33 protein-coding genes and 5 tRNA genes (1 of these 38 cut by a window edge) are annotated in these 44,053 nt (G+C 50.7%); 25 read left to right on the plus strand and 13 right to left on the minus strand.

The window, feature by feature from the left end:
• The 5 genes from Q320_RS0116325 to hemF all read left to right on the plus strand — a co-directional run.
• Positions 1 to 1,287: the 3' portion of a ribonuclease catalytic domain-containing protein gene (locus Q320_RS0116325; RefSeq protein ID WP_027469884.1), read on the plus strand. Its footprint begins 573 nt before the window's first position; 1,287 of the gene's 1,860 nt are visible here — the last part of the coding sequence; its start codon lies beyond the left edge, outside the window; the stop codon is at positions 1,285 to 1,287.
• Between the two features lie 179 nt (positions 1,288 to 1,466).
• Positions 1,467 to 2,060, plus strand: coding sequence for a hypothetical protein (locus Q320_RS0116330; RefSeq protein ID WP_027469885.1), 594 nt, complete (start codon positions 1,467 to 1,469; stop codon positions 2,058 to 2,060).
• A 119-nt stretch (positions 2,061 to 2,179) separates the two neighbouring features.
• Positions 2,180 to 2,560, plus strand: a complete 381-nt coding sequence (gene panD, locus Q320_RS0116335) for an aspartate 1-decarboxylase (RefSeq protein ID WP_027469886.1) — start codon at positions 2,180 to 2,182, stop codon at positions 2,558 to 2,560.
• Between the two features lie 452 nt (positions 2,561 to 3,012).
• A complete protein-coding gene (locus Q320_RS21085; protein ID WP_051534840.1) occupies positions 3,013 to 5,061 on the plus strand; it encodes a M60 family metallopeptidase in 2,049 nt (682 codons plus the stop codon).
• A gap of 147 nt (positions 5,062 to 5,208) precedes the next feature.
• Complete coding sequence (gene hemF / locus Q320_RS0116345; RefSeq protein WP_027469887.1) at positions 5,209 to 6,132, plus strand: oxygen-dependent coproporphyrinogen oxidase; 924 nt, start codon at positions 5,209 to 5,211, stop codon at positions 6,130 to 6,132.
• 12 nt (positions 6,133 to 6,144) lie between these two features.
• Here hemF and Q320_RS0116350 read toward each other — a convergent pair whose 3' ends face one another.
• From Q320_RS0116350 to Q320_RS22160, 10 genes are all read right to left on the minus strand, one after another.
• Positions 6,145 to 7,380, minus strand: coding sequence for an EAL domain-containing response regulator (locus tag Q320_RS0116350; RefSeq protein ID WP_027469888.1), 1,236 nt, complete (start codon positions 7,378 to 7,380; stop codon positions 6,145 to 6,147).
• Positions 7,370 to 8,485 (minus strand): protein-glutamate methylesterase/protein-glutamine glutaminase, encoded by a 1,116-nt coding sequence (locus Q320_RS0116355; RefSeq protein ID WP_027469889.1) that lies wholly within the window; start codon positions 8,483 to 8,485, stop codon positions 7,370 to 7,372. The genes Q320_RS0116350 and Q320_RS0116355 overlap by 11 nt, the downstream gene beginning before the upstream one ends.
• A 109-nt stretch (positions 8,486 to 8,594) precedes the next feature.
• Positions 8,595 to 9,137, minus strand: a complete 543-nt coding sequence (locus Q320_RS21090; RefSeq protein WP_051534841.1) for a chemotaxis protein CheD — start codon at positions 9,135 to 9,137, stop codon at positions 8,595 to 8,597.
• Positions 9,104 to 9,961 carry a CheR family methyltransferase gene (locus Q320_RS0116370; RefSeq protein WP_245591035.1) on the minus strand — a complete coding sequence of 286 codons (858 nt, stop codon included), beginning with the start codon at positions 9,959 to 9,961 and terminating at the stop codon, positions 9,104 to 9,106. The genes Q320_RS21090 and Q320_RS0116370 overlap by 34 nt, the downstream gene beginning before the upstream one ends.
• Positions 9,958 to 10,518 (minus strand): chemotaxis protein CheW, encoded by a 561-nt coding sequence (locus tag Q320_RS20335; protein ID WP_308417140.1) that lies wholly within the window; start codon positions 10,516 to 10,518, stop codon positions 9,958 to 9,960. Before Q320_RS20335 ends, Q320_RS0116370 begins: the two co-directional genes overlap by 4 nt.
• Before the next feature lie 9 nt (positions 10,519 to 10,527).
• Positions 10,528 to 12,156 carry a methyl-accepting chemotaxis protein gene (locus Q320_RS0116380; protein ID WP_027469891.1) on the minus strand — a complete coding sequence of 543 codons (1,629 nt, stop codon included), beginning with the start codon at positions 12,154 to 12,156 and terminating at the stop codon, positions 10,528 to 10,530.
• Positions 12,157 to 12,207: 51 nt separating this feature from the next.
• Positions 12,208 to 14,385 (minus strand): chemotaxis protein CheA, encoded by a 2,178-nt coding sequence (locus Q320_RS20340; protein ID WP_051534843.1) that lies wholly within the window; start codon positions 14,383 to 14,385, stop codon positions 12,208 to 12,210.
• Positions 14,382 to 14,699 (minus strand): STAS domain-containing protein, encoded by a 318-nt coding sequence (locus tag Q320_RS0116390; protein ID WP_035854035.1) that lies wholly within the window; start codon positions 14,697 to 14,699, stop codon positions 14,382 to 14,384. Before Q320_RS0116390 ends, Q320_RS20340 begins: the two co-directional genes overlap by 4 nt.
• A 136-nt stretch (positions 14,700 to 14,835) precedes the next feature.
• The gene (locus Q320_RS0116395) at positions 14,836 to 15,204 is read right to left on the minus strand and encodes a response regulator (protein WP_027469893.1); all 369 of its coding nucleotides are present in this window, start codon (positions 15,202 to 15,204) and stop codon (positions 14,836 to 14,838) included.
• Positions 15,205 to 15,231: 27 nt separating this feature from the next.
• The gene (locus Q320_RS22160; protein ID WP_051534844.1) at positions 15,232 to 16,323 is read right to left on the minus strand and encodes a methyl-accepting chemotaxis protein; all 1,092 of its coding nucleotides are present in this window, start codon (positions 16,321 to 16,323) and stop codon (positions 15,232 to 15,234) included.
• A 406-nt stretch (positions 16,324 to 16,729) separates the two neighbouring features.
• Here Q320_RS22160 and gltB (Q320_RS0116410) point away from each other — a divergent pair, with 406 nt between their 5' ends.
• The 3 genes from gltB (Q320_RS0116410) to Q320_RS0116420 all read left to right on the plus strand — a co-directional run bounded on the left by gltB (Q320_RS0116410) (position 16,730) and on the right by Q320_RS0116420 (position 23,776).
• On the plus strand, positions 16,730 to 21,367 hold the full coding sequence (gene gltB, locus Q320_RS0116410; RefSeq protein ID WP_027469895.1) for a glutamate synthase large subunit: 4,638 nt from the start codon (positions 16,730 to 16,732) through the stop codon (positions 21,365 to 21,367).
• Complete coding sequence (locus Q320_RS0116415; RefSeq protein ID WP_027469896.1) at positions 21,367 to 22,830, plus strand: glutamate synthase subunit beta; 1,464 nt, start codon at positions 21,367 to 21,369, stop codon at positions 22,828 to 22,830. Before gltB (Q320_RS0116410) ends, Q320_RS0116415 begins: the two co-directional genes overlap by 1 nt.
• Before the next feature lie 211 nt (positions 22,831 to 23,041).
• Positions 23,042 to 23,776, plus strand: a complete 735-nt coding sequence (locus tag Q320_RS0116420; RefSeq protein WP_027469897.1) for a substrate-binding periplasmic protein — start codon at positions 23,042 to 23,044, stop codon at positions 23,774 to 23,776.
• 122 nt (positions 23,777 to 23,898) lie between these two features.
• Here the strand turns inward: Q320_RS0116420 and Q320_RS21890 are convergent, their stop codons facing one another.
• Positions 23,899 to 24,597 (minus strand): glyoxalase superfamily protein, encoded by a 699-nt coding sequence (locus Q320_RS21890; RefSeq protein WP_051534845.1) that lies wholly within the window; start codon positions 24,595 to 24,597, stop codon positions 23,899 to 23,901.
• 376 nt (positions 24,598 to 24,973) lie between these two features.
• Between Q320_RS21890 and Q320_RS0116430 the strand changes: the two genes are divergently transcribed.
• The 10 genes from Q320_RS0116430 (at position 24,974) to corA (ending at position 39,229) form a co-directional block, all read left to right on the plus strand.
• Entirely contained in the window at positions 24,974 to 25,288 is a 315-nt protein-coding gene (locus tag Q320_RS0116430; protein ID WP_027469898.1) for a hypothetical protein, read from the plus strand.
• 253 nt (positions 25,289 to 25,541) lie between these two features.
• A complete protein-coding gene (gltB, locus tag Q320_RS0116435; protein WP_027469899.1) occupies positions 25,542 to 29,984 on the plus strand; it encodes a glutamate synthase large subunit in 4,443 nt (1,480 codons plus the stop codon).
• A gap of 143 nt (positions 29,985 to 30,127) precedes the next feature.
• Positions 30,128 to 31,540, plus strand: a complete 1,413-nt coding sequence (locus tag Q320_RS0116440) for a glutamate synthase small subunit GltD family protein (protein ID WP_027469900.1) — start codon at positions 30,128 to 30,130, stop codon at positions 31,538 to 31,540.
• A gap of 120 nt (positions 31,541 to 31,660) precedes the next feature.
• A complete protein-coding gene (locus Q320_RS0116445) occupies positions 31,661 to 32,953 on the plus strand; it encodes a GGDEF domain-containing protein (protein WP_027469901.1) in 1,293 nt (430 codons plus the stop codon).
• Positions 32,950 to 33,999 (plus strand): ATP-binding protein, encoded by a 1,050-nt coding sequence (locus Q320_RS0116450; RefSeq protein ID WP_027469902.1) that lies wholly within the window; start codon positions 32,950 to 32,952, stop codon positions 33,997 to 33,999. The genes Q320_RS0116445 and Q320_RS0116450 overlap by 4 nt, the downstream gene beginning before the upstream one ends.
• A 179-nt stretch (positions 34,000 to 34,178) precedes the next feature.
• The gene (locus Q320_RS0116455; RefSeq protein WP_027469903.1) at positions 34,179 to 34,778 is read left to right on the plus strand and encodes a MarC family protein; all 600 of its coding nucleotides are present in this window, start codon (positions 34,179 to 34,181) and stop codon (positions 34,776 to 34,778) included.
• A gap of 280 nt (positions 34,779 to 35,058) precedes the next feature.
• Positions 35,059 to 35,715, plus strand: coding sequence for a ribose-5-phosphate isomerase RpiA (gene rpiA / locus Q320_RS0116460; protein ID WP_027469904.1), 657 nt, complete (start codon positions 35,059 to 35,061; stop codon positions 35,713 to 35,715).
• 103 nt (positions 35,716 to 35,818) lie between these two features.
• Positions 35,819 to 36,520 carry a phosphate signaling complex protein PhoU gene (gene phoU / locus Q320_RS0116465; RefSeq protein ID WP_027469905.1) on the plus strand — a complete coding sequence of 234 codons (702 nt, stop codon included), beginning with the start codon at positions 35,819 to 35,821 and terminating at the stop codon, positions 36,518 to 36,520.
• Positions 36,521 to 36,677: 157 nt separating this feature from the next.
• Positions 36,678 to 38,171 carry an exopolyphosphatase gene (ppx, locus tag Q320_RS0116470; protein WP_027469906.1) on the plus strand — a complete coding sequence of 498 codons (1,494 nt, stop codon included), beginning with the start codon at positions 36,678 to 36,680 and terminating at the stop codon, positions 38,169 to 38,171.
• On the plus strand, positions 38,120 to 39,229 hold the full coding sequence (gene corA, locus Q320_RS0116475; protein ID WP_084282725.1) for a magnesium/cobalt transporter CorA: 1,110 nt from the start codon (positions 38,120 to 38,122) through the stop codon (positions 39,227 to 39,229). The genes ppx and corA overlap by 52 nt, the downstream gene beginning before the upstream one ends.
• Positions 39,230 to 39,279: 50 nt before the next feature.
• Here the strand turns inward: corA and Q320_RS0116480 are convergent, their stop codons facing one another.
• A complete protein-coding gene (locus Q320_RS0116480; protein WP_027469908.1) occupies positions 39,280 to 39,768 on the minus strand; it encodes a DUF456 domain-containing protein in 489 nt (162 codons plus the stop codon).
• Between the two features lie 218 nt (positions 39,769 to 39,986).
• Here Q320_RS0116480 and Q320_RS0116485 point away from each other — a divergent pair.
• Both Q320_RS0116485 and Q320_RS0116490 read left to right on the plus strand, forming a co-directional pair.
• Positions 39,987 to 40,062, plus strand: a tRNA-Phe gene (locus tag Q320_RS0116485).
• 55 nt (positions 40,063 to 40,117) lie between these two features.
• A tRNA-Phe gene (locus Q320_RS0116490) sits at positions 40,118 to 40,193 on the plus strand.
• Positions 40,194 to 40,367: 174 nt separating this feature from the next.
• Here Q320_RS0116490 and ilvD read toward each other — a convergent pair.
• On the minus strand, positions 40,368 to 42,227 hold the full coding sequence (ilvD, locus tag Q320_RS0116495) for a dihydroxy-acid dehydratase (RefSeq protein WP_027469909.1): 1,860 nt from the start codon (positions 42,225 to 42,227) through the stop codon (positions 40,368 to 40,370).
• Between the two features lie 171 nt (positions 42,228 to 42,398).
• Between ilvD and lgt the strand changes: the two genes are divergently transcribed.
• The 5 genes from lgt to Q320_RS20350 form a co-directional block, all read left to right on the plus strand.
• Positions 42,399 to 43,196, plus strand: coding sequence for a prolipoprotein diacylglyceryl transferase (gene lgt / locus Q320_RS0116500; RefSeq protein ID WP_027469910.1), 798 nt, complete (start codon positions 42,399 to 42,401; stop codon positions 43,194 to 43,196).
• 129 nt (positions 43,197 to 43,325) lie between these two features.
• Positions 43,326 to 43,411 (plus strand) — tRNA-Tyr (locus Q320_RS0116505).
• A gap of 53 nt (positions 43,412 to 43,464) precedes the next feature.
• Positions 43,465 to 43,538: transfer RNA gene (locus Q320_RS0116510), tRNA-Gly, on the plus strand.
• 6 nt (positions 43,539 to 43,544) lie between these two features.
• Positions 43,545 to 43,619, plus strand: a tRNA-Thr gene (locus Q320_RS0116515).
• 51 nt (positions 43,620 to 43,670) lie between these two features.
• Positions 43,671 to 44,053: GTP-binding protein (locus Q320_RS20350; RefSeq protein ID WP_035854143.1), on the plus strand; the 383-nt coding region annotated here is incomplete at its 3' end.

Genomic DNA, 44,053 nt, shown 5'->3' on the forward strand with positions numbered 1-44,053 from the left:
ACTTTGCGTTTGCTGGATAAAGTCGGTGCGATTCCAAATATCGCGCAATATTTTCTGGATGGCTTTTTGGTTGAGCATTTCCCGAAAGGGCGTGGCTTTGCTGAGTTTGAGCCGGTTACTGCGCCGGAAGATTTACCGATTGCGAATGTAAAAGCGTTCTCGATTGACGATGCAACGACGACAGAAATCGATGATGCATTTAGTTTAGAAAAATTGAAGAATGGTAATTGGCAAGTCGGCATCCATATCGCCGCGCCAGTGCTTGGCATTGCGCCGGGCTCTGCGCTTGATCAAGTGGTACTCGATCGCCTGTCGACGGTATATTTCCCCGGCGACAAAATCACGATGTTGCCGGATGACGCGGTGAATGTGTTTACGCTGGAAGAAGGCGCGGCGCGCCCTGCAGTGTCGATGTATTTGGAAGTGTCGCTGGGCTTTGATATTTTGAGCTACCGCTCAGTGATCGAGCGCGTACCGGTGGTGGCTAATTTGCGTCACCACGATATTGAGCCGTATTTCAACGAAGAAACCGCCGGTCAAGACGTGCCCGATTACGCGTGGAAAGATGAGCTGAATTTCCTGTGGCATTTCGCCGGCGCGCTCGAAGGGCGTCGCGGTAAGGCCGATCAACCGCAGCAAACGCGGATGGATTACAACTTCTACATCGACCGCGACGTGGTCGACGGTGCTGAGACTGAAAAAGTCCGCATCGTGCCGCGTAAACGCGGTGCGCCGATGGACAAACTCGTTGCCGAGCTGATGATTTTGGTGAATAGCCAATGGGGTAAAGAGCTACGCGATGCTGAAATCGCCGGTATTTATCGCTCGCAAGGTGGCGGCCGCGTTCGTCTGTCAACGCAAGCTACCGCGCATGCGGGTCTGGGCGTGGAATGCTATATGTGGTCCAGCTCGCCGCTACGCCGCGCCGTGGATTACATCAATCAGCAGCAATTAGTCGCTATGCTACGCAATGAAAAACCGCGTTATCAGAAAAATGACGCTGAATTGTTTACGGCGATTTCATCGTTCGATGCCGCGTATGCTGCGTATGCCGAGTTCCAAGATAAGATGGAACGCTACTGGTGCTTGCGTTTCATGGAACAAGAAAACCTGAAAGACTTTAACGCGCAAGTGATTAAAGAAAATCTGGTGCGGATTGACGGCATGCCATTGGTGATGCGCGTTGGCGGCTTGCCAGAATTGCCAGCCGGAACTACGGTGGCATTGCAGCGTCTAAATATTGATTATCTCGATCTCACGGTCGAAATGCGCCTCGCGCGGATGTAAAAAACGATGTCCACGAAAGACACGAAAAGCACGAAAGTAATTCATTCTCCGTAGAAGTGGGCTTGCTGAGATGGATCGCTAATCAGGTAAAAAATTTGGCCTATTCAGAATTTTTTCGTGCCTTTCGTGGACTCCGCCTTTCGTATTGAAATGGTGGCAACCTGTTTGAAGGAATAACGATGCAGCCTAACCGCCGCCTCAGTGATTTTTTACCGTTGAAATTTGCTAATGGCAATCAAGTGAAACAGTTTTCTAAGCCATGCGTAAAGTGCGGCACGATGCTGGAAGCCAAGCAAATGAACGGCGTGGCGCGCTTGGTTGAAAACCATATTGCGATTGCCGCAACCGCAGAATGCCCAAAGTGCGGCGAGAGTTTTGGCGTGGCTTGTGTGATTAATCCAGATAAACAAGTCAAACGCGTCGTATTGCCGCGCTTTTTGTTTAATTTGTATTTACGCGCTTTGCCAGTGCAAAAAGGTGAAAGCGCACCGCAAGCGATACTGAACCACCAAACCGCTGATTTGCCAGAAGTGCGCGATGCGCTCGAAGACGCCGCAGAAATTGCGCGTGCGAACGCGTCGCGCCAGCAAGTGCAAGCGCAAAACATTGTGCGTGCTGATGAAGCGATTGGCCGATTTCAAGATAAAGTTATTCCAGCGTGGCTCTTGCTCGACGGTAATCGCTTTGAGTTTGATCGGATTGCACCGAATGCGCAGGCGGGCGAGGGCGAGTTTTTGCTCGACGGTTGTTTGATTTATCGCGCCAAAGCTTGATATTTATCGCTAATACGCATTGGCAATTAAATTAATCCATTTATAATCGCGCCATTACGAAATGCGCTCTAAGCTTGGCTTACTTACTTTAACTAAGCCGACTGCGCGGGAGAAAATCTATGCAACGCAATATGCTGAAATCCAAACTGCACCGTGTGACGGCCACCCATGCTGAGCTGCATTACGAAGGCTCGTGTGCGATTGATGAAAACCTGCTGGAAGCCGCCAATATCCGTGAATACGAAGCGATTGATATTTGGAATATCAATAACGGCGCGCGTTTCTCGACTTATGCGATCAAAGGCCAACGCGGCTCGGGCATTATTTCGGTAAATGGCTCGGCAGCGCGCCAAGCACAAGTCGGCGACTTGCTGATTATCGCGACCTTTGCCGATTACTCTGACGCAGAACTCGTCGATCACAAACCGTCATTGATTTATGTCGATAGCAATAATCAAATGACGCACAGCAAAAACGCGATCCCAACGCAAGCGCTGTAAGCTGAAGATGGCGCTAGCGTAGCACTTGAGCTGCGGTTAGTGGATCGCAATGAAAAACCTCAAACGAGCTAGTTTGAGGTTTTTTTACGCCCAAAAAAGAGCCACATCGCGGTATGTGAATCAGATCACCGTATTTTCTCTAAGCTTTGGATATACGGTATTGATTTGTCATGGCTTATTTGTAATATTAGCGCCCGCTCATTAAAGCTTACAAATTGGATTTACTTGAGGGACTAGGGCGTTTTCTGCAACGTAGATTGCGGTCTTGTTACGTTGCTTTGCAAGCCACTTACGCCTGAGTTCATCTGCAACAGAAAGCCGCGTTTCAGTGGCTGCTAAGCGGCTGTATCACCTCTTGCTAATAAGCACTGGTAAATTGCGGATGGCATATTCGGGCTTGAACCGAATTTGAAATAAGCACAAAAAAATAACGATAATCGGAGTAGAGACCCATGAAACAGATATTGCGCATCGGTATTTTGGCCGCTGCGATCAGCCAAATTGCGCCCGTTCAAGCTGCTGTCAGCGAATGGAATAGCACAACGGCGTATGAAACCGCCGGCACCGTGGTGAGCTATCAAGGCCAGCTCTATAGCAATAAATGGTGGACGAAAAATGATAGTCCGAGCTTGTCTGGGCAATGGGGCGTGTGGGGTTTAGTCAGCGGCACTGTGAATACGCCAGTCCCAACGAGTGCCGCCACAGTAAAACCGAGTGCCGTGCCAACGCTTGCACCGACTGCCGCACCCATTATCACCAGCGCACCGACTGCGAACAATTGCAGTGCCGCCGCATGGAATAGCAGCACCGCGTATACAACAGGCCAAAGCGTGAGCTTTAACGGCCGCAATTACAAAGCCCAGTGGTGGACGCAAGGTAATATTCCAGCGAATAACGTCGGCGTAGGCCTGCCTTGGATTGATTTAGGTGCTTGCGCAGCTGCCGCAACGCCAGCGATCACAGTCAAACCGACCCCGACCCCGACGATTAAACCAAGCAGTACCCCAACAGCAGCACCAACGACTAAGCCAACTGCGACACCAGTTCCGACTGCTGCGCCAACGCTCAAGCCAACGGCAACGCCGGTTCCGACCGCTGCGCCAACAGTTAAACCAACGGCAACGCCAGTTCCGACCGCTACGCCAACGGTTAAACCAACGGCAACTCCGGTTCCGACTGCTGTGCCAACGCAAAAACCAACGGCAACACCAGCGCCGACGCTTGCACCCACAGCAACTCCTGCGGCGAATAGTATTGTGCCGCCACGCGCGTTGACTTTGGATCAACCAGGTGATATCGGCACTTTGCGCGCTGCCCAATTGCGCAGCTTTAACCACTCGCCATTCCAGTCAACAGGTTACTGGGTGCAGCCGGGTGATACGCTGGTGGTGAACTATGTGTATAGCGGTGTTGCGCCAAATAAACAGCCAGAAATTTGGCTGCACAGCATTGATGACAATACGTGGAATTACGACAGCGATCAGAAAATCAAACTCAATGTCGGTAGCAACACGATTGTGTCGAACGTGAAAGGCGCGGTGTATGTGGCTGCATTTAACACGCCAACGGGTGGCGAGCTGAAAGTTGAGATTCTATCCGGTGGCCGTGTAATGCCGCGCTTTGTGCTGGGTAAACATACGCCTGCAAACTGGCAAGCAATGCTGGCCACATATGGCGATGCACCGTACGGCGAGTTGGTCGGCAATCGCATTATGCTGACGGCGACGATGGAAAAAGTTAAAAAACACGTCGATGATCCGGTCGTGTTAATGACCTTGTGGGATCAGATTGTCGGCCTAGCGAATGAGCAATACGGTTTAAAAGCGGGCAATGCCTCACCACATATCCCAACGCCACATCGTTTCCATTATGTTGAATTACCACCGTACGATGGTTGGATGTATTCATGGCAATACCGGATGGCGTCGGCTTCGGCAGATGGTGCGATTAGCCCGGTGCTCAATAGCAAAACGCTGAAAACGGGCGGTTGGGGCCCGTGGCATGAGCTGGGTCATCAATATCAAATGAGCACGTTCACGTGGACGGATCAAACTGAAGTCACCGTGAATTTGACTTCCGCCTATGTGCAGCGCGCTTTGGGTCAGCCATCGCGCTATGAAGTGGAAGGCACTTGGACGAAGACCTTCGCTTATTTAAAACAAGGTACGCGTGATTTTGCGACGCAAAGTGATTTATTCGTGCGCGCTACGATGTTCTGGCAGCTTGATTTGACGTTCGGCTCGGACTTTTACGCGAAGCTAGGGACAAACTACCGCAACCTCGCCGCAGCACAGCGCCCAAGTGGCGATGATGCCGAGAAGCAAATGTTCATCGTTGAAACCAGCCGTGTTGCTGGCTACGATCTAACGCCATTCTTTAATGCTTGGGGCATTCCAGCGACGGCCGCGACGCAAACGAAATTGAGCAGCATGGCTTTGAAAACGCTGACTGATCCAATCTGGTTGAATCGCGATAGCAATGTGGCGTATAAATTGTATTGATGGGTATATGAATGTAGCCATTTAATATAAATGGCTATGTGTAAATACCTGATTGATGTATCTAAAATTGCGCTCCAGCTTGTTGCACAGGCTGGAGCGCTTTTCTTGGTGCGCGTATGATGCGGGCAATTCTTGAGGATCATTACGATGAACATCACCGCCGTTAAAGATTATCTGCTGACTTTGCAGCAAAACATTGTCGCCACCTTGGAAAACCTTGATGGTGCATGTTTTCGTACTGATAGCTGGGAGCGGCCAGAAGGCGGTGGCGGGATTAGTCGATTGATTGAAGGCGGTGCATTGTTTGAGCGTGGCGGTGTGAATTTTTCGCATGTGATGGGCGCGACTTTGCCGCCGTCGGCCAGCGCGCACCGCCCCGAATTGGCTGGCCGCGCGTGGGAAGCGATGGGCGTATCGCTGGTGCTGCACCCGCGCAATCCCTACATTCCTACGGTGCATATGAATGTGCGGTTTTTTATTGCCAAAGCAACCGAAGATAGTGACGCTGAATCTGTGTACTGGTTTGGTGGTGGGATGGACCTGACGCCTTACTACGGTCACGACGATGACGTGAAGCACTTTCACCAAAGCTGCGCTGATGCGCTCGCGCCATTTGGCGATGATTTGTATCCGCGCTTTAAAGATTGGTGCGACCGTTATTTCTTCTTAAAGCATCGCAACGAAGCGCGTGGCATAGGCGGAATTTTCTTTGATGATTTTGCTGAGCTGGGTTTTGAGGGCAGCTTTGCGATGCTGCAATCGGTGGGCGATTCATTTTTAAACGCTTACGTACCGATTGTGGAGCGCCGCCGTGATTGCGAATACGGCGCGCGCGAAAAGGATTGGCAAGGCTATCGCCGTGGCCGCTACGTCGAATTCAATTTGGTATGGGATCGCGGTACGCTGTTTGGTTTGCAATCGGGTGGCCGTACCGAATCGATCTTAATGTCGATGCCGCCGGTGGCGAATTGGCGTTACGATTACCAGCCTGAGGTAGGGAGCCCCGAGGCTGCTTTGTTGAGTGACTTCTTGCCGATTAAGAATTGGCTTGGCGTCAATTCGGCGGTTTGAAGACTCGAGGGATTATTTTTTAATTTCAGCTAAGCGTTGGTTATGTGTTTTTAGCCAATTGAATAAGTCTTTTGCAGGCATCGGTCGGCCAATAAAATAGCCCTGACCGATATTGCAGCCAAACCGCTGCAATAGCCGCCAATCTTCTAATGTTTCAATGCCTTCGGCGACGGTCGACATGCCGAGCCGATTGGCCATTTCAATTGCCGATTGCAAAATAATCGCCAGATTGTTTCTTTCGTGCGCGCCGTTGACAAAAGATTGATCGATTTTTAGCTCAGTAAATGGAATCCGCGCCAGTTGCTGCATCGAAGAAAACCCCGTTCCATAATCATCAATCGATAAACCAAAGCCTTTTAAGCGCAAGCGCGCCAATGTGCCGAGTGCCGCTCCGAGGTTATTCACGACCGAGCTTTCGGTCACTTCCCAAATAATTTGCTGGTTGGGCACATGATGCAGTGGCGGTAGTTTGGCGATTTCTTGGAAGAAACTCAGCGAGCTAAGTAATCTGGGCGAGAGGTTAATGGCGCAGCTAATTTGCAAGCTGCGTTCGTTCCAGATTGCGCATTGCGCAATCGATTGTTCGGCAATCGCAAGTGTTAATAAGCGAATGATTTGATCGGATTGCTCGGCCATCGGGATAAAAAAATCGGGCGGAATAATGCCAAGCTCAGGGTGTATCCAGCGCGCCAGCGCTTCCACGCCTTTGAGCATGCCGGTGTTAATGTCGACTTTGGGTTGAAAATAAGGAACGACTTCGCGGTTGGAAATGGCCAGCAGTAGGTCTTGTTCGGTGAGCTGTTCGACCAATGGCGAGAGCTTGTCTTTTGGCCGCGCGTGATTCGGTTGCTCTAGGCGATTTAAAATCTGCACCAACTGGTTTAAATGCAGCGGTTTTTTTAAGCCACCCAATAGGGTTTGGCCTAGCGCTGCGGTCATGCTGGTGACGCTACTAATCAGGCTTTCTTCGCGGCTAGAGGCAATCACCAACGGGATTTGATAGTTCAGTTCCTGCAACTGCTGAATCAGCTCGATGCCGTCCATTGCTGGCATTTCGAGATCAATCATCATAATGGTCGGCTTCATTTTTAATAAATCTAACAAAGCGAGTGCTTCGACGCCATTATTGGCCTGATAAATCAGTTCAATACCCAACTCTTGGCATAGCTCGGCGGCAAAGCTGCGCTGAATCGGGCTATCGTCGACAATAAGAACGGAGTCGATTTGATGAAGTAACTTATCGGCCATATTGATCGATAGCCTGTGAAATTTTATCGAGCGTAATAATGTGATTCACGCCGCCTAGTGAGATGGCCTCTTTGGGCATGCCAAAGACGACGCAACTCGCTTCATCTTGTGCGTAGGTAACGGCACCCGTGTCGTACATTTCTTTGAGGCCACGTGCGCCGTCGTCGCCCATGCCGGTCATGATGACGCCGATGGCATTCTTACCTGCGCTTTTGGCGACTGAGCGAAACAGCACGTCAACCGAAGGACGATGGCGTGATACGAGTGGGCCGTCGATGACTTCGACGTGATATTGCGCGCCGCTGCGTTTGACCAGCATGTGCTTGCCGCCGGGGGCAATTAAAGCGCGTCCGCGTACAATTCGGTCGTTATTTTTAGCTTCGAAAACTTCAATTTTGCAGAGCGAGTTCAGGCGATTGGCAAAGCTTTGCGTGAATTTTTCGGGCATGTGCTGCACGATGACGATACCTGGGCACGTGACTGGTAGCGCGGTGAGCACCACTTCCAGCGCTTGGGTACCGCCGGTGGAGGTGCCTAGTGCGATGATTTTTTCGGTGGTTGGCAAATGCTGACCGCTGCCGGGGGCGTCCATAATCGCATCGGCGGTGAGCTTAGGGGCGTTCATCCGCTCGTTAGTTAGGCTATTGCCATTATTTTTGTTTTGGCTGCTGTTGTTGCTATTAAAGCTGGGGCGAGGCAAGCCTACTCTGGCCATACCCGCTTCACGAATGGCAGAGATAAGTTGATTTGAGCTGTCTTGCAGAAAATCGCGTAGACCCAGCGTGGGCTTGGTAATGATACTGATTGCACCAGCGGCTAGTGCCTCGATGGTGATGTCGGCGCCGCGCTCAGTCAGCGTCGAGCAAATCACTACTGGCGTTGGGCGCGTGCTCATAATTTGTTTCAAAAAAGTAATGCCGTCCATTCTGGGCATTTCAATGTCGAGCAAAATGACATCCGGCCATTGCGTTTTCATTTTTGCCATCGCGAAAATCGGATCGGGTGCAGTGCCGATCACTTCGATGTCTTTGTATTTGGCGAGTAGATCTTGCATCACCTGCCGTACGACCGATGAGTCATCCACAATGAGCACTTTGATAGTCATGATTGAACCTTGGCGATCTGCGTGATGTAAGCGAAATGCATTGGCATCGCTTGGCTTGCTGTTTTAGGGCTAGGCCGTGTTGTTGCATAAAAATTGCCATTAATGCTCATCACGTGCCTCTTTGAGCTGGCAGGTCTGCGCGCTTGAGCTGGGTTTTACCTTGTTCAATTGCAATCGTTCCACTGTTTAAATTGAGGCGTATATAGCGGTAGCCATTGCCGTTAATGTCTTTGTGGGCAATACATAGCTTATGTTCGTTTAAAAATCGCACTGCAAATTCGGTATTGCTAAAGCCTATTGGCTGCTGCGTGGATTCGATGGAAAAAATACGCCCACCGCCAAAGACTTGAATTACATAATGTTCAGCTGGCATACCTAGATGCTTAATGTGTTTTAGCATCATTTTGAGTGCCTCATCCCCATATCGTGTATTGGGCTCACTGCTTGAGAGGTGGACTGCATTGCGACGACTAGGCAGTAAAAAATGGCACATACCACCCACGTGAGTTTGCGGATGCCAAAAAGTAACCGCCACACAAGATCCCAATAAGGTTTCAATGACTTCATTGCCTTGACCAAAATACAGGTCGCCTAAATTAAGGACGACGCGCTTGGTGCTTAAGTCCCGATTTGGTAGATCGATGGGCCGCATGATTTGAGTTTCAAATTAACATCAAGACCATTGAGAGATTCTGCGTGTCCAATAAACAACCAAGCGCCCGGTTTAAGGTGGTGGCAGATGTTTTGTATGACTTGAACTTTGGTCGGAGGATCAAAATAAATCAGTACATTCCGCAGAAAAATCACGTCAAATAGACCTAAATTGTGTGGTAATTCGAGCAGGTTTTTTTGCGAAAAATGCACCCGATCTCGTAGTTGTTGCTGTACTAAAAAGTGTCCTTCATAGGCATCGCTACCGCGCAGGCAGTGCTGTTTTAGATAGTGGTCGGGGATTTTTTCGCCCCGTTGCAATGGGTAAAGCCCGCGTTTGGCATAGCTTAAAACTCGGCTGCTGATATCCGATGCTTCAATATGCCAAGGCATTGTTTTTCGATGCTGATCGAGCAGCATCGCAATCGAATAGGCCTCTTCGCCTGTTGAACTAGCGGCAGACCAAATCCGCACATCGGCGTGGCGAGCCAGCGCGGGTAAAATCTTTTGGGCTAAAAATGTGAAATGGCCGCTCTCGCGAAAAAAATAGGTTTCATTGGTGGTGATTAAATCAATCGCCCTTTGTTGCTCGGCTTCTTCGCCAGGGGTTGTGATGAGCTGGTGATAGGCGCGCAAATCGGGCAGCTCAAGCTCGTTGATTCGCGCGGCGAGTCGCCCAGTGAGTAGCGATTTTTTATTCGCACTCAAATACAGGCCAATCGCTTGCTGAAAAAAACCTTGAAATAAGGCCATTTCGGCATCGCTCGCCTCTAAAGGGCGAGGCAAGATGCTGGCTGGCTTGTGCTTCATGGCATTCAAGGTCATGGCGCAAGAGCAACAGCGTGCTCGGGCGAGCTGCCAGATAGACCAATTAGCGCGGACATTTCATCGACTGCCAAGACGCGTTGAATGTCTAAAGCAATGACAAAGCGCTCGCCCAAGCTAATCATGCCATCAATAAAATCAGCGCGAATTTGTGCGCCGAAATTCGGTGCAGGTTCAATTTGGCTAGGCTCAATTGTGAGTACTTCATTGACCGCATCAACCATGATGCCCAGTGCTAAAACGGTCTCATCTTGGGTGACTTCTAAAATGACGATGCAAGTGCGGCGCGAAATTTCGGTATTGGCGCGGCCAAAGCGTGCAGCCAAGTCAATGACTGGCACGACCGCACCGCGCAAATTAATAACGCCACGTAAAAAATTGGGCATCAGCGGAATTTCGGTCAGGCCAGAGAATTCGATAATTTCACGAATATTTTCGATTGGAATGGCAAAAATTTCACCACCCAAAGTGAGGGTTAAAAACTGCCGCCCTTGCGGCAGGTCTTCGGCGCGAATGGCTGCGCGGGTCGTGCTTTGCGTGAGTAAACTGCCCATCATAAGCCCCAATCAAAAGCGCGAAAAATTAGCTTCATCAACAGCATCGTTGCCTGAGTCGAGCATTGAAACTCGGCCAGTACGCGTTGCAGCATGGCGTGGTGCTACAGAACGTCTGCTATTGCTATTACTTAAGCGGAAGAAGCGAATCATTTCCTGTAGCTGGATTGCTTGCGCGCTCATTTCTTCGGATGTGGACGACAGTTGCTCTGATGCCGATGCATTCATTTGCGTGGTATGCGAGAGCTGGCTCACGGCGGAGTTGATTTGATCCAAACCGCTAGTTTGCTCGCGCGATGCGGCGCTGATTTCTTGCACTAAGTCCGCTGTTTTGCGGATTGCCGGTACCATTTGATCGAGCAATATTCCGGCTCGCTCTGCGAGCATCACGCTATTACTCGCGACTTCAGAAATTTCCTGTGCGGCAACTTGGCTGCGCTCAGCCAGCTTGCGTACTTCGGCCGCCACGACGGCAAAGCCTTTGCCATGTTCGCCAGCGCGAGCGGCTTCAATCGCTGCATTCAGTGCCAATAGATTGGTTTGGTAGGCAATATCATCGACAATGCCGATTTTTTTGGCAATTTGACGCATCGCCGCGACAGTTTGTTTGACGGCTTCGCCGCCTTCAACGGCATCAGTGGATGACTTGCTGGCCATGCCATCGGTGACGCGAGCATTGTCTGAGTTTTGTGAGACGGTTGAAGCAATTTCTTCCACCGCAGCGCTGGTTTGCTCAACACTAGAAGCTTGCTCAGATGCATTCTGGCTCAATGATTGCGCTGAGGCTGAAACTTCTTCGGAGGCGGAAGCCAGTGCATTGGCGGTGTCACTTACCTCGCTCATCACGCTGGTGAGTTTGCTGACCATTTGCTGCGTGTTAAATAAGAGGCTGTGATTGTCATTTGGGCGTAATTGAATTTGGACGGTGAGGTCGCCTTCTGAAATTTTCTTCAGCGTATCAACGACTTCAGCGGGTTCGCCACCGATTTGATTGACGATGAGGCGGGTAATCCAGATACCAATAAAGATGGCTAAAGCAAAGCTTGCCAGCATGGCGATGGTCATTGTTCTGCTGATGTTTTCTACGATGACGTTACTTTCTTTATCTGCAGCAGACGCGACGTCGTTGTTTATTTTTATCAGGGCATTTACGATTCCGATGATTTTCTCATATTCAGGGCGAACTACTTCACGAAGGTGCTGAGTTGCTTCCTCAATTTTTCCGGCCTTGATTAATTCAAAGGTCTGACCAGAAACTTGGCGATAGGTGATAATCTGTTGATCGTAAGTCGCGATTAAGGTTGATTCTTCTTGGGTGAGTAGTGTGTTTTTATATTTGGTAAACAGCTCGTTATTTTCATTTTTGGTGACCTCGTATTTGGCGAACTGATCCGCGAGGTTTTTTTCATCATTGAGAATAATTGCAACGTAGAGGCGACGGTAGTTTTCGATGGTGTTGGATTTGATTTCGCTCAAATCACGGATGGGCACTAATTGATTGGCGAAGACACTGGAGACCATGTCGCTCAGTTTACCAATCTGGGTGTAGGAGTACGCACCCAAAGCCAAAGTCAGCGAGGCAACGATGAGGAAGGTGCTAATGAGTTTGGTATTGAGACGTAAGTTATAGAACCATTGCATGTTAAATCCCTCCTGCGGGTATATAAGGTCAAATTAGTTTGAACTTTTGTTTTATTCAATGCGGGCGACAGGTTGCGGTTGCGTATGTGGATCTTTGTGTCCTGCCATTTGTACTAGGTGAGGAACGTCAAGAATCAATGAAACCTGCCCATTACCTAAAATGGTTGAGCCGCCGATGCCTTTCATTTGTTGGAACAAAAGGCCCAGTGGTTTGATGACGGCTTGGAATTCGCCGAGGAGTTGGTCGACCACCAAACCGGCGCGTTGCGAGCCGTATTGCACGACGACGAGGCTTTCTCTTTGTTGCGCTGCGGCGGGCGGATGCCCAAAAAGTGAGCGCAAGCGCACAAAGGGCAGCGGTTCACCACGTAATTTGATGATGTTGTGTTGATAGTCTTGTCCAACTAAGTCGACGCATTCAATAACGAGTTCGAGTGGTATCACATACACCGCGCCATTGACCATGACTTGAAAGCCATCAATGATCGCTAATGTCAGTGGTAAGCGAATTTTGATGGTTGCACCGTGACCTGGGCTGCTGATGACCTCGACTTCGCCGCGTAGCGCTTCGATGTTTTTTCGCACCACATCCATCCCAACGCCTCGACCAGAGAGGTTGGTTACTTTTTCTGCGGTGGAAAATCCGGCTTCAAAAATCAGTCGATAAATATCGCTGTCAGATAAATTATGGTCGGCTTGAATCAGGCCGCGTTCAAGCGCTTTGGCTAAAATCCGCTCTTTATTCAGGCCGCGCCCATCGTCAGAGACTTCAATGACAATGCTGCCTGAGTCATGAAAGGCATTTAGTCGCATTACGCCGCAAGCGGGTTTGCCTGCGGCAATCCGATCTGCTGTCGATTCAAGGCCGTGATCCATTGCATTGCGAACAATGTGCATCAGCGGATCGGATAATTTTTCGACCATCGATTTGTCGAGTTCGGTATCGGCACCCGTGATAACGAGATCGATCTCTTTTTCTAAATCCCGCGCCACTTCGCGAACGACGCGTGGGAAGCGCTGAAAAACTTCACCAATCGGCACCATACGCAATGTGAGCGCCGCATCGCGAATTTGCTCGACCAAAACCGACACCGATTGCGCTGCTTCTTCAAACGCGGTGACTGATTTTTGTTTGGCGACCAAATTGGCACCTGCGCCAGCAATGACGAGTTCACCGACTAGATCAATCAGTTGGTCGAGTTTGCCGACTTCGACTTTGATAAATTTTTGCTCGTGACTGCGTTTTTCTTCGCTTTGTTTTTGTTTACTCAGCGCCGCAGAAACCACATTCACTGGAACGACTTGCTGATTCACCAGCATTGTGCCCAAAGGAGGGGGCGGCTCTTGACCTTGCTGCTGATTAAGTAGACGTTCTAGCTCGCTTTCGGTGAGTGCGCCGCCATTGACCAAAATTTCACCTAAACGGCCAGCGGGCTCGGTGAGTCCCTCGATTAATTGCAGGTATTCGTCAATTTTGCTGTGCGGCGGCAAAATGCGGATTTGGCTTTCTTCGCGAACAAATTCAAATACGCCTTCGATGCTATTGCGATCGGCGGTCGATTCAAAATCAATTTCATAACCCAGATAGCTGCTTTCTGCATCGAAATGCTCGGCATCAGGCAAGGTATCGATCAAGGTATGCAGATGGACGATTCGTCCTAGCGTACACAGATAACGAATAAACGACAGTGGATCTAAGCCTTGGCGTAGCACGTCTTCATTAAAGCGCAGCGAAATATGCCAATTGTCATTATCAACACGCTCGCCCTCATCGACTTCTACGCGTGGCGCTTGATCTGCTGCCTTGCTGGTTTCGAGCGCGGTGGTGACTTCAGCGGGCAAATCCAAATAACTTTTTAGCTCGGTTTCAAGTTGAAGTCGCAGTGCTGGGTTGGGTTCTTCTTGCTCGGTGCTGCGCTCAATGGCATCAATCAACGACGCAATATAGTCACCCGATTTGAGGAGTAGCGAGAGCATGGCTTCATCAATGGCGAGCTTGCCATTACGAACGCGATCCAACACGCTTTCAACAATGTGCGTGAAGCTCACTACATTATCGAAGGCGAATAATCCGGCTGAACCTTTGATCGTGTGTGCTGCGCGAAAAATAGCGTTAATGCCATCGGGGCCGCCGCTACCGGCTTCAATTTGCAGCAGCGCGTCTTCCATCGCGACGAGGAGTTCCCTTGCTTCTTCAACCAGCGCATGGCGGGCAGCATCGAGATTCATACTTTTTCTCCTCTTGGCATCAAGAGTGGATCACCCAGTTGCGCCGCTAAATTGAGTAATTCAATCGCATTGAGCACGCTGGGACTGTGATGGCTGTATTGCATGATTTTCTGTTGCCGCGTGGCTTCCTGCTTGAGAAACAGCAAAAGTTGAATTCCCGCGCTATCGATTTCGTCGATTGCCGAAAGGTTAATTTCTAAGGTATCGATGGCCGTCGATAAAGTACTAAGGAGCGCGGTTTTTTGCTCCGCCGCTTCAAAAATAGTCAGGCTACTGTCCGCGTGAACTACTGTATGCGCTTGCGAGGTACTCATTGCCGCTCCTGTACACTTGAAAATCTGCGCTGTGCTAAATTGTACCTATCTATCAACAATTAATTCATGGGTATATTAATGAAGGCTTTTAGGATTAATGACCTAATGGCAATACCTATGTCTAATTGCTGGTTTTTTATGCCATGATTAATTTAGAAATTGCATCGAGCAAAGCGGGCGGCTGAAAAGGTTTGAGTACCCATGCTCGTACACCAGCGGCTTTGCCTTCTTGCTTTTTGCTGTCGTCTCCTTCGGTGGTCAGCATGATAATGGGCGTGAATTTATAGTTTGGTAGCAATTTGGCGGCTTTCACAAAGCTGATGCCATCCATATTGGGCATATTGACGTCGGAAATAATCAGGTTGTATTTGCGACCGTCGAGCTTGGTGAGTGCATCTTTGCCATCACATGCTTCGACCACGTCATAACCCGCGCTTTTTAAAGCGATGCCAACGGTTTGGCGCATGCTGAATGAGTCATCCACGATAAGAATAGTCTTTGCCATATTGCTGTTCCCTCTAAATTTGCGTGATTAGAAAAAGTCGATGGATGTGGTCGCAGCAGATGCCGCTTTGCCGCCATGGACTTGGCGTTGCTCATTGGTGGTGTAGGATTTTTGTAATTCATTAAGCCAAAGTTGCCGATCAGGCAAAATTTGCTGGCTGGCTAAGATGCCGGAGAGTTTGCTCATATCGCGTTCAACGTGATCCATGATCTGGCTAACGCGATCCTGAAATTGCAATTGAATGAGGACGTCTTGTACTTCGTGCTCCACGGCGCGGCTTTCTGCGGTGAGTTGCTCGACTGTATTACCTAGCTCAATCGCAACTTGGTGGAATTGACTAATGACACCGCCAATCACCGCTTTCGAATCACCTATCATTTGCGCTTCGCCTTTTGAGAGCGATTGCGCTGAAGTCAGTGCGCTTTGGATCGTGGTGTTGATGGACTCTACTTTGCTACTAATGTGCTTGCCGGTTTCACCTGATTGAGTGGAGAGCTTGCGGACTTCATCGGCGACTACGGCAAAACCACGCCCAGCTTCACCAGCGCGTGCCGCTTCAATGGCGGCATTGAGCGCGAGTAAATTAGTTTGCGTGGCGATTTCGGCAACAGAAGTCGCCATGCGTTTGAGCTCGGCATTAAATTGCCCCAAACCTTCGATTTCATTTAATAGTGTTTCACGCGCGCTGAGTACTTGTTCAAGTGCCGTCACAATGCCGCCTAGATCGTGCTCAGCATTTTGAATAATCGTAAGAACATGCCCGCCACTACTGCCCGAGGCGAGTTGAACGGTGGCATTTAGCTGCTTATTAATACCAAAAAAGCGTGCTGCCAAAGTGTCGATGGCGGTTTGGCTTTGCGTGCGAGCCAGCGAGAGATTTTTGAGCCAGAGCGGGAGTAGTTCAACCATAAAAGGTGAGAGTTCGGCATGCACTGGCGCGGCAATGGTTTCGGCAGGTAAAACCATGGCAGCGTCCGGTTCTTTGGGGGATGCCCAAATCAGTGCCAGTAAGATCACCATGCCAGCGATTAGGCCATGCCACCACGTGGTTGCCAGTACGGACAGTAGTACAAGATTGATGATCGCGATGGTGATCGAGCGAATGAGGGGGGCGTTCACGATGGCATGCTCTTCTATAGGTGGCTTGGGTGGACTACTGAATCGTTATAGCCTGAACTTTTCGGCTTTTGTAGGCAATCTGACAGCCTGAAATTTAATTAGTATTTTCTAATGTTGATCTAGCTGACGTAGGAAGTCACTAGTAGGGTGTATGCCAATTGGGTAAATGAGACACTGTTAGTATGAGTTGGCAATCGGAAGGAGGTTTTGGCGGGAGTTTGTTTCGATATGGAGCAGGGCGGCGCTGCAATGCGCAAGCAAATCTGCGGCTTTGCTCGCAATGCATTGTGCTACGTGAACCGTCACCTGATATAAATTAAGGTTCTATGCAATTTTGTACGGGTTTTCACGTAAATCTGGCAAACTAGCAAAGAATATATTGGGTGAATTGAGCGAGGGATAGACGATGCAAGAAATGCAGGGGATGTACGATCCCGCCAATGAGCACGACGCCTGTGGCGTGGGCTTTGTGGCGCATATCAAAGGCCAGAAAAGCCATCATATTATCGAGCAAGGCTTGCTCATTCTGAAAAATATCGATCATCGCGGTGCTGTGGGTGCTGATGCTTTAGCGGGAGATGGTGCGGGTATCTTGATCCAGATCCCAGATTCATTGTTCCGTAAGGCAATACTTGAGCTAGGTATTGTATTGCCGCCAATGGGTGATTATGGCGTGGCGATGTGTTTCTTGCCGCAAGAGCCAGCCGCCCGCGCTGCCTGTGAAGAAGAAATCGAGCGTGCGGTTCGCGCCGAAAAACAAGTCGTTTTGGGTTGGCGTGATGTTCCCGTTAACCACGATATGCCGATGTCGCCACTGATTAAAGCCACCGAGCCTGTCATTCGCCAACTCTTTATTGGTCGTGGCAACGATGTGCTGGTGACCGACGCGCTTGAGCGCAAGCTCTATATCATCCGCAAACGCGCGTCACACGCGATTCGCGCTTTGAAATTGAAATACGGCGGCGAGTATTACATTCCATCTTGCTCGGCACGTACCGTGAACTACAAAGGTTTGCTCTTGGCCGATCAAGTCGGCGAGTATTACCTTGATTTGCAAGATCCCGCCTGTATCTCGGCGCTAGCCCTTGTTCATCAACGCTTCTCGACCAATACCTTCCCCACTTGGGATTTGGCTCATCCGTTCCGCTATATCGCGCATAACGGCGAAATCAACACTTTGCGTGGCAATGTGAATTGGATTCGTGCCCGCGAGAAAGCCATCAGCTCGCCGGTGCTGGGTAAAGACATCGACAAAATCTGGCCGCTGATTTATCCGGGGCAATCGGATTCGGCGTCGTTTGATAACGCGCTTGAACTCTTGGTGATGGGCGGATATTCGCTGTCGCAAGCGATGATGATGATGATTCCTGAAGCGTGGGAACGCAACGATGAGATGGACGAAAATCGCCGTGCCTTCTACGAATATCACGCGGCGATGATGGAACCATGGGATGGCCCTGCCGCAGTCGCGTTTACCGACGGCCGCCAAATCGGCGCGACGCTCGACCGTAACGGCCTGCGCCCAGCGCGTTATTTAGTCACCAACGATGATTTGGTGGTGATGGCTTCAGAATCAGGCGTATTGCCGATTGCCGATGAACGCATCAATAAAAAATGGCGTTTGCAGCCGGGCAAGATGTTCCTGATCGACTTGGAACAAGGCCGCATTATCGACGACAAAGAAATCAAAGATAGTCTCGCGAACGCCAAACCGTATCGCGAATGGATTGAGAAAATTCGCGTCAAACTCGATGATATTGAATCTGAAAACGATGCGGCTGTGTTGCCGCAAGGTAGTTTGCTCGACGCGCAACAAGCCTTTGGCTACACGCAAGAAGACATCAAGTTCATTTTGGAGCCAATGGCCAAAAATGGCGAAGAAGCGACTGGCTCGATGGGTAATGACGCTGCGTTGACCGTGCTGTCGCAAAAAAATAAACCGCTGTATCACTACTTCAAGCAATTGTTCGCGCAAGTGACCAACCCACCAATCGATCCGATTCGCGAAGAAATGGTGATGTCTTTGGTATCGTTCATCGGCCCGAAACCGAATCTGCTCGGTACGACCGACATCAATCCGCCGATTCGTTTGGAAGTGACTCAGCCGGTACTGTCGACAGCGCAATTTGAAAAAATTCGCAATATCGGCCAATACACAGGCGGCAAATTTTATTCACACGAACTCAATATTTGCTACCCCGTTGCTTGGGGTAAAGAAGGCGTTGAAGCGCGTTTGGCGTCACTCGTTGCAGAAGCTGAAGACGCCGTGAAATCGGGCGCGAATATTCTGATTGTTTCTGATCGCCAGATGGACGCTGAGTTTGTTGCGATCCCTGCGCTATTGGCAACGTCGGCGGTGCATCAGCATTTGGTCAAACGCGGCCTTCGTACCAGCACCGGTTTGGTGGTGGAAACCGGTTCGGCGCGTGAAACGCATCATATTGCTTTGCTTGGCGGTTACGGCGCGGAAGCGGTTTACCCGTACTTGACGCTAGCGACGGTGGCGAGCTTTGCCAACGGCGATTCTGAGCTCGCGGCGAAATATCAGAAAAACTTCATCAAAGCCGTTGGTAAAGGCTTGATGAAAGTGATGTCGAAAATGGGCATCTCGACGTATATGTCGTACACCGGCGCGCAGATTTTTGAAGCGATTGGTTTGCAAAAATCTTTGGTGAAAAAATACTTCACCGGTACGGCGAGCAATATCGAGGGTATCGGCCTGTTTGACGTTGCTGAAGAAGCGGTGCGGCTGCATACCGCTGCATTTGGGGCTGATCCTGTATTAGCGAATCAGCTCGATGCGGGTGGTGAATATGCCTTCCGGATTCGCGGTGAAGATCATTTGTGGACGCCAGATTCGATCGCCAAATTGCAGCACGCCACGCGCAGCAATTCGTTTTCGACGTACAAAGAATACGCCGCGCTGATCAACGATCAAAGCAAACGCCATCTCACGCTACGTGGTCTGTTTGAGATTAAACCCGCTGGCGCGCCAGTGCCTTTGGACGAAGTTGAATCGGCAGCCGAAATCGTCAAACGCTTTGCCACAGGGGCAATGTCGCTTGGTTCGATTTCGACCGAAGCGCATACCGCGCTGGCCATTGCGATGAACCGCATCGGCGGCAAATCCAATACCGGTGAAGGTGGTGAAGACGCGGCACGATTTGCAGTTCTAAAAGCGGGTCAAACGCTGTCGGAAGTCATCGGCAAGAGCCGGATTGAGCGTGACTATACATTCAAAGAAGGCGATAGCCTGCGCTCAGCCATTAAGCAAGTCGCCTCGGGCCGCTTTGGTGTGACGACGGAATACCTTGTGAATGCCGATCAAATCCAGATCAAAATGGCGCAAGGCGCGAAACCGGGTGAAGGCGGTCAGTTGCCAGGCCACAAGGTTTCAGAATACATCGGTAAATTGCGGCATTCCGTGCCGGGCGTGGGCCTGATTTCTCCGCCACCGCATCACGATATTTATTCGATTGAAGACTTGGCGCAGTTGATTCACGACTTGAAAAACGTTAATCCAGTCGCATCGATTTCGGTGAAGTTGGTCGCTGAAGTCGGCGTGGGTACGGTCGCTGCGGGTGTCACTAAAGCCAAAGCCGATCATTTGGTGATTGCGGGGCATGACGGCGGTACGGGCGCTTCGCCACAATCGTCGATCAAACACGCTGGCGGTCCGTGGGAATTGGGACTCGCTGAAACCCAGCAAACGCTGGTGCTGAACAAACTGCGTGGCCGAGTTCGGGTGCAAGTCGACGGGCAAATGAAAACTGGCCGCGATGTCGTCATCGGTGCGCTACTCGGCGCGGATGAATTCGGTTTCGCGACCGCGCCGCTGGTGGTTGAAGGCTGCATCATGATGCGCAAATGCCATCTGAATACCTGCCCAGTTGGCGTGGCGACGCAAGATCCTGTTTTGCGTCAACGCTTCTCCGGCCAGCCTGAGCATGTGGTGAATTACTTCTTCTTCGTCGCCGAAGAAGCGCGTCAAATCATGGCGGAAATGGGCGTTCGCACGATTGATGAATTGATTGGTCGTTCTGATTTGTTGGATAAACAAGCGGGTTTGGCACATTGGAAAACCCAAGGTCTCGATTTCAGTAAGGTATTCCACCAAGTGAAAGCGCCAGCCGAAGTCGCACGTTTGCACGTTGAAACGCAAGATCATGGCCTGAATAAAGCACTCGACAATGAATTGATCGCCCAAGCTGCGCCAGCGCTTGAGCGTGGTGAAGTGACGAAAATTAGCCTCGCAGTGAAAAACATCAACCGCACTGTCGGTGCGATGTTGTCGGGTGAAGTGGCGCGCCGTTATGGCCATGCGGGTTTGCCAGAAGACACGCTGCAAGTGGCGCTCAATGGCACGGCGGGGCAAAGTTTTGCCGCCTTCTTGGCACGCGGTATCACCATCACTTTGAGCGGTGAAGGCAATGATTACGTCGGTAAAGGCTTGTCGGGCGGTCGGATTGTGATTCGCCCCAATGCTGCATTTACCGGCAAAACTTGGGAAAACATTATCGTCGGCAATACCGTGTTGTTTGGCGCGATTGCCGGTGAAGCGTTCTTTGCCGGTGTTGGCGGCGAGCGTTTTGCGGTGCGCAATTCGGGCGCAACAGCGGTGGTTGAAGGCTTGGGCGATCATGGTTGCGAATACATGACCGGCGGCACGGTGGTGGTATTGGGCGCAACGGGTCGCAACTTTGCAGCGGGTATGTCGGGCGGGATTGCTTATGTTTACGATCCAGACGGCGTATTTGCGGGTCGTTGCAATATGGCGCAAGTCGCGCTGGAACAAGTTGTGGCGTCTGATGCGCAAGAGCAACCGTTCCACAATGGCGTGGCCGATGAAGTTCAGCTTAAAGCCTTGATTACCAAACATGCTGACTTAAGCGGAAGCCAACGTGCTGCAGAGATTTTGGCTAACTGGGTCACCAGCCGCGCCGCGTTCGTCAAAGTGTTCCCGAACGAATATCGCCGTGCATTGACTGAAATGAAGGAAATGGCAGCAGCGAAAGCAGTTGTTGCGCAGAAGGAGATTGCATAATGGGTAAGCCAACCGGTTTTTTAGAAATCGACCGCGTTAAAGACAGTTACGAGCCGGTCGCGCAGCGCATCACGCATTATCGCGAGTTTGTGCCTGCGCTGAGCGACGACAAAGCGAAGTTGCAAGGCGCGCGTTGTATGGATTGCGGCATTCCGTTTTGCAATAACGGCTGCCCAGTTAACAACGTGATTCCTGATTTTAACGATCTGGTGTACCAGCAAGATTGGGAATCGGCTTTAAATGTCCTGCATTCGACCAATAACTTCCCTGAGTTCACTGGTCGAATTTGCCCAGCGCCGTGCGAAGCGGCCTGTACGCTCGGCATCAATGACGATCCAGTTGGCATCAAATCAATTGAGCGCGCGATTATTGACAAAGGTTGGGAAAACGGCTGGGTTGCGCCACAAATTTCGGCCGTGAAAACGGGTAAGAAAGTTGCGATTGTTGGTTCTGGCCCTGCGGGTTTGGCGGCGGCGCAGCAACTCGCTCGCGTCGGTCATGTGGTGACGGTGTTTGAGAAAAACGATGCCGTTGGTGGCTTGCTGCGTTATGGCATTCCTGATTTCAAACTCGGCCAAGACGTGATCGATCGCCGTGTTGCGCAACTCAAAGCTGAGGGTATTGAATTCAAGCTAAATTCAGTGGTTGGTTCTAGTGACATACCTGCTGGTATCGTTTGCGATGGCAAAACTGTCATTACCCCTGCGCAACTCGATGCTGAGTTTGATGCGGTGATTTTGGCGGGTGGCGCTGAAGTGCCACGCGATTTACCCGTGGCGGGTCGTGAGCTCAAAGGCGTGCATTACGCGCTGGAATTGTTGATCGCGCAAAACAAACAAGTTGGCGGCGGTGCAGCCAATCCAATCAGCGCGGCGGGTAAACACGTCGTGGTGATTGGTGGTGGCGATACCGGTTCTGACTGCGTGGGAACGAGTAATCGCCACGGCGCGGTGAGTGTGACGCAGCTTGAATTGATGCCGCAACCGCCAGAGCAAGAAAACAAATCCATCGTGTGGCCGTATTGGCCAGTCAAAATGCGCACATCAAGTAGCCATGAAGAAGGCGTTGAGCGCGATTTCGCGGTGCAAACGCAAGCATTTGTCGGCGAAAATGGCGTGCTGAAAGCGGTGAAATTGGTTCGTTTGGAATGGAAAGACGGCAAGCCAACGCCAATCGCTGGCAGCGAATTTGAGCTGAAAGCCGATTTGGTGTTCTTGGCGATGGGCTTTACCAATCCAGTGGCCAGTTTGCTCGACGCGTTTGCAGTCGAAAAAGACGCACGTGGCAATGCCAAAGCGACAACCGACGGCAAAGGTTGCTACCAAACCAGCGTCGCCAAAGTCTTTGCCGCCGGCGACGTTCGCCGTGGTCAATCGCTAGTCGTATGGGCAATCCGCGAAGGCCGCCAAGCTGCACGCGAAGTCGATCAATATTTGATGGGCGCTTCTGTATTACCTCGCTAATGGGTATAGCTTGGTAAGTTAATTTTTATATGACTTACATTCGTATACATCGCAAAAAAGCCGGCGCAAGCTGGCTTTTTTATTGCTGAAGAGCTAAGTATTACGCTTGTGTGCAAGTCGTGGCGATTTCGCGAGTTGCCGGCAAGGATCAGCGGCAGGGTAGAGGCAATTGTATATACTGGATTTTCAAAGATTCTATGGCGGCGTAGCAATGCGATTTTGGCTCGGCTTTTTATTCGCGGTCTGTAGTGCTATGGGTTGGGCTAGCACGATTCGCTTAGTTTCTCCCGAGTATCCGCCGTATGCCTCAGCTGCGACGCCGAATGCCGGAGCAATGGCCGAATTGATTCAGCAGACCTTGGGTAAAAAATATCAAGTTAAAATTGTCTTTTTGCCGTGGGCTAGAGCGCTTTCTGAAGTGAATTCGGGTAGGGTGGACGGCGCAATTTTGATGTGGCCAGCAGATTATGTCGGTCTGCAATTAAGTGCTTCGCGACCGATTTTCATGAGCAAATTGGGTTTTTATACTCGCTCTACTGAGCCGCTGCCCAGCGTCGATTTGAGCCAACTGCGCGGCAAAATAGTCGGCACGGTGCGGGCTTATGGTTATCCGACGAGCTTGAAAGAGGCAGGCGTGATTTTTGAGGAAGTGAACGACGATCAAACTAACTTAAAAAAGCTGTCGGCTGGGCGAATTGATCGGATTGTTGTTGAGCGTGCAGTGGCGCAATATCTATTGCGAACGCTACCTGCCGCCGCAAAATGGTCGCAGCAAGTGATCTGGCGCGAACCAGCGATTGCAAGCTTGCCGCTGACAATTGGCTTTGCCAAAACCAAACCAGAAATTATCGAAGCGGCAGCTTTTTTTGAGCAAGAAATGCAGCGCTTGAAAAAAACAGGCCAATTACGCGAATTGGCAGAGCGCTATGAAGTTGAATTGCCTTGAGTCTCGGCGGGCGATTGCGGTGAAAGTTTCAAGCTATTAATTATAATAATAACAGGTAGAAATTTTGAATCCGAGTGATGAAAAAGCCAGCTTGCGCTGGCTTTTTTCTTGCGTACTACGAATTACATAGCGAAGTCGAGATTTTTCGGGCTACTTAAAATGCCTTCATAACCCATACCCGTCGTTTCTGGCTCGTTGGCATTGACTTCGTTGATCTTAAAGCCACTCGCCCAACCCGTTCCTTCGCCACTAACAAAGAAACCAAAGTTGATCGTAACGGCTTCATTGGATATCGGCACAACGATGCGTGCCGATGTCCAGTCTTGTGTGCCTTTCACTGCGCGATAATCCATGTTATCGAACTGCAGTAGGCCAATCGGCCCATCGATACGTACCCACATTTGTACGGAATCGGCGGCTTGAGCTTTGAGTTCAGCAGTCAATTCTAATTTTTTATTGCGCCAATCATCGGCTTTAAAAGTTTGCATCAAAGTGCCAAATGGGGGACGAACGTTATTGCTCGGGAACGGTTCTGTGTTGCGATGAATTACCGCTGATTTTTGGCCGTTTCGCAGCAATGTTGGATCAATTCCCATGTCGTAACATTGAGCGGCGTTGCCCCATATTTTCCAGCCGTCTGGCAGATTTGAGTCGATGGCGCCGGATGGATTGATTTTGGCGACTAAAATATTCCAATCGGCAAAGCCAAATTGCTGCGCGACGATTTCCAGTGTTTCGCTGTGGCTGAGTGGGATTTGTTTTTGCGCGAGGGCTTCGCGCAAAGTTTTGGCCATGAGTTTGGCGTCGAGATAGCTACGCATCGTAGATCCTTGTGGTATTGAGCGTCGATGATCAGTGCTTGCATTGCTGAAACGCTCGAAAGACAAGGATTCAGAGTATGAGTATTGCAGTCGCTTCACCTTCCCATTTATGGGGCAAGCGGCAGGTGCGACCAACCAAGCGCTATGATACGGAGCGCTAAGCAGGCTGTCTAATGACGTAATCAAATTGTGGTGCGCAGTGACAAGGTGGGGAAGAATGCCGTGCAGCATGGATTTGAATATGAATGTTCAATTGATCGTATAATCGAGAGATTCAATATCGCATGGTTGGCAATTCGCCGAGTGCTGATATTTATCCGCTTGGCAGTGGGCGAGAGCTTGCTGGTTTTAAGCGATCACGTAGGGATGAGGCAAAATGGAAGAAGTACAAAACGAACCTAGCAATTGGCACGTAATTTTACGTCCGAACCACGATCGTAAAGTATTGGCTAAAGGCAAGATGTACCGCCTGCGCAATAACCAGCCTGAGCGTTTGGATATTTTGGAAGAAATCGTTGGCGATTCGCAATTCAAATACAACCGCTTTACGCGGATGATTGATTCGCCAGAAAAATACTTGATTGATCGTCTACGCGCGGCCTGCATCGAGAAAATCGGTCACGACCGTGATTTGACGCATTACATTATTGCGATTGCGATTGAGCGCAGTGAGTTGTCGAAACGCCGTTAATTCCGCACTCGTTTTAAGCAGCTTGCGTAATCAAGTATTCGACTTTGTTTTGCGCTAGCTGACTATCGAATTAAGCAAAACGGATGAGCGTAAATATTCACGTTCATCCGACCCTAGGGATTCTCCCGATTGTCCATTTTGGTTGCGTTTAACACCCTTTATCGCTAGAATCAAGCCCCTTTGCTTGACTAGGGTCAATCCCTAGCGGCATGTATTTCACTGATTCTTGAGCTTTTGTAAGGGTGCCGCTGTGATGGATAGACAAAGCTGGTTGAAGGGCACGTTATACCGCCCGCAGTTCGAGCAAGATAGCTGCGGCTTCGGTTTGATTGCACAAATGGACGATAAACCAAGCCATTGGCTGGTATCAACCGCAATCAATTCGCTGGCCTGTTTGACACACCGTGGTGCTGTGGCTGCCGATGGTAAATCGGGCGACGGCTGTGGTTTGCTATTCCGCTTGCCAAAAGACTTTTTGCGCGCGGTAGCGGTGGATAATGGCTACACCTTGGCGACGCAATTTACTGCGGGCTTGGTGTTCTCAAACCTGGATAAGGCAGAGTCGGCCAAATCGATTGCGAATCTCGTTGCCGCGATTGAGAGCCAAGGTCTGGTTGTTGCGGGCGTGCGCGATGTACCCGTGAATCTGGATGCTCTGGGCGCTGCCGCGATGCGTTCATTGCCAACGATCCAACAAATTTTTGTGAATTCGCCAGAGACTTTATCTGAGCTTGAGTTTGCACGTAAATTATATCAAGCACGACGTATTGCCGAGAAGGCCAATACGGGCGATGCTTCCTTCTATATACCTACACTCAACCCCTACGTCATGTCGTATAAGGGTTTGGTTACGCCAGACAATCTGCCGGTATTCTACCTCGACTTAAAAGACGAGCGTTTTGCTTCGAGTATGGCGGTGTATCACCAACGTTTCTCGACCAATACCTGGCCACAATGGAAATTGGCGCAGCCTTTCCGCTTCCTCGCGCACAACGGTGAAATCAACACGCTGACGGGTAACCGCGCTTGGGCGCGTGCTCGCGAAGCGATCATGAATAGCCCAGAGCTAGATATGGATGCGATTCGTCCCATCGTGCAAACCAACGGTTCAGACTCGATGAGTATGGACAATATGTTGGAAAGCTTGGTGCTTGGCGGCGTCGATGTCTTCCGCGCTTTCCGTTTGATGGTGCCACCGGCTTGGCAAAACGTCGATACCAATGATCGCGATTTACGCGCGTTCTACGAGTACAACTCCCTGCATATGGAACCATGGGATGGCCCGGCGGGTATCGTTTGGGCGGCTGGCGATTACGCTGGTTGTGCGCTCGACCGTAACGGCTTGCGCCCAGCGCGTTATGTCATCACCAAAGATCGTCATATCACCATCGCGTCGGAAATCGGCGTGTGGGGCTATGCGCCGACCGAAGTGGTCAAAAAAGGCCGCGTGAAGCCAGGTCAAATCGTTGCGGTTGATTTTAAAACCGGCGAATTTATCGAATCTGAAACGATTGATAACAAGCTCAAACAGGCGCAACCGTACCGCGCTTGGCTGAAAGAAAACGCCAATCATTTGGAAATGGCCGCTGACAATAGTCCACTCGAAGAGATGGACAAAGCGACCTTGCTGACCTACCAAAAGCAATTCCAATTGACGTTCGAAGAACGCGATCAAATCTTGCGTGTATTGGCCAATGATGGCCAAGAAGCCATCGGTTCGATGGGCGACGATACGCCAATGGCGGTGTTGTCAGAAAAAGTGCGTTCACCGTACGAATATCTGCGCCAGCAATTTGCGCAAGTAACAAACCCACCGATCGATCCGATTCGTGAAGCGATTGTGATGTCGCTGAACACTTGCTTTGGCCCTGAGCGTAATCTGTTTGAAGACAACGCCAGCCACGCTAAACGCATGGAAGTTAGCTCGCCGGTGTTGTCGACCGACAAATTCGCCGTATTGATCAGCCAAACTGACCCTGATTTCAAAGCAACGCATTTCGATTTAGCGTTTGAAGGCACAAGCCTGCAAGCGGCGATTGAAAAGCTGCAAGCTGATGTACTCGCTAGCGTGCGTAACGACGGCACAGTGATTATCGTGTTGTCGGACAAAAACATCGCCAAAGGTCGCTTGCCGATTCCAGCTTTGTTCGCGGTCGGCGCGGTGCATCACGGCCTGATTAACGCAGGCTTGCGTTGCCAAACTAATATCATTGTTGAAACTGCAACTACACGTGATCCGCATCATTTCGCTTGTTTGATCGGCTACGGCGCCACGGCGATTGTTCCGTACTTGGCCTACCAAACGATCAAAGAATTGGTTGAGATTGGCCAAGTTGATGGCACGCTCGAAAAAGCGGCGAATAACTTCCGCAAGGGTATCAATAAAGGCTTGATGAAAATCTTGTCGAAAATGGGTATCTCAACAGTGGCGTCGTATCGCGGTTCGCAATTGTTTGAAGGCGTCGGTATCGGCGAAGAAGTCATCGATTTGTGCCTAACTGGCACCGTATCGCGGATTTCTGGTGCGAACTTCGCTGATTTTGAAGCGGATCAGCTCAAACTGAATAAGTTTGCGTTCAACCCAATGCGTCCATTGGCGCAAGGCGGTTTGCTGAAATACGTGTTTGGCGAGGAATACCACGCTTACAATCCAGACGTGGTGATGGCGCTGCAAAAGGCCGTGCAAAACGGCGATTACAAAGCCTACGGCAAATACGCAGAGCTAGTGAACAAACGCCCAGTTGCGATGTTACGCGATTTGATGGCTTTGCAAATTGATCCAGCAAAATCGATTTCAATCGACGAAGTGGAGCCGCTAGAAAAAATCGTTAAACGTTTTGACTCAGCCGGTATGTCGCTTGGTGCACTCAGCCCAGAAGCGCATGAAGCGTTGGCAGAAGGCATGCATCGCCTTGGCGCTCGCTCGAACTCGGGTGAGGGTGGCGAAGACGAAGCGCGTTACGGCACGCCGAAAATGTCGAAAATCAAGCAAGTGGCATCAGGTCGTTTTGGTGTAACGCCGCACTACTTGGTGAATGCTGAAGTCTTGCAAATTAAAGTGGCACAAGGTGCAAAACCGGGTGAAGGCGGCCAATTGCCGGGCGATAAAGTATCGCCGCTGATCGCGAAATTGCGTCACAGCAAGCCGGGCATTAGTTTGATTTCACCGCCACCGCATCACGATATTTATTCGATTGAAGATTTGGCGCAGCTGATTTTTGACTTGAAACAAGTCAACCCAGAAGCTTTGGTTTCAGTGAAATTGGTTGCCGAGCCGGGCGTCGGTACGATTGCGGCGGGTGTGGCAAAAGCCTACGCTGATTTGATCACGATCTCGGGGTATGACGGCGGAACCGCTGCATCACCGCTGGCTTCAGTCAAATACGCTGGTTCGCCGTTTGAACTCGGTTTGACCGAAGCACAGCAAGTCTTGCGTGCGAACGGTTTACGTGGGCGTGTTCGCGTGCAAGCTGATGGTGGTTTGAAAACGGGTCTGGACGTGGTGAAAGCCGCGATCATGGGCGCGGAAAGTTTTGGTTTTGGTACTGGCCCGATGGTCGCTTTGGGTTGCAAATTCCTACGGATTTGCCACTTGAATAACTGCGCGACGGGCGTGGCGACGCAAGAAATCAAATTGCGTAGCAAGTTCTTTATCGGCTTGCCAGAAATGGTCGTGAATTACTTCACTTTCATTGCGCAAGAAACGCGTGAATTGATGGCGGCACTCGGTGTGCGCACGTTTGAAGAATTGATCGGCCGCACTGAAATGCTCGGCTTGATTGAAGGCGCGACTGAGAAACAGCAAAAACTCGCACTTGGCGCATTGCTGAGCCAAGGTACAACGCCAGATTCAGAAGCCCGTTTCTGCGTGGAAGCGCGTAACCCAAGTTTCGACAAGGGTGAATTGGCCGAAGAAATGGTCAAAGACGCACTCGCTGGCATTAAAGCGAAAACGTCACAACGTTTTGAATACAATGTGCGTAATATTCATCGTTCAATCGGTGCGCGTTTGTCGGGCGAAATCGCCAAAGCGCACGGCGCTGCGGGCTTGCCAGATGGCACTTTGCACTTGAAATTGCACGGTTCAGCGGGTCAATCCTTCGGCGTATGGAATGCCAAAGGTTTGACGCTGGAATTGGCGGGTGACGCCAATGACTACGTCGGCAAAGGCATGAATGGCGGCCAAGTGATTATCTATCCACCCGTGGGTAGTGAATTTGCTTCGAGCGATGCGGTGATTGCCGGTAACACGTGTCTATACGGCGCAACGGGTGGTGAGTTGTTTGCTGCGGGTATGGCCGGCGAGCGTTTCGCGGTGCGTAACTCGGGTGCGACAGCGGTGATTGAAGGCGTTGGCGATCACGGTTGTGAATACATGACGGGCGGCTGCGTGGTGGTGCTCGGTGAAACGGGTTACAACTTTGGCGCGGGGATGACCGGTGGTTTTGCGCTGGTTTACGATCCTAAGCAAAAATTCGCGTATCGCTACAACAATGAATTGATTGATACCAATCTGATCAATGGCGAAGCCTACGGCGCGATTCGTGCGTTCTTGAAAGACAAAATCACTGCGCATGTGGCATTGACGGGCTCGAGCAAGGGCACTGAATTGTTGGCCAACTTTGATGAAGCCGTGGATTACTTCTGGTTGGTGAAACCAAAAGTCGCCAAATTGGATGCTTTGTTGAAAGATTGAATGAAATGAGGTGTGAGGGGGGAGGCGTGAGGTGTAACAACCCGCCCCTCCTTGCACGGTAAGAGTTTAGGAAGAGATGTTAGGTTGCTTGTGGGTATTGCCCTGTAGCCCTTTACTCTCAATCCTCACCGAGGAATACCCCAATGTCAGACGTATTTCAGTTTCTGAATATCGCGCGCAACCCTGGCGATAAAGTCGCGGTTGAAAAGCGTAAATTTGTATTTAAAGAAATCTACACGCCGTTAGATAAAACCAGCTCGGGCGAGCAAGCGGGTCGCTGCTTGTCCTGTGGTAATCCGTATTGCTCATGGGAATGCCCAGTGCATAACCATATCCCGCAATGGTTGCAATTGGTCGACGAAGGCAAGCTGTTTGAAGCGGCTGAACTCAGCCACAAAACCAATTCATTACCAGAAATCTGTGGCCGCGTTTGCCCACAAGATCGCTTGTGCGAAGGCGCGTGTACATTGCAGCAAGTCGATGCCGGTGCGGTGTCGATTGGTTCGGTGGAAAAATACATTACCGACGAAGCCTTCAAAGCCGGTTGGCGTCCAGATATGTCTGGCGTGATTCAAACCGGCAAGAAAGTCGCGATTATCGGTGCTGGCCCAGCGGGTCTGGGTTGTGCTGATGTGTTGGTACGCAATGGTGTTACGCCGATTGTCTTTGATCGTTACGAAGAAATCGGCGGCTTGCTGACCTTCGGGATTCCAGAATTCAAACTGGAAAAAGACGTGATTGCTACGCGTCGTAAAATCATGGAAGACATGGGCGTTGAATTCCGCCTGAATACTGAAATCGGTAAGGACGTGAGCATTGAAACCTTGCTTGCTGACTACGATGCGGTATTTATGGGTATGGGCGCGTACAAATATATGAAGGGCGGCATTACCGGTGAAGATTTGCCAGGCGTGATGGAAGCGCTGCCATTCTTGATCAACAACGTGCGTAATAGCATGGGCACGCTGGGTGATGAAGCGTTTGTATCGATGACTGGCAAGCGCGTTGTCGTGCTCGGCGGCGGCGATACCGCTATGGATTGCAACCGCACTTCGATCCGCCAAGGCGCTGCGAGCGTGATTTGCGCTTACCGCCGTGACGAAGAAAATATGCCAGGTTCGAAACGCGAAGTAGCGAACGCCAAAGAAGAAGGCGTTGAATTCGCGTGGAACAGCCAGCCAGTGAAAATTGAAAAGAACGCCGATGGTAGCCTCGCGCTGACTGTGGTTTCAACGCAATTGGGTGCCGCCGATGAGAAAGGTCGTCGTCGTCCTGAATTGGTAGCCGGTTCTGAACGTGTACTTGAATGCGATCACGTCATCGTGGCGTTTGGTTTCTCTGTCGAGCCGGAAAGCTGGTTTGACGCGCAAGGCGTGAAAACCGATGACTGGGGCCGTACGATTGCTGCTGAGAAGCAAACGTTTAAGCACCAAACCAGCAATCCAAAAATCTTCGCCGGTGGCGACCAAGTTCGTGGCGCAGATCTCGTCGTACGTGCGGTCTACGAAGGCCGTAATGCAGCTGAAGGGATTTTGGAGTACATTGGCGCTTGGTAAGGCTATTGAAATGATATTAAGCCTCGCGTTGCGAGGCTTTTTTTATGGCTAGCGGTTTTTACGGTCTTTTCGCCGCTAATCAATGATCGTTCGCAGAATTTTGTCGTAGGTGGCTGGGCAATGGAAAATTTGGGTTTAGGGCGTACTTTACAGCGGCAAGGTCAGCAAAAGCGGGCGATGCAAACTTTGCTCGATGGCCTCGAGCAGGTACAAGCGCAGGCGAGTGATACCGCAGGCGATGAGGCCGGATATTGGTTGGCGATTGCTGATTTAGAGCATGAAGCAGGCCAGTTCGAAACCGCTTTGGCCCTGCATCAGCGCGCTTTTTCACTCGCCAGCAGCGATACACAGCAATGTTCTGCGCGCTTGGGGCTAGCGGCCGATTTATGGGCGATGGGCGAAGAATCAACCGCGCTCGCTTTGCAAGCACAAGCCTTGGCTTATTCGGCGCTTAATGATGATCCCGTTTTATTAGAGCAATCAGCGCGCCTGTATCAGTTGCAGCAGCAATGGGGTTTGGCGCTGCAGCAATTAGAAGCGACGCTCCGTATTTTGCCTGAGGCTGATTGCGTTGTTCTGCATTTGGCGATTTTGAATTTGTATTTGCGTCTTGAAACGACAGCGGGCTTGGCTGCTGCGATTGAAAAAGCCAGCGCAGCGCTGGCTGGCGCGGCGCATTTACACGAACCGCTGTTATTGCTATTGGCTAGAGCTAGCCAGCGTCTTGGCCGTTATTCTGTGGCTACGGCGTTCTATCAGGCTGCGATGGCGCTACAAACCGAGCAGAAAAAAACCAAAAAAAGACCGCGCCGCTTGCTGGATGTTGAATTCAAACTGCAGCAAACGACCAGCGAAATTGAAATTGATTTATTGCGACATAAAAATGCATTGCAGCATGAACAGGTTCGCCAGCTAGAAAGCGCCACTTATCGCGACACACTGACGGGTTTGCATAATCTACGTTATTTGCAAGCGCGTTGGGATGAACTCATGACGCAAGCGCATCACAGCCAAATACTAAGCGTGATGCATTTGGGTGTGGATCAATCGACGCATTTACGTGAAGTAATGGGCGATGCGGTGGCCGATGAATGTGCGCAGCGCATCGCCAATATCTTGCGCCGCTGCCGCCCGAGTCATGCCGAATTGGTCGCTGCGAATAATAATGAATTTAGATTGGTATGGCCGCAAGCCACATCGCAGCATGTGATGCAATTGGCGAGTGAAATCCAGCAGGCTGTGAGTGAATTGGATTGCAGCCAGTTGCCCGAAGCATTGACGGTGAGCATCGGTTGCACAGCCTATCACTCGGGCGATAGCGTTGATGTTTTGCAATTGCGCGCTGATTTGGCGCTGTATTTGGCAATGCGCCGTGGCGCGGGTGCGATTGTGTGGGAAGGGACAACAGCATGAGTGGCAAAGTGAATCTTGCTGAATTAGGCGGGCTTTTAGAAGCGGCGCTGCAACGCGCCGAATGCGGCTCGCCGCCGATTCCAGTGATTGCGAAGCAATGGCTGAAAGAGGTCAAGGGTGATGCGCGCTTGCAGGGCATCGCATTGGATATTTTGGCGCATGCACACCAGCATTGTAGCGAGCATCGTTTGGCGCAGGCGGCGTTTCGCGAAGCCGCCGAGCGTTATACCCAAGCGGGTTTGGTGTCGTCCAGCACGACATCGTTAATTTTGTTGGGAACATCGCATTTATTGAATAGCGAGCCTTTATTAGCGCTCGATCAATGGTCACAAGCGCTGCTCTTGGCGCGTGATGTGCAAGATTTGGCGCAGTGCGCCAAAGTGTATTTGGGCGTGGGGCAAGTTTATATCGGCTTTGGCGACGATGAAACATCGCTGCGCTACAATGAAATGGCGCTAAAGATGGCCAAAGTGTTGGGTGATACTCGCTTGGAGTGCGAGGCGTATCTGTATGTAGCCAGTGATTGCTATCGCTTGCAGCGCTATACCAACGGATTGGCTGCCATCGATTGCGCAGAGCAGCGTATGGACCCGCAAGAGAATAAAGTCTGGGCGGCAGAAGTGGTGTATTACCGTGGGGTCATTCATGCGGGCCAAGGCCTGTACGCACAAGCCAAGCTGGAATTAGAAACTGCTTACGAATTAAGCACGATCAATGACAATCTTTGGGGGCGTTTGCATGCGTTGGCGGCGTTGGGCGAAGTGCTGTTGCAGTTGCAAGATCAGTCTGCCGAAGCCGTGCTGTTGCAAGCTTTAGAGATGGCACAGCAGATTCAGTTAGAGCGAATTCAAGCGCGTTGCAGTACGGCCTTGATCAATTTTTATCTGCATCAAGGTCAGTTTGATGCGGCGCTACCTTTGTACGCTAGTTTGCTTGCACAGCGTAGCGAAGCTAAAGTCGGCGTGAGCGCCCGTCATCAACAGCGTATTGCGCAACTTGAAACACGTAGCCAGATTTTACAATTGCAACGCAGTACGATTGTTTAGTTTGATCGGTAAAAGGGTATTTGCTTGTAGGCCTTTCTATAAATGCTCTATAGGTCGATACCTGTGATTTTTTGTGAGTTAAGCTTGCTATGCGATATGCTTTTTTTCAACTAAAACCTTATTCCAGCTGGATACTTTCCCGCATAAACCGATGACCGCCCTAGGTGTAAACTGACGGTATGGAATCTCAAACTTTTCTTTCCGCTTTTATCTTACTGCTCTTGGTCACTGATCCCTTGGGCGGTATTCCGCTCTTTGTCGCGATGATGAAGAAAGTCCCGAAAGCACGGCGCTGGCGCATGATTGCGCGTGAAGTGAGCGTTGCCTTTGTCGTGCTGCTGCTGTTTATGGTGTTCGGGCAGAAATTTCTGCAAGTGATGCATTTATCGCAAACGTCTTTGGGGATTGCGGGCGGCGTGATTTTATTTCTGATCGCGCTACGTATGGTGTTTCCGCATCCGGATGGCGTGTTTGGCGATACCAGCGAAGGTGAGCCGTATATTGTGCCGCTGGCGATTCCGCTGTTGGCAGGCCCTTCGGCGTTGGCGACGGTACTGCTCTTGGTGTCTCGCGACCCCGCACGGCTTTGGGTCTGGGTTGGCGCTTTGGCATTGACGATGGCGGTGTGCGCGCTAACTTTGGCATTTTCCGAGAAAATTAGTCACGTACTGGGTGAACAAGTCACCACCGCATTTGAGCGCTTGATGGGCTTGATTTTGACGGCGATTGCGGTGCAAATGCTGCTGGATGGGATTCGGCAGTATTTGGCTTCGTTGTAAGAGCATGCTTTAAAAGTGCTGCGCATCCCGTGATGGCTGTTCGGGCGGAGCTCAGAATCCTCATGTACAAAACGTACATTGCGGTTCTTGCGCTCCGGCCTCTCAGCCCTCTCAGCCCTGACGGGTGTTCGCGACTTTTAAAACATGCTCTAAGCTCGGCATTGAACTGAAGAACTGTTTGATACGCCACAACTCTGGCGCTGCTTTTGGGCGCGAATCGGTAAAAATGCCCTAAACTTGTCCGCTCTGCTTATAATCGTCTCGCTAAGGAGTTTCCCTAATGACGCAAAATGAACTGAAAGAAGCCGTTGGCCGCGCTGCCATTGCCTATGTGCCAGAAAATTGTATCGTTGGCGTAGGGACAGGCTCGACAGCGAATTACTTTATTGATGCTTTGGCTGAAATCAAAGGCCAAATTCAAGGTGCGGTGTCTTCATCCGAAGCCAGCGTCGCGCGCCTGAAATCGCACGGTATTCCAGTATTTGATTTAAATACCATTGATGAATTGCCGGTGTACGTCGATGGCGCGGATGAAATTAATCATCAGTTGCAAATGATTAAAGGCGGCGGTGCAGCGCTAACGCGCGAGAAAATCATCGCTGCGGTGGCTGAAAAATTCATTTGCATCTGCGATGACAGCAAATTGGTCGATGTACTGGGCAAATTTCCGCTGCCCGTCGAAGTGATTCCGATGGCGCGCTCGCATGTGGCGCGAGAAATCGTGAAATTGGGCGGTCATCCGGCTTATCGCGAAGGCGTAATCACTGATAATGGCAACATCATAATTGATGTGCATGGCCTGTCGATTAGCCAAGCGTCTGAATTAGAAACTAAGCTCAATCAAATCGTCGGTGTGGTTACCAATGGTTTGTTTGCGCATCGCCGCGCCGATGTATTGTTATTAGGTACGGCCAATGGTGTGAAAACCATTAAATAAAACCCTAGCAATCTCAAATGATCGCCGTAACTTTGCAGATGAAACAGTACTGTAATAATAAGCTGGTATTTTGCATTGATTAATACACTGGAGAAACCGTGTCATGTCAGAACATATTTCAAAGCAGTTTGATGCCGACTTAGAAGCAATTCGCTCGCAAGTGATGGGTATGGCCGGTTTGGTCGAAGAGCAAGTGCGCTTGGCGATGCAATCTTTGGCGTCCGGCGATGTTGAAATCATCAACAAAGTGATTGAGCAAGAAGCCATCGTCAACGAAATGCACGTCAAGCTCGATGATATGTGCGTGCATATGATTGCGCGTCGTCAGCCTGCCGCAACCGATTTGCGTATGGTGATGACGGTAATTAAATCTGTTGAAGATTTGGAAAGCATTGGCGACAAAGCCTACCGAATCTGTAAACGCGCCAAAAACATTTATGAATCAGGCCGTTTGCAAGTGCCGCGTTTTCACGATCTAAATCACATTGCTGATTTGGCGCTGGATATGTTGAGCAATGCGCTTGATTCATTTGCGCGTATGGATGCGGTAACGGCATCAGAAGTGATTCGTGCGGATGCGCAACTGGATCAAGAATACCAAGCGCTGCATCGCCAATTGATTACGGTGATGATGGAAGATCCACGTTCGATCACTTTGATTTTGGATATCCTGTGGATTGCCAAAGCCATCGAGCGAATTGGTGATTTGGGCGTGAATGTGGCAGAACATGTGATTTACTTGGTGAAAGGCCAAGATGTACGCCATAAAACGCAAGCTGAAGTGGATGCGGTTGCGTTGAAATAATTCGACAGAAGTCAGCGCTATCAGGCGTGAATGCGTTTGATTTTAATAAATAAAGGGTGGCATTAGTCACCCTTTATTTATTTGCGTTTGCAACAAAGCGGCGCAGCACGTATTGTTATGCCCGCAAGCTTGCGATCCCTTTTGGAGTTTTATATCAATGAGCGACTGCTCTGTCATTGCCGCTGTGGATCTTGGCTCCAACAGCTTTCGCCTGCAAGTCGCTCGGGTCGTCGAAGGTTCATTATTTCCGCTGGATTCTCTGAAAGAAACCGTCCGCTTGGGCGCCGGTTTAGACGCACAAGGCTGCCTCACACCTGAAGCCATTGAAGAAATGGTGCAAGCGTTGGCGCGTTTTGGCGAGCGTTTGGTCGGTTTACCACCGCAATGTGTGCGAGCCGTTGCCACCAACACCTTCCGCATTGCGCGAAATAGTGCTGATTTCTTGCCGCAAGCCGAAGCGGCTCTGGGTTTTCCGATTGAAATTATTGCTGGGCGTGAAGAAGCGCGGCTGATTTATATTGGCGCAGCGCACAGCCTGCCCAGTACCAAAGAGCGCCGCTTGGTCGTCGATATCGGCGGCGGCTCGACTGAGCTGATTATCGGCAGCCAATATCGCTCGTTTAGCACCGAAAGCATCCAGCTCGGCTGCGTTGGCTGGAGCGTACGCTATTTTCCCGATGGCATTATTACTCGCGAACGCATGGAAACCGCTGAACTCGCGGCACGCGGCGCGTTTTTGCCCTTGGTGCCGACTTTCCATTCTGGTGAATGGCAGCGTGCGATTGGCACCTCCGGTACGGCGCGCTCTTTGGCCGATATTTTAGAACTCAATGATTTATCCCCGCTGGGCATTACCCGCGATGGTTTGGCCGCACTGCGCGCCAAAATGATAGACGCAGGGCATATTGATCAATTGCAGTTGAATGGCTTGCGTGACGACCGCCGTCCGGTTTTGCCGGGCGGTTTTGCGATCATGCAGGCGGCGTTTGATATGCTGGGCATTGAGCGCATGTCGATTACCTACGGCGCGCTGCGTGATGGCGTGTTGTATGACTTGGTGCAGCGGCAAACGCAGTACGATGTGCGTGACCGCACCGTTGATTTTTTCCAGCGTCGTTATCATGTCGATGGCCCGCAAGCGTATCGCGTGTCGCAATTAGCTGCCGCATTGTTTGATACCTTGCGTGGTGAAATGCAGTCTGATGATGCAGTGCTGGCGCGCAATTTAACGATGGCAGCGGCGTTGCATGAAGTAGGGCGCTCGATTGCGCATGCCAGTTATCACAAGCATTCGGCGTATATTTTACAGCATGCCGATATGCCAGGCTTTTCTAAACGCGAACAAGTATGGCTATCGCGCTTGGTGCTGGCGCATGCGGGCGGTTTGTCGAAATTGCTGGGTCAAGACATTAAGCCTGCTGAATGGGATGCAATCCTGTGCTTGCGTTTGGCGGTCTTGTTTTATCGCGCCCGTTTGGATGAAGCGCCACCTGTGGGCTTGTTGTCGCACCATACCGATGGCTATTGCTTGGAATTAGACGCTACATGGCTAGAGGCGCATCCACTGACGCTGTATGCCCTAAATGAGGAAGTGAACGCATGGCAAAACATGGGCGTAAACCTACAGATTCGACCCGTCGCCAGCGTGTAAAAGCGCATTTGGCGTCGGATAAAGCCGGTGCCGCACCAGGAACAATGCAGTACGTCGGGCGCAAAGCACCGGCTGCGACGCTCGCCACATTAATTGAGTTTGGCCCAGAAAATACTGATTTTCTTGAGACGACATTCAGTGATTTGGAATCGGGTCGCGATTATCAGCCCAAATATCCGACGCTGTGGCTGAATGTGCATGGCCTAGAAAATCTAAAGCTACTAAAAATCATCGGCCAGCGTTTTAAGCTGCATCCCTTGGTGCTCGAAGACATTCTCAATACGCAGCAGCGCCCTAAAGTCGAACAATATCCCGGTTATTTATTTATCACCGCGCGTTTGGTCAGTCTCGATGAGGAAGGACAACTTGAAGGTGAACAAGTTAGTCTGATTGTTGGGCGTGGTTTTGTGTTGACGTTCCAAGAAAAACCAACCGGCACGTTTGCGGCGATTCGTGAAACGCTACGCAATAGTGAATCGCAAATCCGCAAATTGGGGCCGGATTATTTGGTCTATTCCTTGCTGGATAAACTGGTTGATCGCTATTTCTTGGTGCTGGAACAATTGGGTGAGCGCAGTGAAGATCTGGATGAGGCGATTTACGCCGCGCCATCGCCAATGCAAATGGCCGAAGTCCAAGATTTGCGTCGCACCTTGCAGCACATCAAGCGCAGCTTATGGCCGATGCGTGAGGTGCTCAATACCTTGCAGCGCGATGAGGCCGATTTCTTTCACAGTGAAACGCAGCTCTATTTGCGCGACGTGTACGACCATACGGTGCAATTAATTGAAACGGTCGAGTCTTTGCGCGAAATGGTCGCAGGCCAGCAGGAAATGTATTTGTCCTTGCAATCGCAACGCCTCAACGAGCAAATGCGCCTGCTCACGGTGATTACAACGATCTTTATGCCCTTGACTCTGATTGCGGGGATTTACGGCATGAATTTTGACTATATGCCTGAGCTGAAGTGGGGAATGGGCTATTACTTTGCTCTCGGCTTGATGGGCGTGATTGCGTTTAGTTTGGGTTTATTCTTCTGGATTCGTCGCTGGGTATAGGTATGTCGATGTAGGCTTTTATTAACAAGATCTACATCGATATACCTTGTTTAAATAAACCAAGCTAATAAGAAGACACCCAACATCGCAAGAGCGAGGCCGACTTTGGCGATGGCACCGAGCAACATGCCTATGCCGCTGGCTACGCCGACTTTTCCCGCCTGAATTACATCTTTTCGCGCAATCATTTCACCGGCTGCTGCGCCTAAAAATGGCCCGAGGATCAGGCCGGGAATGCCACCGAGCATGCCGAGCACCGAGCCGATCAGCGCGCCCCAGATTGCATATGGGCTAGCACCGACGCGTTTTGCGCCCATTGCGCCCGCCAAATAATCCAGCAAGCTAGAAATCACCATCAAGACAAATAGTAAGCTCAATGACGGCCAGCCAAGGCGAATGAAGTTCTCATGCCACGCCAGTAGTAACATGCCCACAAACATTAGCGGCGTGGAGGGCAGTAGCGGCAGTACGGTTCCGGCGAGTCCGGCGAGGATCATGCCGCTACCGAGTACCCAGATTAAAATATCTAAAGTGTCCATGTAATTCCTGCTTGCGTGGAAGAGTGAGCGGATTGTAATGGGGCTTTGACTCTGGGGGCGTGAAAAAGATGCTGAAGCAGTAAAAAATAAAGCCAAGTGAAAACAAGCATTTACTGAATACATTAACCATTAGTCTAAGTAAAGGCCTGAAAACGGTTGACGCAAGGCTCGGGCTGGTGTTTAATTGCGGCTCTTCGAAACGAAGCAGTGTTTCGAGTGGCTCGTTAGCTCAGTTGGTAGAGCAGCGGATTGAAAATCCGCGTGTCCTTGGTTCGATTCCGAGACGAGCCACCAAGTATTCAAGGGTCTAGCTTTTGGCTAGACCCTTTTTCAAATGCTCTAGTAGCATGGCTCGTTAGCTCAGTTGGTAGAGCAGCGGATTGAAAATCCGCGTGTCCTTGGTTCGATTCCGAGACGAGCCACCAGTTTTATCGGTTCAGCCGATGTAAAAAACCCACAAGCGTCAACGCTGCGGGTTTTTTGTTGTCTGTTCGATGGGTATATTGCTGTAGCCATTACTGGCTAATCGCTACAAGCCAATACCCCTCTTAATGCAAAAAGGCAGCCGAAGCTGCCTTTTTGCATTTCAGGCCGAAATTTTAGTCTTGGCGTTCTACTTGGCTCACGTCGCGGATCGCACCTGTGTCGGCACTGGTGGTCATTGCGGCGTAGGCGCGTAGTGCGGCGCTGACAACGCGTTCACGCGATACTGGCTTCCAAGCCAGTTTACCGCGCGCATTCATTGCTTCACGACGTGCATCCAGAGCTGCGGCATCAATTTTAAGGTTGATGGTGCGGTTTGGGATATCGATCTCAATCGTATCGCCTTCTTCAACCAAACCAATCGCGCCACCTTCGGCTGCTTCTGGGCTGGCGTGACCAATCGATAGGCCTGAAGTGCCGCCTGAGAAGCGGCCATCAGTGAGTAGGGCGCAAGCTTTGCCCATACCTTTCGATTTCAGGTACGACGTTGGGTAGAGCATTTCTTGCATGCCCGGGCCGCCTTTCGGGCCTTCGTAGCGAATCACAACCACATCACCGGCAATCACTTCATCGGCCAAAATGCTGGCCACAGCATCGTCTTGCGACTCATAAACGCGCGCGCGACCAGTGAATTTGAGGATTGAATCATCCACGCCAGCAGTTTTAACGATGCAACCGCGTTCGGCGATATTGCCGTACAGCACAGCGAGGCCGCCGTCTTGTGAGTAAGCGTGTTCTTTGCTGCGGATGCAGCCGCCTTCACGATCTAAGTCAAGATCGGGGTAGCGCATCGATTGGCTGAACGCGATGGTCGTCGCTACGCCGCCAGGAGCCGCACGGTAAAACAGATGTGCGGCGCTGTCGGGTGCGGCACTGACGATGTCCCATTGATCCAAACCGTCGCCCAATGTTTTGCTGTGTACGGTCGGTACGTCGCGGTGAATCAATCCTGCGCGTGAGAGTTCGGCCAAGAGGGCAAATACGCCGCCAGCACGATGTACGTCTTCCATGTGGTATTTCTGTGTAGCCGGAGCCACTTTAGCAAGGCAAGGAACGCGGCGTGAAATGCGGTCGATGTCGGCCATTTTAAAATCAACGCCGGCTTCGGCGGCGGAGGCGAGCAAATGCAATACGGTATTGGTCGAACCGCCCATCGCAACGTCAAGGCTCATGGCGTTTTCAAAGGCTTCGCGCGTCGCAATTGAGCGTGGCAATGCTGATTCGTCGCCTTGTTCGTAATAACGTTTTGCCAATTCAACGATGGTGCGACCGGCCTGCAAGAACAGTTGCTTGCGATCGCCGTGCGTGGCAAGCATTGAGCCATTACCCGGTAGCGACAGGCCGAGTGCTTCGGTCAGGCAATTCATCGAGTTGGCGGTAAACATGCCTGAGCAAGAGCCACAGGTTGGGCAAGCGCTGCGCTCGATTTCGGCAACTTCTTCGTCGCTAACGCGATCGTCGGCAGCTTCGACCATTGCATCAACGAGGTCGAGTTTACGGACTTCGCCATTCCAGTTGACTTTACCGGCTTCCATCGGGCCGCCAGAAACGAAAATCACTGGGATATTGAGGCGCAGTGCGGCCATCAACATGCCTGGGGTGATTTTGTCGCAGTTTGAAATGCAAACAATGGCGTCGGCGCAATGTGCGTTGACCATGTATTCAACTGAATCGGCAATTAAATCGCGGCTTGGCAAGCTATACAGCATGCCGCCGTGACCCATTGCAATGCCGTCATCGACGGCGATGGTGTTGAATTCTTTGGCTACGCCGCCCGCTTTCTCGATTTCACGCGCAACCAATTGACCCATATTGTGCAAATGCACGTGGCCGGGAACAAATTGCGTAAATGAATTGGCAATGGCAATGATGGGCTTGTCAAAATCGCCGTCTTTCATGCCAGTGGCGCGCCAAAGTGCGCGGGCGCCGGCCATATTGCGGCCGTGGGTCGTGGTGCGTGAACGATAAGTAGGCATGCTGTTTTCCTCAGGCTAAATGCAAAGTGCTTGGGTAATTGTAACGAAAAAAGTGCAATAAGGGGTTTCGGAAGTAAGGACGGTAGTTTGTGTTTCTTGAGCCTGTGTTAAAAGGTGATTTTAGTTTGGGCTCTGGCGTTATAATCGCCAGCTAACTTTTAGAGGCGAATTATGTTGGTTCATCCGCAGTTTGATCCGGTCGCAATCCACTTGGGCCCCGTGGGCGTGCATTGGTATGGCTTGATGTATTTGATTGGCTTTGTGTTGTTTGTGATGTTGGGACGCTGGCGTATTCGCCGTGGCAATCCCAAGGGCTGGCAAACGAGCGAAATGGATGATTTGCTGTTTTACGGCGTGCTCGGGGTGATCTTGGGTGGGCGTTTGGGTTATGTGCTGTTTTATAAGCCGGCATTTTATTTGGCACATCCACTCGATATTCTCAAAGTGTGGGAAGGCGGAATGGCGTTTCATGGCGGCTTCTTAGGGGTGCTGGTGGCGATGGCTTTGTATGGCCGCAAAACCAATCGTAGCTTTTTCCAAGTGACCGACTTTATTGCTCCGCTAGTGCCGTTGGGTTTGGCTGCGGGGCGAATTGGTAATTTTATTAACGGCGAATTGTGGGGTAGGGTTGCGGATGCTGCGTTGCCGTGGGCAATGATTTTCCCGCAAGCGCATGATGGGCTGCCGCGCCATCCGTCGCAGTTGTATAACTTTGCGCTCGAAGGCGTGTTGCTATTTATTATCTTGTGGAGTTTTTCGGCTAAGCCGCGCCCAACGGGACAAATTTCAGCGCTATTTTTGATGGGTTATGGCGGCTTCCGCTTTGTGGCTGAATTTGCGCGTGAACCTGATGACTTTTTGGGCTTGTTGGCGATGAATTTAAGTATGGGGCAGCTCTTGTGCCTGCCGATGATTATCTTTGGATTGGCCTTGTATTTTTGGTCATCTCGTCAGCAAAACCCGCTTTAGTGGCTTGTCGGCTAAATTATTTATGTCATTAAATTAGGTTCTTAGGCAGTTTTGGCTGGAATTTTTAAGGAAAATAGTCAAAACTGTTTGACGACTTCGGGGGCGATGTTCATAATGCGTGCTCTCTGTGGCGGGGTTACCCCAGCGGTCAACGGGTCCGGACTGTAAATCCGGCGGCTCAGCCTTCGAAGGTTCGAATCCTTCCCCCGCCACCAGATACTCAGCGGTCGATATTTCGACTGTGAGGGCGAATCAAGTATTAAGTCCTGCGGGTGTAGCTCAATGGTAGAGCAGAAGCCTTCCAAGCTTACGACGAGGGTTCGATTCCCTTCACCCGCTCCAGTTTTTGCCGATGTAGCTCAGGGGTAGAGCACTCCCTTGGTAAGGGAGAGGCCATGAGTTCAATTCTCATCATCGGCTCCAAACAGTTGTCAGTTATTAATTTATTTCAAGATCTCCAAAAGGAAATAAGCAATGGCTAAGGAAAAGTTTGCACGGACAAAGCCTCACGTTAACGTGGGTACGATTGGTCACGTGGATCATGGCAAAACAACGCTGACAGCTGCGATTACTACAATTCTGTCGAAAAAATTCGGCGGTATTGCTAAAGATTACGCATCAATCGATAGCGCTCCAGAAGAAAAAGCACGTGGTATTACCATTAATACTGCGCACGTTGAGTACGAAACAGAAGCACGTCACTACGCTCACGTTGACTGCCCAGGTCACGCGGACTATGTGAAAAACATGATTACTGGTGCAGCGCAGATGGATGGCGCGGTATTGGTTGTTTCTGCTGCTGACGGTCCTATGCCACAAACTCGCGAACACATCTTGTTGTCGCGTCAAGTTGGTGT

The sequence above is a fragment of the Deefgea rivuli DSM 18356 genome (assembly GCF_000620145.1).
Lineage (GTDB): Bacteria > Pseudomonadota > Gammaproteobacteria > Burkholderiales > Chitinibacteraceae > Deefgea > Deefgea rivuli.

What these genes read in the sequence shown, in the direction of transcription:
- lgt (WP_027469910.1), top strand. Translation starts at nt 42,399, where the DNA reads ATGTTGGTTCATCCGCAGTTTGATCCGGTCGCAATCCACTTGGGCCCC.
- Q320_RS0116440 (WP_027469900.1), top strand. Translation starts at nt 30,128, where the DNA reads ATGTCAGACGTATTTCAGTTTCTGAATATCGCGCGCAACCCTGGCGAT.
- Q320_RS0116445 (WP_027469901.1), top strand. Translation starts at nt 31,661, where the DNA reads ATGGAAAATTTGGGTTTAGGGCGTACTTTACAGCGGCAAGGTCAGCAA.
- Q320_RS0116370 (WP_245591035.1), bottom strand. Translation starts at nt 9,961, where the DNA reads ATGACCTTGAATGCCATGAAGCACAAGCCAGCCAGCATCTTGCCTCGC.
- Q320_RS0116350 (WP_027469888.1), bottom strand. Translation starts at nt 7,380, where the DNA reads ATGGCCGATAAGTTACTTCATCAAATCGACTCCGTTCTTATTGTCGAC.
- ppx (WP_027469906.1), top strand. Translation starts at nt 36,678, where the DNA reads ATGAGCGACTGCTCTGTCATTGCCGCTGTGGATCTTGGCTCCAACAGC.
- phoU (WP_027469905.1), top strand. Translation starts at nt 35,819, where the DNA reads ATGTCAGAACATATTTCAAAGCAGTTTGATGCCGACTTAGAAGCAATT.
- Q320_RS0116430 (WP_027469898.1), top strand. Translation starts at nt 24,974, where the DNA reads ATGGAAGAAGTACAAAACGAACCTAGCAATTGGCACGTAATTTTACGT.
- Q320_RS20335 (WP_308417140.1), bottom strand. Translation starts at nt 10,518, where the DNA reads ATGATGGGCAGTTTACTCACGCAAAGCACGACCCGCGCAGCCATTCGC.
- Q320_RS0116330 (WP_027469885.1), top strand. Translation starts at nt 1,467, where the DNA reads ATGCAGCCTAACCGCCGCCTCAGTGATTTTTTACCGTTGAAATTTGCT.
- rpiA (WP_027469904.1), top strand. Translation starts at nt 35,059, where the DNA reads ATGACGCAAAATGAACTGAAAGAAGCCGTTGGCCGCGCTGCCATTGCC.
- gltB (WP_027469899.1), top strand. Translation starts at nt 25,542, where the DNA reads ATGGATAGACAAAGCTGGTTGAAGGGCACGTTATACCGCCCGCAGTTC.
- Q320_RS0116450 (WP_027469902.1), top strand. Translation starts at nt 32,950, where the DNA reads ATGAGTGGCAAAGTGAATCTTGCTGAATTAGGCGGGCTTTTAGAAGCG.
- Q320_RS0116390 (WP_035854035.1), bottom strand. Translation starts at nt 14,699, where the DNA reads ATGAGTACCTCGCAAGCGCATACAGTAGTTCACGCGGACAGTAGCCTG.
- ilvD (WP_027469909.1), bottom strand. Translation starts at nt 42,227, where the DNA reads ATGCCTACTTATCGTTCACGCACCACGACCCACGGCCGCAATATGGCC.
- corA (WP_084282725.1), top strand. Translation starts at nt 38,120, where the DNA reads ATGGCAAAACATGGGCGTAAACCTACAGATTCGACCCGTCGCCAGCGT.
- Q320_RS0116420 (WP_027469897.1), top strand. Translation starts at nt 23,042, where the DNA reads ATGCGATTTTGGCTCGGCTTTTTATTCGCGGTCTGTAGTGCTATGGGT.
- Q320_RS0116415 (WP_027469896.1), top strand. Translation starts at nt 21,367, where the DNA reads ATGGGTAAGCCAACCGGTTTTTTAGAAATCGACCGCGTTAAAGACAGT.
- Q320_RS21085 (WP_051534840.1), top strand. Translation starts at nt 3,013, where the DNA reads ATGAAACAGATATTGCGCATCGGTATTTTGGCCGCTGCGATCAGCCAA.
- Q320_RS21890 (WP_051534845.1), bottom strand. Translation starts at nt 24,597, where the DNA reads ATGCGTAGCTATCTCGACGCCAAACTCATGGCCAAAACTTTGCGCGAA.
- Q320_RS0116380 (WP_027469891.1), bottom strand. Translation starts at nt 12,156, where the DNA reads ATGCAATGGTTCTATAACTTACGTCTCAATACCAAACTCATTAGCACC.
- Q320_RS0116395 (WP_027469893.1), bottom strand. Translation starts at nt 15,204, where the DNA reads ATGGCAAAGACTATTCTTATCGTGGATGACTCATTCAGCATGCGCCAA.
- Q320_RS0116455 (WP_027469903.1), top strand. Translation starts at nt 34,179, where the DNA reads ATGGAATCTCAAACTTTTCTTTCCGCTTTTATCTTACTGCTCTTGGTC.
- Q320_RS0116480 (WP_027469908.1), bottom strand. Translation starts at nt 39,768, where the DNA reads ATGGACACTTTAGATATTTTAATCTGGGTACTCGGTAGCGGCATGATC.
- hemF (WP_027469887.1), top strand. Translation starts at nt 5,209, where the DNA reads ATGAACATCACCGCCGTTAAAGATTATCTGCTGACTTTGCAGCAAAAC.
- panD (WP_027469886.1), top strand. Translation starts at nt 2,180, where the DNA reads ATGCAACGCAATATGCTGAAATCCAAACTGCACCGTGTGACGGCCACC.
- Q320_RS0116355 (WP_027469889.1), bottom strand. Translation starts at nt 8,485, where the DNA reads ATGACTATCAAAGTGCTCATTGTGGATGACTCATCGGTCGTACGGCAG.
- Q320_RS20340 (WP_051534843.1), bottom strand. Translation starts at nt 14,385, where the DNA reads ATGAATCTCGATGCTGCCCGCCATGCGCTGGTTGAAGAAGCAAGGGAA.
- gltB (WP_027469895.1), top strand. Translation starts at nt 16,730, where the DNA reads ATGCAAGAAATGCAGGGGATGTACGATCCCGCCAATGAGCACGACGCC.
- Q320_RS21090 (WP_051534841.1), bottom strand. Translation starts at nt 9,137, where the DNA reads ATGCGGCCCATCGATCTACCAAATCGGGACTTAAGCACCAAGCGCGTC.